This is a genomic window from Isoptericola croceus, from assembly GCF_029382255.1.
GTDB lineage: Bacteria > Actinomycetota > Actinomycetes > Actinomycetales > Cellulomonadaceae > Isoptericola > Isoptericola croceus.
This window is the reverse complement of sequence record NZ_JARLLG010000002.1, coordinates 460,308-517,171: the sequence shown is the minus strand read 5'-3', so window position 1 is coordinate 517,171 and position 56,864 is coordinate 460,308. Positions and strand designations below refer to the sequence as shown.

Annotated in this window: 52 protein-coding genes (1 of these 52 only partly in view); 24 read left to right on the top strand and 28 right to left on the bottom strand. The window is 72.4% G+C overall.

Annotation, left to right across the window (positions count from 1 at the left end; genetic code table 11):
- The first annotated feature begins 33 nt into the window (after positions 1–33).
- The 3 genes from PZC42_RS08220 (at position 34) to PZC42_RS08210 (ending at position 5,957) form a co-directional block, all read left to right on the top strand.
- Positions 34–762 (top strand): response regulator transcription factor, encoded by a 729-nt coding sequence (locus PZC42_RS08220; RefSeq protein ID WP_277209864.1) that lies wholly within the window; start codon positions 34–36, stop codon positions 760–762.
- A gap of 1 nt (position 763) precedes the next feature.
- Entirely contained in the window at positions 764–1,870 is a 1,107-nt protein-coding gene (locus PZC42_RS08215; RefSeq protein WP_277209862.1) for a sensor histidine kinase, read from the top strand.
- A gap of 256 nt (positions 1,871–2,126) precedes the next feature.
- A complete protein-coding gene (locus PZC42_RS08210; RefSeq protein ID WP_438802927.1) occupies positions 2,127–5,957 on the top strand; it encodes a multifunctional oxoglutarate decarboxylase/oxoglutarate dehydrogenase thiamine pyrophosphate-binding subunit/dihydrolipoyllysine-residue succinyltransferase subunit in 3,831 nt (1,276 codons plus the stop codon).
- A 79-nt stretch (positions 5,958–6,036) separates the two neighbouring features.
- Here the strand turns inward: PZC42_RS08210 and PZC42_RS08205 are convergent, their stop codons facing one another.
- Positions 6,037–7,032, bottom strand: a complete 996-nt coding sequence (locus PZC42_RS08205; RefSeq protein WP_277209860.1) for an aldo/keto reductase — start codon at positions 7,030–7,032, stop codon at positions 6,037–6,039.
- 75 nt (positions 7,033–7,107) lie between these two features.
- Between PZC42_RS08205 and PZC42_RS08200 the strand changes: the two genes are divergently transcribed.
- On the top strand, positions 7,108–8,040 hold the full coding sequence (locus tag PZC42_RS08200; protein ID WP_277209858.1) for an aldose 1-epimerase family protein: 933 nt from the start codon (positions 7,108–7,110) through the stop codon (positions 8,038–8,040).
- A gap of 152 nt (positions 8,041–8,192) precedes the next feature.
- Complete coding sequence (locus tag PZC42_RS08195) at positions 8,193–8,804, top strand: GDSL-type esterase/lipase family protein (RefSeq protein ID WP_277209856.1); 612 nt, start codon at positions 8,193–8,195, stop codon at positions 8,802–8,804.
- Positions 8,805–8,810: 6 nt separating this feature from the next.
- On the opposite strand, the gene PZC42_RS08190 is transcribed toward PZC42_RS08195, so the two are convergent.
- Positions 8,811–9,605 carry a DUF4097 family beta strand repeat-containing protein gene (locus PZC42_RS08190; RefSeq protein ID WP_277209855.1) on the bottom strand — a complete coding sequence of 265 codons (795 nt, stop codon included), beginning with the start codon at positions 9,603–9,605 and terminating at the stop codon, positions 8,811–8,813.
- 98 nt (positions 9,606–9,703) lie between these two features.
- On the opposite strand from PZC42_RS08190, the gene PZC42_RS23595 reads away from it, so the two are divergent.
- Positions 9,704–9,778 (top strand): 50S ribosomal protein bL37, encoded by a 75-nt coding sequence (locus PZC42_RS23595; protein WP_402375911.1) that lies wholly within the window; start codon positions 9,704–9,706, stop codon positions 9,776–9,778.
- 85 nt (positions 9,779–9,863) lie between these two features.
- Here the strand turns inward: PZC42_RS23595 and rsrA are convergent, their stop codons facing one another.
- The 3 genes from rsrA to PZC42_RS08175 all read right to left on the bottom strand — a co-directional run bounded on the left by rsrA (position 9,864) and on the right by PZC42_RS08175 (position 11,918).
- Positions 9,864–10,139 (bottom strand): mycothiol system anti-sigma-R factor, encoded by a 276-nt coding sequence (gene rsrA / locus PZC42_RS08185; protein WP_277209853.1) that lies wholly within the window; start codon positions 10,137–10,139, stop codon positions 9,864–9,866.
- Positions 10,136–10,798 carry a sigma-70 family RNA polymerase sigma factor gene (locus PZC42_RS08180; protein WP_306574121.1) on the bottom strand — a complete coding sequence of 221 codons (663 nt, stop codon included), beginning with the start codon at positions 10,796–10,798 and terminating at the stop codon, positions 10,136–10,138. Before PZC42_RS08180 ends, rsrA begins: the two co-directional genes overlap by 4 nt.
- Positions 10,799–10,952: 154 nt before the next feature.
- Positions 10,953–11,918, bottom strand: a complete 966-nt coding sequence (locus PZC42_RS08175; protein WP_277209849.1) for a GlxA family transcriptional regulator — start codon at positions 11,916–11,918, stop codon at positions 10,953–10,955.
- 93 nt (positions 11,919–12,011) lie between these two features.
- Here PZC42_RS08175 and PZC42_RS08170 point away from each other — a divergent pair, with 93 nt between their 5' ends.
- Positions 12,012–12,158 carry a hypothetical protein gene (locus PZC42_RS08170; RefSeq protein ID WP_277209847.1) on the top strand — a complete coding sequence of 49 codons (147 nt, stop codon included), beginning with the start codon at positions 12,012–12,014 and terminating at the stop codon, positions 12,156–12,158.
- Between the two features lie 25 nt (positions 12,159–12,183).
- On the opposite strand, the gene PZC42_RS08165 is transcribed toward PZC42_RS08170, so the two are convergent.
- Entirely contained in the window at positions 12,184–12,543 is a 360-nt protein-coding gene (locus tag PZC42_RS08165) for a hypothetical protein (RefSeq protein ID WP_277209845.1), read from the bottom strand.
- Between the two features lie 85 nt (positions 12,544–12,628).
- Between PZC42_RS08165 and PZC42_RS08160 the strand changes: the two genes are divergently transcribed.
- The 4 genes from PZC42_RS08160 (at position 12,629) to hisN (ending at position 16,488) form a co-directional block, all read left to right on the top strand.
- The gene (locus PZC42_RS08160; RefSeq protein ID WP_277209843.1) at positions 12,629–13,240 is read left to right on the top strand and encodes a DoxX family membrane protein; all 612 of its coding nucleotides are present in this window, start codon (positions 12,629–12,631) and stop codon (positions 13,238–13,240) included.
- Positions 13,241–13,291: 51 nt separating this feature from the next.
- Positions 13,292–14,617, top strand: a complete 1,326-nt coding sequence (gene aroA / locus PZC42_RS08155; protein WP_277209841.1) for a 3-phosphoshikimate 1-carboxyvinyltransferase — start codon at positions 13,292–13,294, stop codon at positions 14,615–14,617.
- Entirely contained in the window at positions 14,617–15,666 is a 1,050-nt protein-coding gene (rsgA, locus tag PZC42_RS08150; protein WP_277209839.1) for a ribosome small subunit-dependent GTPase A, read from the top strand. Before aroA ends, rsgA begins: the two co-directional genes overlap by 1 nt.
- Before the next feature lie 102 nt (positions 15,667–15,768).
- Positions 15,769–16,488 carry a histidinol-phosphatase gene (gene hisN, locus PZC42_RS08145; RefSeq protein ID WP_277210005.1) on the top strand — a complete coding sequence of 240 codons (720 nt, stop codon included), beginning with the start codon at positions 15,769–15,771 and terminating at the stop codon, positions 16,486–16,488.
- A gap of 77 nt (positions 16,489–16,565) precedes the next feature.
- On the opposite strand, the gene PZC42_RS08140 is transcribed toward hisN, so the two are convergent.
- The 3 genes from PZC42_RS08140 to PZC42_RS08130 are packed head-to-tail and all read right to left on the bottom strand — an operon-like array spanning position 16,566 to position 19,048.
- Positions 16,566–17,069, bottom strand: coding sequence for a DUF6912 family protein (locus PZC42_RS08140; RefSeq protein ID WP_277209837.1), 504 nt, complete (start codon positions 17,067–17,069; stop codon positions 16,566–16,568).
- A 27-nt stretch (positions 17,070–17,096) separates the two neighbouring features.
- A complete protein-coding gene (locus PZC42_RS08135; RefSeq protein ID WP_277209835.1) occupies positions 17,097–18,398 on the bottom strand; it encodes a CpaE/TadZ family protein in 1,302 nt (433 codons plus the stop codon).
- Complete coding sequence (locus tag PZC42_RS08130; RefSeq protein WP_277209834.1) at positions 18,398–19,048, bottom strand: CpaB family protein; 651 nt, start codon at positions 19,046–19,048, stop codon at positions 18,398–18,400. The genes PZC42_RS08135 and PZC42_RS08130 overlap by 1 nt, the downstream gene beginning before the upstream one ends.
- Positions 19,049–19,248: 200 nt before the next feature.
- Between PZC42_RS08130 and PZC42_RS08125 the strand changes: the two genes are divergently transcribed.
- Positions 19,249–19,458 carry a helix-turn-helix domain-containing protein gene (locus PZC42_RS08125; RefSeq protein WP_277209832.1) on the top strand — a complete coding sequence of 70 codons (210 nt, stop codon included), beginning with the start codon at positions 19,249–19,251 and terminating at the stop codon, positions 19,456–19,458.
- Between the two features lie 17 nt (positions 19,459–19,475).
- On the opposite strand, the gene PZC42_RS08120 is transcribed toward PZC42_RS08125, so the two are convergent.
- Positions 19,476–20,027: a hypothetical protein gene (locus tag PZC42_RS08120; protein WP_277209830.1), complete on the bottom strand. Its 552-nt coding sequence runs from the start codon at positions 20,025–20,027 to the stop codon at positions 19,476–19,478.
- Positions 20,028–20,220: 193 nt separating this feature from the next.
- Here PZC42_RS08120 and PZC42_RS08115 point away from each other — a divergent pair, with 193 nt between their 5' ends.
- Together PZC42_RS08115 and PZC42_RS08110 are read left to right on the top strand one after the other, a co-directional pair.
- Positions 20,221–20,973, top strand: coding sequence for a LysM peptidoglycan-binding domain-containing protein (locus tag PZC42_RS08115; RefSeq protein ID WP_277209828.1), 753 nt, complete (start codon positions 20,221–20,223; stop codon positions 20,971–20,973).
- Positions 20,974–21,028: 55 nt separating this feature from the next.
- Positions 21,029–21,574, top strand: coding sequence for an Rv3235 family protein (locus PZC42_RS08110; protein WP_277209827.1), 546 nt, complete (start codon positions 21,029–21,031; stop codon positions 21,572–21,574).
- A 35-nt stretch (positions 21,575–21,609) separates the two neighbouring features.
- On the opposite strand, the gene secA is transcribed toward PZC42_RS08110, so the two are convergent.
- From secA to mtrA, 9 genes are all read right to left on the bottom strand, one after another.
- Positions 21,610–24,564 carry a preprotein translocase subunit SecA gene (gene secA / locus PZC42_RS08105; RefSeq protein ID WP_277209826.1) on the bottom strand — a complete coding sequence of 985 codons (2,955 nt, stop codon included), beginning with the start codon at positions 24,562–24,564 and terminating at the stop codon, positions 21,610–21,612.
- Positions 24,565–24,719: 155 nt separating this feature from the next.
- Positions 24,720–26,303 (bottom strand): cation:proton antiporter domain-containing protein, encoded by a 1,584-nt coding sequence (locus PZC42_RS08100; RefSeq protein ID WP_277209824.1) that lies wholly within the window; start codon positions 26,301–26,303, stop codon positions 24,720–24,722.
- Between the two features lie 32 nt (positions 26,304–26,335).
- Positions 26,336–27,811, bottom strand: a complete 1,476-nt coding sequence (locus PZC42_RS08095) for a potassium/proton antiporter (protein WP_277209822.1) — start codon at positions 27,809–27,811, stop codon at positions 26,336–26,338.
- A gap of 53 nt (positions 27,812–27,864) precedes the next feature.
- On the bottom strand, positions 27,865–29,109 hold the full coding sequence (locus tag PZC42_RS08090; protein WP_277209821.1) for a winged helix-turn-helix domain-containing protein: 1,245 nt from the start codon (positions 29,107–29,109) through the stop codon (positions 27,865–27,867).
- A 127-nt stretch (positions 29,110–29,236) separates the two neighbouring features.
- On the bottom strand, positions 29,237–29,896 hold the full coding sequence (gene hpf / locus PZC42_RS08085; RefSeq protein ID WP_277209819.1) for a ribosome hibernation-promoting factor, HPF/YfiA family: 660 nt from the start codon (positions 29,894–29,896) through the stop codon (positions 29,237–29,239).
- Between the two features lie 183 nt (positions 29,897–30,079).
- Positions 30,080–30,850: a ComF family protein gene (locus PZC42_RS08080; RefSeq protein WP_277209817.1), complete on the bottom strand. Its 771-nt coding sequence runs from the start codon at positions 30,848–30,850 to the stop codon at positions 30,080–30,082.
- Between the two features lie 102 nt (positions 30,851–30,952).
- Positions 30,953–32,680 (bottom strand): LpqB family beta-propeller domain-containing protein, encoded by a 1,728-nt coding sequence (locus tag PZC42_RS08075; protein ID WP_277209815.1) that lies wholly within the window; start codon positions 32,678–32,680, stop codon positions 30,953–30,955.
- Positions 32,680–34,380, bottom strand: a complete 1,701-nt coding sequence (mtrB, locus tag PZC42_RS08070) for an MtrAB system histidine kinase MtrB (RefSeq protein ID WP_308199831.1) — start codon at positions 34,378–34,380, stop codon at positions 32,680–32,682. The genes PZC42_RS08075 and mtrB overlap by 1 nt, the downstream gene beginning before the upstream one ends.
- Positions 34,367–35,047, bottom strand: coding sequence for an MtrAB system response regulator MtrA (gene mtrA / locus PZC42_RS08065; protein WP_277209813.1), 681 nt, complete (start codon positions 35,045–35,047; stop codon positions 34,367–34,369). Before mtrA ends, mtrB begins: the two co-directional genes overlap by 14 nt.
- Positions 35,048–35,163: 116 nt before the next feature.
- On the opposite strand from mtrA, the gene PZC42_RS08060 reads away from it, so the two are divergent.
- The 5 genes from PZC42_RS08060 (at position 35,164) to PZC42_RS08040 (ending at position 40,723) form a co-directional block, all read left to right on the top strand.
- On the top strand, positions 35,164–36,387 hold the full coding sequence (locus tag PZC42_RS08060; protein WP_277209811.1) for a glycerophosphoryl diester phosphodiesterase membrane domain-containing protein: 1,224 nt from the start codon (positions 35,164–35,166) through the stop codon (positions 36,385–36,387).
- Entirely contained in the window at positions 36,384–37,064 is a 681-nt protein-coding gene (locus PZC42_RS08055; RefSeq protein WP_277209809.1) for a DUF4129 domain-containing protein, read from the top strand. Before PZC42_RS08060 ends, PZC42_RS08055 begins: the two co-directional genes overlap by 4 nt.
- Entirely contained in the window at positions 37,061–38,275 is a 1,215-nt protein-coding gene (locus PZC42_RS08050; RefSeq protein ID WP_277209807.1) for a DUF4350 domain-containing protein, read from the top strand. Before PZC42_RS08055 ends, PZC42_RS08050 begins: the two co-directional genes overlap by 4 nt.
- Before the next feature lie 71 nt (positions 38,276–38,346).
- On the top strand, positions 38,347–39,348 hold the full coding sequence (locus tag PZC42_RS08045; protein ID WP_277210001.1) for an AAA family ATPase: 1,002 nt from the start codon (positions 38,347–38,349) through the stop codon (positions 39,346–39,348).
- Position 39,349: 1 nt separating this feature from the next.
- A complete protein-coding gene (locus PZC42_RS08040) occupies positions 39,350–40,723 on the top strand; it encodes a DUF58 domain-containing protein (RefSeq protein ID WP_277209805.1) in 1,374 nt (457 codons plus the stop codon).
- A gap of 111 nt (positions 40,724–40,834) precedes the next feature.
- On the opposite strand, the gene PZC42_RS08035 is transcribed toward PZC42_RS08040, so the two are convergent.
- Positions 40,835–41,824 (bottom strand): stage II sporulation protein M, encoded by a 990-nt coding sequence (locus PZC42_RS08035; RefSeq protein ID WP_277209803.1) that lies wholly within the window; start codon positions 41,822–41,824, stop codon positions 40,835–40,837.
- Positions 41,825–41,898: 74 nt separating this feature from the next.
- Here PZC42_RS08035 and PZC42_RS08030 point away from each other — a divergent pair, with 74 nt between their 5' ends.
- Together PZC42_RS08030 and PZC42_RS08025 are read left to right on the top strand one after the other, a co-directional pair.
- On the top strand, positions 41,899–42,720 hold the full coding sequence (locus PZC42_RS08030; RefSeq protein WP_277209801.1) for an RDD family protein: 822 nt from the start codon (positions 41,899–41,901) through the stop codon (positions 42,718–42,720).
- Positions 42,721–42,789: 69 nt separating this feature from the next.
- Positions 42,790–43,215 carry a hypothetical protein gene (locus tag PZC42_RS08025; protein ID WP_277209799.1) on the top strand — a complete coding sequence of 142 codons (426 nt, stop codon included), beginning with the start codon at positions 42,790–42,792 and terminating at the stop codon, positions 43,213–43,215.
- Between the two features lie 64 nt (positions 43,216–43,279).
- Here the strand turns inward: PZC42_RS08025 and PZC42_RS08020 are convergent, their stop codons facing one another.
- The 4 genes from PZC42_RS08020 to PZC42_RS08005 all read right to left on the bottom strand — a co-directional run bounded on the left by PZC42_RS08020 (position 43,280) and on the right by PZC42_RS08005 (position 48,051).
- Positions 43,280–44,056 (bottom strand): acyltransferase family protein, encoded by a 777-nt coding sequence (locus tag PZC42_RS08020; protein WP_368860266.1) that lies wholly within the window; start codon positions 44,054–44,056, stop codon positions 43,280–43,282.
- Positions 44,057–44,142: 86 nt separating this feature from the next.
- Positions 44,143–45,699 (bottom strand): adenosylhomocysteinase, encoded by a 1,557-nt coding sequence (ahcY, locus tag PZC42_RS08015; RefSeq protein WP_277209795.1) that lies wholly within the window; start codon positions 45,697–45,699, stop codon positions 44,143–44,145.
- Positions 45,700–45,842: 143 nt separating this feature from the next.
- Complete coding sequence (locus tag PZC42_RS08010) at positions 45,843–46,472, bottom strand: sunset domain-containing protein (RefSeq protein ID WP_277209793.1); 630 nt, start codon at positions 46,470–46,472, stop codon at positions 45,843–45,845.
- 217 nt (positions 46,473–46,689) lie between these two features.
- On the bottom strand, positions 46,690–48,051 hold the full coding sequence (locus PZC42_RS08005; RefSeq protein ID WP_277209791.1) for a hypothetical protein: 1,362 nt from the start codon (positions 48,049–48,051) through the stop codon (positions 46,690–46,692).
- Between the two features lie 240 nt (positions 48,052–48,291).
- Here PZC42_RS08005 and PZC42_RS08000 point away from each other — a divergent pair, with 240 nt between their 5' ends.
- On the top strand, positions 48,292–49,620 hold the full coding sequence (locus PZC42_RS08000) for an acyltransferase family protein (RefSeq protein WP_277209789.1): 1,329 nt from the start codon (positions 48,292–48,294) through the stop codon (positions 49,618–49,620).
- 12 nt (positions 49,621–49,632) lie between these two features.
- Here PZC42_RS08000 and PZC42_RS07995 read toward each other — a convergent pair whose 3' ends face one another.
- The 4 genes from PZC42_RS07995 to PZC42_RS07980 all read right to left on the bottom strand — a co-directional run bounded on the left by PZC42_RS07995 (position 49,633) and on the right by PZC42_RS07980 (position 54,496).
- Positions 49,633–51,033: a hypothetical protein gene (locus PZC42_RS07995; protein WP_277209787.1), complete on the bottom strand. Its 1,401-nt coding sequence runs from the start codon at positions 51,031–51,033 to the stop codon at positions 49,633–49,635.
- A 256-nt stretch (positions 51,034–51,289) separates the two neighbouring features.
- On the bottom strand, positions 51,290–52,222 hold the full coding sequence (locus PZC42_RS07990) for a glycine betaine ABC transporter substrate-binding protein (RefSeq protein WP_277209786.1): 933 nt from the start codon (positions 52,220–52,222) through the stop codon (positions 51,290–51,292).
- A gap of 106 nt (positions 52,223–52,328) precedes the next feature.
- Positions 52,329–53,237: an ABC transporter permease gene (locus PZC42_RS07985; protein ID WP_277209783.1), complete on the bottom strand. Its 909-nt coding sequence runs from the start codon at positions 53,235–53,237 to the stop codon at positions 52,329–52,331.
- Entirely contained in the window at positions 53,237–54,496 is a 1,260-nt protein-coding gene (locus PZC42_RS07980; RefSeq protein ID WP_277209781.1) for a quaternary amine ABC transporter ATP-binding protein, read from the bottom strand. Before PZC42_RS07980 ends, PZC42_RS07985 begins: the two co-directional genes overlap by 1 nt.
- Before the next feature lie 291 nt (positions 54,497–54,787).
- Between PZC42_RS07980 and PZC42_RS07975 the strand changes: the two genes are divergently transcribed.
- Positions 54,788–55,465, top strand: a complete 678-nt coding sequence (locus PZC42_RS07975; protein WP_277209779.1) for a YoaK family protein — start codon at positions 54,788–54,790, stop codon at positions 55,463–55,465.
- 43 nt (positions 55,466–55,508) lie between these two features.
- Positions 55,509–56,864, top strand: the 5' portion of a protein-coding gene (locus tag PZC42_RS07970; protein WP_277209777.1) for a gamma-glutamyltransferase family protein. The gene runs 465 nt beyond the window's last position; 1,356 of the gene's 1,821 nt are visible here — the first part of the coding sequence; the start codon lies at positions 55,509–55,511; its stop codon lies beyond the right edge, outside the window.

Below are 56,864 nucleotides of genomic sequence, written 5' to 3'. Positions count from 1 at the left end.
CGAACACCCAGGCCTTGCGTGCAAGATGGGCCTATGACCACCACTGCGACCAGCCCGGGACAGGGCCAGCAGAACGCCACGATCCTTGTCGTCGAGGACGAACCGGCCATCGCGACGGCGATCGCCCAACGCCTCTCGGCGGAGGGCTGGCGGGTCGAGGTCGCGCGCGACGGCGTCTCCGGTGTCGACGCCGCCGCGCGGCTCCACCCAGACGCCGTGGTGCTCGACGTCATGCTCCCCGGCATCGACGGCCTGGAGGTGTGCCGTCGCATCCAGGCGGACCACCCGACCCCGATCCTCATGCTGACCGCCCGCGACGACGAGACGGACCTGCTCATCGGGCTCGGCGTCGGCGCCGACGACTACATGACCAAACCCTTCTCCATGCGGGAGCTGGTGGCCCGCGTCAAGGCGCTGCTGCGCCGGGTGGAGCGGGCCGCGCAGGCGGCGGCCGCCGCCCCGGCGGACCCGCCGCTCGTCACCGGGGACGTCACGATCGACCGCGCGCAGCGCCGCGTGCACCGCGCGGGCGACGAGGTGCACCTGACCCCGACGGAGTTCGAGCTCCTCGTGATGCTCGCCAGCGCACCGAAGACGGTCCAGACCCGCGAAAAGCTCCTGGCCGAGGTCTGGGACTGGGCCGACGCGAGCGGCACCCGGACGGTCGACTCCCACATCAAGGCGTTGCGCCGCAAGCTCGGACCGGACCTGATCCGCACCGTGCACGGCGTGGGCTACGCCTTCGAACCGCCGGCAAGCTGACGTGGCCGCTGCGCGCGAGGACGAGGGTGCGCGGTGGCGGGACCATCACCGGCTGCCCGACGTCCGCCCGCTCGACCCCGTCCACTCCCTGAAGGTCAAGCTGGGCCTTCTCGTGGTCGCCAGCGTGACCGTCGCCGTCGTCATCACCTGGGTGGGGCTGCGCAACGAGCTCGGGCCCAGCCGCACGTTCCCCCTGGCGATCATCGTCTCCCTGCTGCTCACCCAGGTCCTCGCACGCGGCATGACCTCGCCGCTGCGTCAGATGACGGCGGCCGCGCAGGCGATGGCCGACGGCGACTACTCCATCCGGGTGCGCTCGACGAGCCAGGACGAGGTCGGCCACCTCGCCGAGGCGTTCAACACCATGGCTCGCGACCTCGAGGCGTCCGACCGCATCCGCCGCGACCTCATCGCGAACGTCTCCCACGAGCTGCGCACGCCGGTGGCCGCGCTGCAGGCCCAGCTCGAGAACATGGTCGACGGCGTGACGGAGCCGACGCCGTCGTCGCTCGAGCTGTCGCTGGAGCAGACCGAGCGGCTCACGCGGCTGGTGACCTACCTGCTCGACCTCTCCCGGGTCGAGGCCGGGGCGTCCGCACTGATGCTCACCAAGTTCTCCGTGGGCGACTTCCTCGAGGAGTGCGCCGAGGCCATGTCGATGGTCGACGCCGCCAAGGGGCTCACCTACGTCGTGGACGTCACGCCCGAGGACCTGCCGCTGGAGGCCGACGTCGAGCGGCTGCGCCAGGTCGTCACCAACCTCCTGCAGAACGCGATCCGCCACTCACCGCACGGAGGCACGGTCCGGCTGGACGCCTACCCGGACGGTGACGACGTCATCATCGAGGTCGGCGACGAGGGCCCGGGCATCGCTCCCGAGGACCGCGACCGGGTCTTCGAGCGGTTCGCACGCGGCACGACCGACGCCCGGCCCCAGCCCAGCGCGAGCGGCGGGACCGGCATCGGGCTCGCGATCGTCCGGTGGGCCGTGGACCTGCACGGCGGGTACGTCGAGGTGGCCGAGACCGAACCGGGGGCGACCATGCGCGTCACCCTTCCCGCCGTCGCGCGTCCGGCCCCCGGGGTCACGACGGAATCGGCCGCCTAGAAAAGGGTGAGATCCGTCACACCGAAATGTTCTGGACCCTCCTTCGTGAGCCTTGCATGACGCCTTGCGCAACAATCCCGGCCATCACTTTCCTGCTCTATTACCGGGGCACCACACGGCGGTGAGAGACGACCGTCCGCGGCGTCCTGCCGCGAGTCCTCGACTCCGCTCCACCGCGGTGAGGGCATAGGCTGGAAGTACCCGACAACGGGTGCAGAGTCCAACCAAGCAACACGGGAAAGTGGGCGATCCGGGCGTGGTGTCCCCCAAGGCAGGGTCAGAGTCGATCAACGCCGATAGCGCGTCGTTCGGAGCCAACGAGTGGCTCGTGGACGAGCTCTACGAGCAGTACCTGAAGGACAAGAACGCGGTCGACCCCGCGTGGTGGGACTTCTTCGCGGACTACACGCCGGACGACTCGTCCGACGGCGCCTCCGCAGCGCCCGAGCGTCCCGCCGAGCCCGTCGAGCAGCCCGAACGCGCCGAGCCCGTCGAGGAGGCGGCCACCCCGCCCAGCCCGGCGTCGGCCACCGCGTCCAGCCCCGCGTCGGGCACCGCGGCCGCCGAGGCGTCGCAGCCGCCGGAGCCCGCTCCGGTGCCGGCCGACCCGGAGGTCTCCGCCGCCGACGCTCCGGTGGCCGAGGCGCTGCCGGCGACGGCACCGTACGCCGAGGTCGCCCGCTCCACGCCGAAGGACGACGAGGACGACGCCACGGACGACGTCCAGAAGCTCCGCGGACCCGCGGCCCGCGTCGTGACCAACATGGAGTCCTCGATCTCGGTCCCGACCGCCACCTCGGTGCGCGCGGTGCCCGCCAAGCTGATGGTGGACAACCGGATCGTCATCAACAACCACCTCAAGCGTGGCCGCGGCGGAAAGATCTCCTTCACGCACCTCATCGGCTTCGCGCTCGTCGAGGCGCTGTCGGACATGCCGGTCATGAACGCCCACTTCCAGGAGACCGACGGCAAGCCCCACGTCGTGCAGCCGGCCCACGTCGGCTTCGGCCTCGCGATCGACCTGGCCAAGCCGGACGGGTCCCGCCAGCTCCTCGTGCCCAGCATCAAGAAGGCGGAGGAGATGGACTTCGCCGCCTTCTGGGCGGCGTACGAGGAGCTCGTGCGCAAGGCGCGCGGCGGCAAGCTCGGCATGGACGACTTCGCCGGGACGACGATCTCGCTCACCAACCCGGGCGGCATCGGCACGGTCCACTCCGTGCCGCGCCTGATGCAGGGCCAGGGCACGATCATCGGTGTCGGCGCCATGGACTACCCCGCCGAGTTCGCCGGCGCCTCCGAGGAGCGGCTCGCCCGGCTCGGCGTGTCGAAGGTCATGACGATCACGTCCACCTACGACCACCGCATCATCCAGGGCGCGCAGTCCGGCGAGTTCCTCAAGATCCTGTCGGGCAAGCTGCTCGGGCTGGACGGCTTCTACGACCGCGTCTTCGCGGCGCTGCGCGTGCCGTACGAGCCCGTGCGGTGGGTCCGCGACAACACCGTCGACGCCGAGGTGGAGGCGGCCAAGCCCGCCAAGATCGCCGAGCTCATCCACTCCTACCGCTCCCGCGGCCACCTCATGGCGGACACCGACCCGCTCGCCTACCGCCAGCGCAAGCACCCGGACCTGGACATCCAGAACCACGGGCTGACGCTGTGGGACCTCGACCGGATCTTCCCGACCGGCGGCTTCGGCGGCACGCCGAAGGCCACGCTGCGCGACACCCTGGGACTGCTGCGCGACTCCTACTGCCGCTCCATCGGCATCGAGTACATGCACATCGCCGACCCGGCGCAGCGCAAGTGGCTGCAGGACCGCCTCGAGCACGGCTACGCCCGCACGCCCCGGGAGGACCAGCTCCGCATCCTGCGCCGGCTCAACTCCGCCGAGGCGTTCGAGACCTTCCTGGCGACCAAGTACGTCGGGCAGAAGCGCTTCTCCCTGGAGGGCGGCGAGGCGGTCATCCCGCTCCTCGACGCGATCCTGTCGAAGGCTGCCGAGAACGGCCTCGACGAGGTCGGCGTCGGCATGGCGCACCGCGGCCGCCTCAACGTGCTCGCGAACATCGCCGGCAAGAGCTACGGCCAGATCTTCAAGGAGTTCGAGGGCCAGATCGACCCGAAGTCCGTCCAGGGTTCCGGCGACGTCAAGTACCACCTCGGCACCGAGGGCAACTTCACCGCGGAGTCCGGTGCGACCACCAAGGTCTACCTCGCGGCGAACCCGTCGCACCTCGAGGCGGTCGACCCGGTGCTCGAGGGCATCGTGCGGGCCAAGCAGGACCGCATCGACCTCGGCGGTGACGGCTTCTCCGTCCTGCCGATCCTGATCCACGGCGACGCCGCGTTCGCGGGCCAGGGCGTGGTGCCCGAGGTCCTGAACCTCGCGCAGCTGCGCGGCTACCGCACCGGCGGCACGATCCACGTGGTGATCAACAACCAGGTCGGCTTCACCACCGGTCCGACCTCCTCGCGCTCGACGACGTACTCCACGGACGTCGCCAAGGGGTACCAGGTGCCCGTGCTGCACGTGAACGGCGACGACCCGGAGGCCTGCGTCCGCGTGGCCGAGCTGGCCTTCGCCTACCGCGAGCAGTTCGACCGCGACGTCATCATCGACATGGTCTGCTACCGCCGGCGCGGGCACAACGAGGGCGACGACCCGTCGATGACCCAGCCGCTGATGTACAACCTCATCGAGGCGAAGCAGTCGGTCCGCAAGCTGTACACGAAGAACCTCGTGGCACGCGGGGACATCACGGTCGAGGAGGCCGAGCAGGCGCTCAAGGACTACCAGGCGCAGCTCGAGCGAGTCTTCACCGAGACCAAGGGCAGCGGCTACACGGCGCCCGACGGGGCCGAGGAGGTCGCCGGCCTGGAGCGTCCGGAGTCCCAGCGCGCGGACGCCGGGACGATGGTCGGCTGGCAGACGTCGGTGCCGCACTCCGTGCTCGAACGCGTCGGCGACGTCCACGTCTCCCCGCCCGAGGGCTTCACCGTCCACCCCAAGCTGGCCAAGATGCTCGAGAAGCGCCAGATCATGTCGAAGGAAGGTGGGATCGACTGGGGCTTCGGCGAGCTCGCCGCCTTCGGGTCCCTGCTCATGGAGGGCACACCGGTCCGGCTCGCCGGCCAGGACTCCCGCCGCGGCACGTTCGTCCAGCGGCACGCCGTCCTGCACGACCGCAACACGGGCGCGGAGTGGACGCCGCTGCTGTACCTGGCCGGCGACCAGGCGAAGTTCTGGGTCTACGACTCCTCGCTGAGCGAGTACGCGGCACTCGGCTTCGAGTACGGCTACTCGGTCGAGCGCCCGGACGCCCTGGTGCTGTGGGAGGCGCAGTTCGGCGACTTCGTCAACGGCGCCCAGACGGTCATCGACGAGTTCATCTCGTCCGCCGAGCAGAAGTGGGCGCAGAACTCGTCGGTGGTCATGCTCCTGCCGCACGGGTACGAGGGGCAGGGCCCGGACCACTCCTCGGCCCGCATCGAGCGGTTCCTGCAGCTCGCTGCGGAGAACAACATGACGATCGCGCAGCCGTCCACGCCGGCGTCGTACTTCCACCTGCTGCGCAAGCAGGCCTACGACCGGCCCCGCCGACCGCTGGTGGTGCTCACGCCGAAGCAGCTGCTGCGTCTCAAGGCCGCGGCCTCGGGCGTCGAGGACTTCACCACGGGGACGTTCGAGCCCGTGCTGGGCGACGCCGCCGTCGACGCCGGGCAGATCTCGCCCTCGGCCGTCGAGCGGGTGGTGCTCTGCACCGGACGCGTCTACTACGACCTGATCGCCGAGCGCGAGCAGCGGGGGGACGAGGCGACCGCCATCATCCGTCTCGAGCAGCTCTACCCCTTCCCGGAGCAGCAGCTGCGGGACGAGCTCGCGAAGTACCCGGGCGCCGAGGTCGTGTGGGTCCAGGACGAGCCCCGCAACCAGGGCGCCTGGTGGTACCTCCACCTGGCCCTGCCGGAGGACATGCCACGCGTGGGTGTCATCTCCCGCCCGGCGTCGGCCTCGACCGCCGCCGGCACTGCCAAGCGCCACAAGGAGGAGCAGGCGGTGCTCCTCGAGCAGGTCTTCAGCCGCTGACGGTACGACGAGAGGCCCCGGCCACGCTCCTGCGTGGCCGGGGCCTCTTCACGTCGACGCGACGTTCACGCCGTCGCGCTCACCACTTGTCGTGGACGTGATCGCGCACGAGCTCTTCGTACAGCTCACGCACACCGGAGACGAAGAGCGGCCCGAGCACCTCGGCCGCTCCCGCGGCGGCGTTGAGACGTGCCTGCTCAGGGTTGCGTGCTCCCGGGATGACCGTCGAGACGCCTGCGCGCTGCCAGACCCACGCGAGTGCTGCCTGGGCAGGTGTCAGGTCCTGCTGGAGTGCGGAACCGACCAGCTCCGTGAACCGTGCCGCGGCCTCGACGCCGGTCTCGAAGGGCACACCGGAGAACGTCTCGCCGACGTCGAAGGCCTCGCCCGAGCGGTTGAAGGTGCGGTGGTCGTTCTCGGCGAAGGTCGTGTCCTTCGTGTACCGCCCGGAGAGCAGGCCGGACGCGAGAGGCACCCGCGCGATGATCCCGACGCCGGCCTCGGACGCCGCCGGCAGGACCTTCTCGAGGGGCTTGTGCCGGAACGCGTTGAGGATGATCTGCACCGTCGCCACACCGGGGCGGGCGATGGCGGTGAACGCCTCGTCGACGGTCTCCACGGAGACTCCGTAGGCCGCGATCGCGTGCTCGGCCACCAGCGTGTCGAGGGCGTCGAACACCTCGTCGCTGGAGTACACGGCCGTCGGCGGGCAGTGCAGCTGCACGAGGTCGAGTCGCTCGACACCCAGGTTGCGGCGCGACCGGTCCGTCCACTCGCGGAAGTTCGGCAGGACGTAGTTCTCCGGCACCTGGTCCACACGGCGACCCATCTTGGTCGCCACGGTGATCGCTGAGCCCGGGTGGTCCGCGAGGAACCGACCCAGCGCCTGCTCGCTCCGACCGTCGCCGTAGACGTCCGCGGTGTCGTAGAAGGTCACCCCCGCCTCGAGGGACGACTCGAGGACGGCCCGCGCGTCGTCGTCGCCGACCTCGCCCCAGTCCGCTCCGAGCTGCCACGTTCCCAGGCCGACCACCGACACCATCTGTCCGGTCCGGCCAAGCACCCGCTGATCCATCTGACTCTCCCTCTGAGGTGACCACCACACGGTACGCGTGACACGGCCTGTCAGCGCGACGACTACGGTGTGATCGTGAACACGACCTCGAAACCCGTCGCGCCCGAGGCGCCGTCGGGCACCCAGTACCGCATCACCGCCGGGACGCACGCCGCCACGATCACCGAGGTCGGTGCGATGGTGCGCGAGTACACCGTGGGCGGCCGCGACGTCTTCGTCCCCTTCGACGAGGCCGAGCCGGCCCCGGTCTTCAACGCCGCGGTGCTGCTGCCCTGGCCCAACCGCCTCCGGGACGGTCGCTACACGGCCGACGGCGTCACCTACCAGCTCGCGGTCAGCGAGCCGGACCGGCACACGGCGCTGCACGGGCTCGGCTGCTGGTACCGCTGGTCCGCGGTCGAGGTGACGAGCGAGGCCGTGACGCTCGAGCTCGCCCTGCCCGCCCAGAAGGGCTGGCCCTTCCAGCTCACGAGCCGGGTCCGGTACTCGGTCGACGCGGCACGCGGGCTGGAGGTCCGCGTGACGACCCGCAACGTCGGCGTCGGCACCGCGCCCTACGGCGTCGGGTTCCATCCGTGGCTGGCGACCGGGGGCGCCGACCTCGACGCCTGCACGGTCCGGCTGGACGCGACCGAGCACGTCACGGTCGACGAGCGGCTGCTGCCGACCGGCGTCGAGCCCGTCAGCGGTGGCCACGACCTGCGCGCGACCCGCTCGCTGGCCGGGCTCGACCTCGACGACGCGTGGGTCGGCGCGACCCGCGACGACGACGGCCTGTCCTGGTGCCTGCTCGGTTGTCCCGACGGCCGGACCCCGGCGATCTGGATGGACGACTCGATGGACTGCTGGCAGGTGTGCTCCGCGGACCACATCACCGGCCACCGCCGGTTCGGCCTCGCCGCCGAGCCGATGAGCTGCTATGCCGACGCCTTCAACACGGGTGACCGGCTGGTGACGCTCGCCCCCGGCGAGTCGCACACCGTGCGCTGGGGCGCGACGCTGCTCTGAGCAGGTGGCACACAGGGGTATCAGCGCGGCCGGGCCGGCCTCCCTCGTCCTGACGGCTCCGGTCGTGCGGCGCGGCGTGGGATCATGCGGTGCCGCCTCCGAGCACGGGACAATGGCGGCGCAACGGCGACACGGCAGGGTGGTGAAGGTTCGTGACGGAGCGCGAGGTGCGCATCTGTGTGGTGGGCGACGAGCTCGGCGTGGGTGTCGGGGACGCGCGCGCCCTGGGCTGGACCGGCCGCGTGCTGGCCCGGACGAGGTTCGACCGGCCCGCGATGTCGTTCGTGCTCGCCGTGCCCGGGGAGACGACGTCGGCCCTCGGCGCGCGCTGGGAGGCCGAGACGGAGCCTCGGTTCGGCCCGGAGTCGACCCACGACAACCGTCTGGTCGTCGCACTGGGCCGGCACGACCTGGCGGCCGGACTCTCCGTGGCGCGCTCCCGGCTGAACCTGGCGAACATCCTCGACGTCGCCGACTCCCGCCGGTTGGCGACGTTCGTCGTCGGCCCCCCTCCTGGCCGTCCCGAGGACGGTGACCGCATCGCCGAGCTGTCGGCGGCGTTCTCGGACGTGGCGAACCGCCGCCGGGTGCCCTACGTGGACACGTACACCCCGCTCGCCCAGCACGAGCAGTGGCTGGCCGACCTGGCCACCACCGGTGCGACCTACCCTGGCCAGGCCGGCTACGGGCTCATGGCCTGGCTCGTCCTGCACACGGGGTGGCACTCCTGGCTGGGGCTCCCGAGCGACGGCGACAGCGCCTGACGGCGCTCAGTCCCGGGAGACGATCACTCGCGCCGACGTGACGTTCGCCGTGAGGTAGGCGATGCTCCCGTCGCCCGCCGCGGAGCGGTCGACCGAGAGCGTCCGGGCCGCCGAGGCCTGGACCTCGCCGTCGAGCACGACCTGCCCGGCGGCGCCCCGCACCTTGACGCTCACCGGGGTGCCGGCACCGAGGCGCAGCGCCACGTCGCCGGAGACCGTCTTCGCGGTCACCATCGGTGCGGACCCCGTGGCAGTGACGGCGACGGCGCCGGAGACCGTGCTGGCCGAGACCCGACCCAGCGTCCCGTCGAGGGCGAGCGCACCGGACACCACCTGCGCCGAGACGTCACCGGTGTGGGTGGCCGACGCGACGTCGCCGGAGACGGACCGGACGTACAGCGAACCGGTGGTGTCGGTGGTCCGGATCGCGCCGGTGACGGTCTTGACGACGGTCCCTGCCGTGCCGGCGACGTCGATGTCCGCCTCCGTGGTCCCGATGTCGACACTGACACCCTGCGGGACGGTGAGCCGGACGACGGCGTGCTCGAAGTCTCCGAGCGCCCGCACCCGGGCGACGAACGCCTCGACCTTCGAGCGTTCGTAGCCGACTCGCAACCGGCCACCCTCGTGCACCACCTGCAGCGGCTTCTTGCCGACCTCGAGGACCTCGAGGGTGGTCCGCGTCGCCGTGGCGTCGACGACGACGTCCACCCGGCCGCCCTGCAACCGCACGGAGACCGCCGACACTCCGCCCACGTCGAGGGTCTGTGGGGCGGCGATCGCCCAGGACTCGGTGCTCATGCTGCCTCCGTGGTGCCGGGATGCCAGGCTGCCGCGTTGCCGACGCCCGTATGGGATCATAGGTCGACCCACGTCAACCTTCTCCTGAGGAGACAGCCATGAGCAAGCGCGGAAGCAAGCGTCGCGGCCGGAAGAGCAAGGCCGCCAACCACGGCAAGCGCCCCAACGCCTGAGGCATCGCGCCCCAACGCAAGAGGCCGGAGTCCGAGATCTCGGACTTCCGGCCTCTTTCGTCGTGCGGATCCGTCTTGCGCGGAGCTATCTCGCGAGGATGGTGATCTGCTCGCGGATGCGCAACCGGAGGGTCTCGGGCGCCTGCTCCGCGCAGGAGCGCTTGACGAGCTTCTTGACGATCTCCTCCACGCTGAGCTCCACCAGGCACGGGGAGCAGTGCGCGACGTGGGCGCGCATGCGATGCTCGTCGGCCGCGGTCATCTCGGAGTCGAGGTACTCGTACAGGTGCGTGAGCACGTGCTGACAGTCGCTCTCGCCCTCGGCGGGCTCGTGCGGCACCGGTGTGATGTCGGCGTTCATGACTCTCCTCCGGGTGCTGCTGCCAGTCCTCGGTCGACCGCGTAGTCCGCGAGCAGCTCGCGCAGCTGGCGTCGTCCGCGGTGCAGCCGGGACATCACCGTCCCGATCGGTGTTCCCATGATCTCGGCGATCTCCTTGTACGGGAAGCCCTCGACGTCCGCGTAGTACACGACCATGCGGCGGTCCTCGGGCAGCGCGGCGAGCGCACGCTTGACGTCGGAGTCGGGGAGGCGGTCGAGCGCCTCGACCTCTGCCGAGCGGAGCCCCTGGGACGTGTGCGTCGCGGCGCGTGCGATCTGCCAGTCCTCGATGTCGTCGGTCTGCGACTGCTGGGGCTGACGCTGCTTCTTGCGGTAGTTGTTGATGAAGGTGTTCGTGAGGATGCGGTACAGCCAGGCCTTGAGGTTGGTCCCGGGCTTGTACTGGTGGAACGCCGCGAACGCCTTCGCGAACGTCTCCTGCACGAGGTCCTCGGCGTCCGCAGGGTTGCGCGTCATGCGCAACGCGGCGGAGTAGAGCTGGTCGAGGTACTGCAGCGCATCACGTTCGAAGCGCGCGGCGCGGTCCGCCGTCGTCTCCTCCGGGGCGCGCTCGGTGTCCTCGCCGATCTCGTCCGCGGGCGTGTGCGCACCCGGCGTGCGCTCGGTCTCGTCGGTCATCACCGTCGAGCGTAGTTCAGGGGGCGCGACAGCGGTCGGTCGTTCTGGTGCAAGCGTGGCCACGGTCCGTGCAACCACACGGGCGCCGCTCCCATTCCCGGGGGCCGACGGCGGTGCGGCCGTCGCGCCCGGAGACGCGCCGCCGTCGTGCGCGTCATGACGCGACCGCGGCGAAGCGCCGGCGGTAGGCGGCCGGGCTGGTGCCGAGCCGCCGGGCGAAGTGGTGCCGCATGACGGCGGCGGCGCCGAAGCCCACGAGCCGCGCGACCTCGTCGATCGACGCGTCGGTGGACTCGAGGAGCTCCTGGGCGCGGGCCACGCGCTGGCGCGTGAGCCAGGCAGCGGGTGTGGTGCCGGTCTCGTCGCGGAAGCGGCGGGCGAAGGTGCGCTCGGAGAGCATGGCGCGCCGGGCCAGTGCGGCCACCGTGTGAGGTTCGGCGAGGTTCTCGCGCATCCAGCCCAGCAGGTCGGACAGCGAGTCGGCCTCGCAGGGCAGCGGGTCGACGACGTACTGGGCCTGGCCACCGTCACGCTGCGGCGGCACGACCATCCGGCGGGCGATGGATCGTGCCGCCTCCCCGCCGAGCTCGGTGCGCACGAGGTGCAGGGCCGCGTCGATGCCGGCTGCGGTGCCGGCGCTGGTGATGATGCGGTCGTCGTCGACGAAGAGGACATCGGGGTCGACGTCGGCCCGGGGCGCGGCGGCGGCGAGCCGGTCGGAGAACATCCAGTGGGTGGTGCAGCGGCGTCCGTCGAGCAACCCGGCCGCGGCCAGCACGAACGCCCCGGAGCACAGCGAGAGGATCCAGGCGCCGCGGGCGTGGGCGTGCCGGAGGGCGTCGAGGTAGGCGGGCGCGACGTCGATGTGGTCCTCGTCCGAGATGACGTCGTAGGCGACCACGACGACGACGTCGGCGTCGGCAGTGGCGTCCAGCCCTGCCTCGACCCCGATGGGGAAACCGCCCTTGGTGGGGACCGTGCCCGGCTCCGGGGTGCAGAGCGTGAAGTCGAAGGTGGGCCCGCCGGTGGCGCGGCGATCGATCCCGAAGACCTCGTAGGCGATGCCGAGCTCGAACGGGGCGACCCCGGGGACCACGACGGCGGCGACCTTGCGGATCATGGGGCCATCCTGTCACGAGGGTGGCAGAAAATCGATGGTTGTTGACAAATCTGCCACTGGTGACTGGATCTAGGCGGGCGAAGAATTGCTGCCATGACCACCATCCTGCTGATCCTCGCCGGAGTGCTCGTCGTCGGCTCCCTCGCGGCGCTCGTGCCGGTCGTCCGCCGGGACGGGCTCGGCCGGCACCGTCCACCACGATCCCACCCGGAGTGGTGGGAGGGCACCGAGCTGCACTGAGCCCGCACCCGGGCGGACCGCGCCGCTAGGGCTCGACGACCCGGACCACCTCGACGCCGCACTGCACCGGGTAGGACTCGGCGCAGAACTCGGTGACCCAGAGCTCCACCGCGACCCCTTCGACGAGGTCCGAGGCATCGGCCTCGGACCCGTCGGCAGCCACCACGACCGTCTCGTCCGTGACCAGCGCCATGCCCTCGTAGTAGTCGTCGGAGGCCTGCGCGAGCGCCGGGCCGCCACCGAACACGGCACCGTCGACCACCACACCGCTGACGTCGGCCGGCTCGTCCGGCACGAGACTCGTCGCGCCACCGTCGCCGCAGGCCGTCAGGAGGACGGCCGCAAGGACGGCGGGCGCCACGACACCTCGGGAAGCTGGGCTCACGGCAACCATCCGAACGCATCCCCACCCACCGGTCAACCGCCCACACCGGTGGGCAAGACCCCGCCTGCTCTGCCACAGTGGGCCCATGCTGCTGCGACGACTCGCCCGCCCCCTGCTGGCCGCCCCGTTCGTCTACGACGGGCTCTCTGCCGCACTGCACCCCTCCGAGCACACGGCCGCCGCGCGGGAGGGTGCGGACAGAGCGACCGAGGCCCTCGGGATCGATCGCCTCGACGACACCCAGGTGTCCCTCCTGGTACGTGCCCACGGCGCCGCGACCATCGCCGCCGGCCTGCTCCTCGCCGTCGGCCGGGCGCCCCGGACCGCCGCCCTGACGCTGGCCGCGCTCACCGCACCGCTGGCGGCCGTCAACCAGCCCTTCACCTCCTCCGGCGACGTGCGCAAGGAGAAGACCGCCAAGTTCGTGCGCAACCTCGGCTCCGTCGGCGCGGCCGTCGTCGCCGGCATCGACCTCGAAGGGCGGCCCGGCGTCGGCTACCGGATCGAGCAGAAGCGCGCCTCGGCGTCGAAGTCGGCCAAGCACACCGTGGAGTCCGCGACCAAGGACGCCCGGCACGCCGCGTCGTCGGCCTCGAAGTCCGTCCGGCACACGGCCGGGACCGCGACCCACGACGCCCGTTCCGCCGCCAAGCAGGCCAAGGCCGCCGTGGCGCGGGCGAAGGCCAAGGTGTCCTGACGTCCGGACGCGGCGACCGCCGTCGGACCGGGTTCAACTAGGCTCGGGCCCATGACGACTGCGCCCGACCAGACCACAGCACCGCTCTGGGACGCCCCGGTGGCCGACGGCCCCCTGGACGCCACGGTCGAGGTCCCGGGCAGCAAGTCCCTCACGAACCGGCTGCTCGTGCTCGCCGCCCTGGCGGACGGCGACGGCACCCTGCGGGGCGCGCTGCGCTCGCGCGACGCCGACCTCATGATCGGCGCGCTGCGCTCGCTGGGCGCCACCATCACCGAGGGCGAGAGCCCGAGCACGCTGCACGTCGCACCGGGCCCCGTCACGGGCGGCACCGACATCGACTGCGGCCTGGCCGGCACCGTCATGAGGTTCCTCCCGCCGGTGGCCGCCCTGGCCGACGGCGACGTCCGGTTCGACGGCGACCCCGAGGCCCGGGTGCGCCCCATGCTGCCGGTGCTCGCCGGGCTGCACAGCCTCGGGGTCCTGGTGTCCGGCGCGGGGCCGGAGTTCCCGACGCACCTGCCGTTCACCGTGCGCGGCCGCGGCCGGGTCGCCGGCGGAGCCGTCGACGTCGACGCCTCCGGCTCCTCCCAGTTCGTCTCGGCGCTGCTGCTCGCCGCCCCGCGGTTCGAGCGGCCGCTGGTCCTGCGCCACATCGGTGCCACCCTGCCGAGCCTTCCCCACATCGCGATGACGGTGGCCACGCTGCGCGAGGTCGGCGTCGAGGTGGACGACTCCCGGGACGGCATCTGGCAGGTCACCCCCGGACCGATCGCCGCGCGGGACGTCCGCGTGGAGCCCGACCTGTCCAACGCCGCACCGTTCCTCGCCGCGGCACTCGTGGCCGGCGGCACCGTGCGCGTGCCCGGCTGGCCGGAGCACACCACGCAGCCCGGCGCGATGGTGCCCGGACTCCTGGAGCAGATGGGCGGCACCGCGTCCGTGGACGGCGACGTCCTGACGGTGACCGGCACCGGCGAGATCCACGGCGTCGACGTCGACCTGCACGCGGGCGGCGAGCTCGCCCCGACGTTCGCCGTCCTGGCCGCCCTCGCCGACTCCCCCAGCCGCCTGCGCGGCATCGCCCACCTGCGCGGGCACGAGACCGACCGCCTGGCGGCGCTCGCCACGGAGATCACGCGCCTCGGTGGGCGGTGCGAGGAGACGCGGGACGGGCTCGTGATCACCCCGCGCCCCCTGCACGGTGCGGTGTTCCGCACCTACGCGGACCACCGGATGGCGACGTCGGCCGCGCTGCTCGGCCTGCGCGTGCCCGGCCTGCAGGTCGAGGACGTCGCCACCACGGCCAAGACCCTGCCCGGCTTCGACGCGATGTGGCTGCGGATGCTCGGCCGCCCGGCGGAGGATCGCGCCTGATGGCGCGCCGGGTCCGCGACGAGCACGCGCGGTTCGCGCGCCCCTCCAAGCACGGCTCGCGGCCCCGCAGCAAGCAGCGTCCCGAGCACGCCGACGCCGTGGCAGGACTGGTCATCGGCGTGGACCGGGGGCGGTACACGCTCGTGCTCGACGACGGCGGCCCCGACGAGCGCGAGATCCTCGCCATGAAGGCGCGCGAGCTCAGCCGCACCCGCGCCGTCGTCGGCGACCGCGTCGACGTCGTCGGCGACACCTCCGGAGCCGAGGGCACCCTCGCCCGCATCGTCCGCATCACCGAACGCACCTCGGTGCTGCGCCGGACCGCGGACGACACCGACCCGTACGAGCGGATCGTCGTCGCCAACGCCGACCAGCTCGTCGTGGTCACCGCACTCGCGCAACCCGAGCCCCGCACCGGGATGATCGACCGCTGCGTCGTGGCGGCCTACGACGCCCGCATGGACGTCCTGCTGTGCCTGACGAAGGCGGACCTCGCCTCCCCCGACGAGCTGCGCGACCTCTACACGCCGCTCGGCGTCGAGGTGGTCGTGACCCGTCGCGACTCGGCCGAGGCCGTCGAGACGGTCCGCGAGCACCTGCTCGGCCGGACGTCGGTCCTGGTGGGGCACTCCGGCGTGGGCAAGTCGACGCTCATCAACGCCCTGGTCCCGGACGCGGACCGGGCGACAGGGGTCGTCAACGTCGTCACCGGACGCGGGCGGCACACCTCCACCTCCGCCGTCGCGCTGCGCCTGCCCGTGCCTGGCGGGACCGCCGGCGCGGACTACGACGGCTGGGTGATCGACACCCCCGGGGTGCGCTCGTTCGGGCTCGCGCACGTCGAGGTGGGTCACCTGCTGGCCGCGTTCGACGACCTCGAGGAGGTCGCGGCCCGGTGCCCCCGCGGCTGCACGCACCTGGCCGACGCGCCGGACTGCGCGCTCGACGAGTGGACTGCTGACGCGGCGGACGACGCCACCCGGACGACACGCGCTGCCCGCCTGGCGTCGTTCCGGCGCCTGCTGGCCTCGCGGACCGCTACCGTGTGAGTCGTGGCCACCTTTCAGCAGACTTCCAGCCCGCACGGGCGCGGGCGCACGTACGAGGACGACCTGCGCCTGGCCCACGTGATCGCCGACCAGGTCGACTCGATGACGATGTCGCGGTTCAAGGCGGTGGACCTGCACGTGGAGACCAAGCCGGACGACTCTCCCGTGTCCGACGCCGACCGTGGCGCCGAGGAGTTCATCCGCGCACAGCTCGCCCGGGCGCGCACGCGAGACGCCATCGTCGGCGAGGAGTACGGCGAGGCCGGCAGCGGTGCGCGGCGCTGGATCATCGACCCGATCGACGGGACCAAGAACTTCGTGCGCGGCGTGCCCGTCTGGGCGACGCTCATCGCGCTGGCGGACGGCGACGAGGTCGTCATGGGGCTCGTCTCCGCCCCGGCGCTGGGACGGCGCTGGTGGGCGGCCAAGGGGTCGGGTGCGTGGACGGGCAAGTCGATCGCGGCGGCGAGCCGGGTGTCCTGCTCCGGGGTCTCGTCGTTGTCCGACGCCTCGTTCGCCTACTCCTCGCTGTCCGGGTGGGAGGAACGCGACAAGCTCAACGGCTTCCTGGACCTGACGCGCGAGTGCTGGCGGACGCGAGGGTACGGCGACTTCTGGTCGTACATGCTGGTCGCCGAGGGGGCCGCCGACATCGCCGCCGAGCCCGAGCTGGAGCTGTACGACATGGCCGCGCTCGTGCCCATCGTCACCGAGGCGGGCGGCCGGTTCACGTCCCTCGACGGCACGGACGGCCCGTGGGGCGGCAACGCGCTGGCGACAAACGGGCACCTCCACGACAAGGCCCTCGTCTACCTCGGCTGACAGCGTTGTGGGCGGGATTTCTGGCCCTTTTTGCCCGCTTTAGTTGATTCTTCGGGCCAGAAATCCCGCCCACAACGTCAGGCTGGGGGGCGCGGCACCTGGTGCGCCTCGGTGGGGTGATACCAGAGCAGGTCCCGCTGGTCGAGGAGGTCGGTCGCCGTCTCCAGCGCCTCGTCGTCGTCCGCGTCGACGGCCGCGAGGAGCGCCCGCACATCGCGGGCCGCCTCCGGCTCGTCGACGTGGATCGCCTCGACCTTCGTTCCCGGCACGGCCATGACGTCGACCCCGGACGGTGCCACGTCTCCCGCGGCCTCCGTCACCGCGTGGTCGGGCACCTCCACCGTGACGACCGCCCGCAGCGGGGCGGCACCGGCATCCCCGGCCACGAGCACGAGCGCGGCGTCGGCGGCGGCGAGGAAGGCGGCGTACTCACGCGTCTCGTCGTCCTCGTCGGACAGCGCGGCCACGAGGGCGCCGGTCACGGCGTGCGCGCCCCGCGGCGGGACGTCCCACCGGCTGCCGCGCGCCGTCACGGTCATGGTGTCGAGGTCGTCGAGGGTCGCAGGCACGTAGAGGCGCATGACCCCAGTCTGCCCCGGCCACCCGTCTCAGGCAGGCACGGGCGCGCCGACCCGCTCGCGCACCAGCGCCGCCAGGTCGGCGAACGCCTCCCGCGCGGACGACGACGGCGCCTGCTCGGCGAGCGTCCGCCCGGCGAGCAGCGCCGCGTCGAGCGCCGGTCCGTCGTCCGGGACCGGGTGCACCTCCGTCACCCCGGCGTACCGCTGGAGGGCGTCGCTCACGGCACGCACCGGGTCGGGCCCGACCGCCGTGGACCGCACGCGGTTGGCGACCACGAGGCGGCTCGCCGGGACCGGCACCGGCGCCTCGGCCAGCCCTTCGAGCCCTCGGACCAGGCGTTGGATGCCGATCGGGTCGGCGGCCCCGACGACCACGACCAGGTCCGCGGCCTGCAGGGCGGCGAGGGTCGCACCGTTGCGCTGCGGGGCGTGCGTGTCGTACATGAGCAGCTCGTCGGCCTCGACCAGCGGCCCGCAGTCGACGACCGTCCAGTCCACGAGGGACCGCGCACGCTCGAGCACGACCTCGATGGCACTGGCGGGCAGCTCGGGCCACCGTGCGGCGCGCGTGATGCCCGTGAGGACGCGCAGCCGCCCCTCCACGACCGGCGCGTGCCTGCCCAACGTGGCCAGATCGAGAGTGCCCTGCGCCGCCGCCCGTGCGACGGCGGCAAGTCCCGGCGCGTCGTCGAGCAGACCGAGGCGGGACGCGATGCACGAACCGTAGGTGTCCGCGTCGACCAGGAGCGCGGAACCGGTGGGCGGGGCAGGCGCCTCCTGGCGCCGCCGACGGCGCCCGGACCGTCGACCACCGAGGCCGGCCAGCTCCGCGGCCAGCTCGATCGCGGTCGTGGTGCGTCCCGGGGCTCCGACCGGGCCCCACACCGCGACGACCGCGCCCGGGCTCGCGGGCACTCCCCCGACGTCGCCGCCGGACAGGGCGGAGAGGTCCATCTCGTGCGTGGCGAGCGGGTCGTCGACCCGACCCGTGTCACGGACGGCGTCGAGGAGCCGCGGGTCCGCAGGGCCATCGAGGACCGCCTCGAACCCGAGCGCCTGCAGTCGCTCGGCGGGACCGTCGTCGGCGAAGGCGACGACCCGGGTGCCCGCACCGTGCAGCCGGCCGACAGCCTCCCGGTCGAGACCAGGCAGGTCGGCGGACACCACCGCGACGGTCCCAGCCCCGGCGGCGGCGGCGGCGAGAAGCTCCGCGAGGTCTCCGCATCGTCGTGTGACGCTCGTGCCCGCGCCGGGCGCTCCGAGCGCGAGCACGACATCCGTCTCGGCCGGGCCGCTCACGGCGCACAGGACGGTGACCTCGGCAGGCATCAGGCGCCCGCCACGGGGACGACGGTGACCGTGCCGTCGGCGCCGAGCGCGGCCAGCACGGCGGGAAGCTCCTCCGAGCCCACCAGGACGTGCAGGGTGCCGCGGTCGGCCACGACCAGCCCTCCCGCAGCGGCGTCCACCTGTTCGACGACGACGCCGGTCACGAGCGGCTCCGGCTCGTCCGTGCTCCCCGCCGTGTCCAACGTCGCCGCGGGGACGAACCAGAGGTCGACGACGGCGCCTTCGGTGATGCGCTCGGAGAGCCCGGCCCCGACGGGGACCGCGACCGAGCGCACGTCGACCGACCCGGCGTCCCCGACGGCACTGTGGGCGACCAGCTCGCCGTCGGAGACCACGCGCAGGGCGACCTGCCCGGCAGGGAGGGCGGCGTCGGCCCGGAGGTAGCGGTCCGCCTCGACACCCAGGTTCACGTCCACGACGCGCAGCCGTGACTCGTCGACCGGCTCTCCGGGGGTCAGCGTCCCGGCGGCGACGTAGACCGGCACGGTGCGATCGGCGTTCGACACGACCCACGAACCCAGGGCCACCGCGACCGCCACGAGGACGATCCCGACCACCAGCCGGGGGTCGCGCCAGGTCGGTCGGCGCAGCCGGGGTGCAGCCGGGGCCGGGAGTGCTTCGTTGCTCACGGTGGTCCTTCGGATTCGGCCGGACGCGTCGCGTCGTCCGGTGCGGGCGGGCAGTCCGTCGGGCGGGAGGCACGCTAGCGGCCCCCTGACCTGGGACGGTGGCGCGATCCATCATCCGGGACACCGCGCGAGACCGGAAGCATCCGTCATCACCTGTGGACAACCCGCACCAAGAGCCACCCGTGTGGGAAGATCGCCCTATGGCCAGCCGCTTCCTCTCCCTCGCCGAGGTGCAGGAGACGCTCAGCATCTCCGCCGCCCAGGCGTACTCGCTCGTGCGCTCCGGCGAGCTGCCCGCGATCCAGGTCGGCCCCAAGAAGGTCTGGCGGGTCGAGACCGCCAAGCTCGAGGAGTACATCGCGCAGCAGTACGACCGCACGCGCGAGCGGATCGACTCGGGCACCCTGTGATCAGCGCTCGGTGATCCTCACGTCTCGCTGACCCGGACCAGAGCGGCGAACGGGACGACCCGCACGCTCGGTCGGCCCGCGTCGAGCTCCTCCACGTCGAGGTGGTCCGCGCCGACGCGGGCGATCCGGCCCAGCACCACGTGCGCCGTGGTCCGCACCTGGACCCGCGCGCGGTCCCGTTGCAGCCCGCGCAACGCCGTGCCGAGGCCCAGTCGGTCGGTACGGGCCGCCGAGGGGACGGCGTACCGACCCAGGCCGGCGACGCCGACGACGGCGGACAACGGCACGACGTGCTGCACCCGGCCGCCTCGCGCGGCGCTCGCGTCGAGCTGGACCCATTCGGTGGCGACCCGCTCGAGCCGCCCCTCGAGAACTTCGCCGTCGCGCAGGTCGAGGCGCAAGGGCCTGCCCTGCGCGGCACGGAGACGGTCCACCAGCGGCACCGACGCCTGCTCCGCGCGGGTCAGCTCCGCGACCGTGCCGTCCCGTTCCGCTGCCTCCTCGGCCGCGAGCTGCGCCTCGAGGTCGGCGAAGAGCAGCGTCCAGCGTGAGGTGTCCGACGTCGTCACCAGCGCCCCCCTCCGGCGTGCGGCCCGGTGCGGGCCGCGGTCCAGGATGCCGTGCTCTGGACACGAGGGCCACACTACGGTTCAATATCTGCCATCAGAGAGCATCAACTGATATCAACAGGCATGAAACAGCTGGATCGACGGGGGTTGGCAGATGATTCGCAGGTCGACAGCGCCGGGCGTCACGCGCAGCATGTCAGGGCTTCTCGCGGTGCTCACCGCCTCTCTCGCAGCCCTGGCGCTGCTCGGGCTCCGGATCCGCACCGTGGCGCCGGCCGACGCCCAGTCCGCGCGGACGGCGCGGGTCGAGACCTGGGTCGAGCTGCTGGTCCTGGTCGCCGGCGCCGCCGGGGCGGCCTGGCTCCTCCTCGGGGCGATCGCCGCACTCGCCGGCATCGCCGCGGTGCGGCAGGGACGCCCCGATCGCACCGTGGAGACCGTGGTGGGCCGCTGGGCACCGGGGATCGTCCGCCGGCTCGCCCGTGGGGCTCTCGGCGCGGGGCTGGGAGCCGGCCTGGTCCTGACGCCAGGCACCGCCCTCGCTCACGAGGCTCCCGACCCGGGCGGCACCCCCGCCGTCGTGCTGGAGCTGGGCTGGGAGTCCACCGCGGACGATGCACTCCCCGGCCCCGGCGAGGCCGAGAGCACCGAGTCCGTGACCACCGTCAGCATCGGGAGCGCCGCGGGACCCCAGGCCGCTGGAGACGGCGCGTCACCGGCGATCAGCAGCGCCCAGCGCACCTCCCACCAGGACGACGGGGGCGCCGACGAGATCGTCGTCAAGCGCGGAGACACGCTGTGGGACATCGCTGCCCGCGAGCTTCCCGGGGACGCCACGCCCGCCGACGTGCTGCGGGCCGTCACCTCCTGGCACGACACCAACCGGGACGTGATCGGGGACGACCCCGACCTCATCCTGCCCGGTCAGGTGCTCCGCGCACCCTGACGCACGCCGCGCCGTCCTGCCCTCACCAGGCCTCACCCACACCCGGAGTGACCTCATGACCACGACAGCATCCGAGAACGTCGAGCCGGCAGGCACGGGCGCCCGACGCCTGCGCGTCGCGAGCCCTCCCCGGGCGCGCCGCCCGGCGGCTCCTCCGCGCGCGTCCCGGCGGCCGGAGCCGGTGCGACGAGTGCGCATCGGTGCCGTCCCGGCCGATCCGACACCCACGCCCGGCCGACCGCTGCCGGCGGCGCCGGCTGCCCCGACGCGGCTGCCCGACCCGACGGCGATGTGCGGCTCCGTCGTGCGAGCCGCCGTCGAGGTCCTGCGTGGCGACCGCCCGGCGACGCACATCGCCCGCTGGGTGACGCCGCAGGTCCTGGACCAGCTCGTCCACCGCGCACAGCTGGTCCAGGCCCGCCGCAGCGAGACGCGCACCGGCGTCCCGGTGACCGTCCGGCGGATCCGCACCGTCCGCCTCGGCGACAGCACCGCCGAGGCGACCGTCGTCCTCGAGGACGACGGTCGCGTCCGGGCTGCTGCCGTCCGGCTCGAGGCACGGCGCGGCGTCTGGCGCGTCGCGGTCCTCGAGCTCGGCTGAGGACTCCCTAGCGCACCGGGCAGGTCACCCGCAGGTCACTCGTTGACGCCGTGGCACATCTTGTACTTCTTCCCCGACCCGCACGGGCAGTGCGCGTTGCGGGGGGTGCCCGGGAAGGTACGACCATCGGCGCTGGCCGCGGTCGCCTCACCGTGCAGAGCACGGCGCGCCGCTCGCGAGTCGCCGCTCGAGGTGGTCGAGCCGTCCTCGCTCGGCGCGGAGTACTGCAGGTTCTGGGGCGGCCTCGGGGTGTCGAGACCCTTGGCGACCAGGACGGGCTCCTCGGCGCCACCGAACGCCGCGGGGACCTGTGGCCCCCGCGGTTCCGTCGACGGCTCCTCGAGCGGCGCCTCCTCGGCGGCGTCAGCACCGACGACCGCCGCTCCCCCAGCACCGATCGCCTGCGCGGCGGACGAACCGGCCGCCGCGGCGGCAGCGTTGACGGAGATCGTCGGCCCGTCGTCCAGGTCCGCGGAGTCGTCGCCGGCCTGCTTGACCTGGACCTCGAGGTTGAAGAGGTAGCCGACCGACTCCTCCTTGATCGCCTCGGTCATGGCCTGGAAGAGCTGGAAACCCTCTCGCTGGTACTCGATGAGGGGGTCACGCTGGGCCATGGCACGCAGGCCGATGCCCTCCTTGAGATAGTCCATCTCGTAGAGGTGCTCACGCCACTTGCGGTCGAGGACCGACAGCACCACGCGGCGCTCGAGCTGGCGCATCGCCGCGGATCCCAGGGCCTCCTCACGGGCGGCGTAGGCGACGCGGGCGTCCGAGAGCAGCTCCTCGAGGAGCATCTCCCGGTTCAGGCGGTCGCGGCCCCCGGCCTCCGCCACGACGTCGTCGACCGTGATCGAGACCGGGAAGACCGAGCGCAGCGCCGTCCACAGACCGTCGAGGTCCCAGCCCTCGGCGTTGCCGTCGTCGGCGGCACCTTCGACGTACGCCGTGACGACGTCCGTGATGAAGTGCTGCACCTGCTCGTGCAGGTCCTCACCCTCCAGGACACGGTGGCGCTCGTCATAGATCACGGTGCGCTGGCGGGACAGGACGTCGTCGTACTTGAGGACGTTCTTGCGGATCTCGAAGTTGCGGGACTCGACCTGCGACTGCGCGCTCTGGATGCCGCGCGTCACCATCTTCGACTCGAGCGGCATGTCGTCCGGGAAGCCGGCACGACCCATCATCGACTCGGCCAGCCCGGAGTTGAACAACCGCATCAGGTCGTCCTGCATGGACAGGTAGAAGCGCGACTCGCCCGGGTCTCCCTGACGGCCGGACCGACCACGCAGCTGGTTGTCGATGCGCCGCGACTCGTGGCGCTCGGTTCCCAGCACGTAGAGACCGCCGAGCTCGACGACCTCCTCGTGCTCCGCGGCGACGGACTCCGTCGCCTTGGCGAGCACCTCGGGCCAGGCCTCCTCGTAGGACTCCGGGTCCTCGGTGGAGTCGTAGCCGCGCTCCGCCATCTCCGCGACCGCCGTGAACTCGGCGTTGCCGCCGAGCATGATGTCGGTGCCGCGCCCGGCCATGTTCGTCGCGACCGTGACGGCTCCCTTGCGGCCCGCCTGCGCGACGATCGAGGCCTCGCGCTCGTGCTCCTTGGCGTTGAGGACGTCGTGCGGGACGCCGGCCTTCTTCAGCAGCTTCGACAACAGCTCGGACTTCTCGACGCTCGTGGTACCCACGAGCACCGGCTGGCCCTTGGCGTGCCGCTCGACGATGTCGGCCACGACCGCGTTGAACTTGCCGTCCTCGTTCTTGTACACGAGGTCGGGCTGGTCCATGCGGATCATCGGCCGGTTCGTCGGGATCGGGACGACGCCGAGCTTGTAGGTGCCCTGGAATTCGGCCGCCTCGGTCTCGGCGGTACCGGTCATGCCGCCGATCTTGTCGTACAGGCGGAAGTAGTTCTGCAGGGTGATCGTGGCGAGAGTCTGGTTCTCCGCCTTGATCTGCACACCCTCCTTGGCCTCGATAGCCTGGTGCATGCCCTCGTTGTAGCGCCGTCCGGCGAGGATGCGGCCGGTGTGCTCGTCGACGATCATAACCTCGCCGTTCAGCACGACGTAGTCCTTGTCGCGCTTGAACAGCTCCTTGGCCTTGATGGCGTTGTTGAGGAAGCCGATCAGCGGCGTGTTGAGCGACTCGTAGAGGTTGTCGATGCCGAGGTAGTCCTCGATCTTCTCGATCCCGGGCTCGAGCACCCCGACGGTGCGCTTCTTCTCGTCGACCTCGTAGTCGTTCTCCCGGTTCAGCCGCTTGACGACCTTGGCGAACTCGTTGAACCAGCGGTTGGTGTCGCCCGAGGCGGGCCCCGAGATGATGAGCGGCGTGCGGGCCTCGTCGATGAGGATCGAGTCGACCTCGTCGACGATCGCGAAGTGGTGGCCGCGCTGGACGAGATCGTCCGGCGACCACGCCATGTTGTCGCGCAGGTAGTCGAACCCGAACTCGTTGTTCGTCCCGTACGTGATGTCGGCCGCGTACTGCTCGCGCCGCTCCGTCGGGTTCTGCCCCGAGATGATCACACCGGTGGTCATGCCCAGGAAGCGGAAGACACGACCCATCAGCTCGCCCTGGTACTTCGCGAGGAAGTCGTTGGTCGTGACGACGTGGACGCCCTTGCCCGTCAGCGCGTTGAGGTACGCCGCCGTCGTCGCGACGAGCGTCTTGCCCTCACCGGTCTTCATCTCGGCGATGTTGCCGAGGTGCAGGGCCGCGCCGCCCATGATCTGCACGTCGAAGTGTCGCTGGCCGAGCGTGCGCCGGGATGCCTCGCGGACCGTCGCGAACGCCTCGGGGAGCAGCTCGTCGAGCGTCGCACCGTGCTCGAGCCGTTCCTTGAACCGGGCAGTCTCCTCCTGGAGCTCGGTGTCACTGAGCTCGGTGAAGCTCGACTCGAGCCGGTTCACCTGCTCGGCGAGTCCAGTCAGCTTCTTGAGGATCCGGCCCTCGCCCAGGCGGAGGATCTTCTCGAGGATCGCAGGCACGCAGTTCTCCCGTGTCGGTGGTGCCCGGGAAATCTCCCGGGCCCGTTCGGTGGTGGCGGCCGGGGCCGGACGACGGCGTCGTCGTCCCGGTCGCACCGCCTGCCATCCTATTCCCCCGTGCCGGAGCGCGGGGCCAGGTTCGCGACCGACGAACGTCAACGCTCGGCGGACAGCGCCTCGGCGGCCCGGTCGGCCAGCTCGGCGCCCGCGGCCCCGTAGAGGTGGAACACGGAGTCCGCCCCATGCCGCCGCAGCTCGGCGGCGTCGTCGTCGTACCGGGCGATCGCTGCCACCTGCCCCTCGAACCCGGCGTCCTGCAACCTCGACAGGGCGATGAGGTTCGCGTTGTGGAACGGCATGGCGAGCACCGCCATCCGCACGTGCCCCGCACGCTTGACCCGGGCCCAGAACTCCAGGTCGGTGGCGTCGGCGCGCACCACCTCGAACCCTTGCTCCTGCAGCGTGGTCACGCGCTGGTCGTCGTGCTCCACGCCCACCACGTGCAGCCCGTACTCGTCACGCAGGCGGGCGCAGGCCGTGGTGCCGACCCGGCCGAGCCCCAGCACCACGGCATCGGCGTCACCGATGTCGACGAGCCGGTCGTCAGGGTGCAGGGACGACGGGTCCTTCGCCGGGAGGAAGCGGGTGAGGGCGGAGGCGATCTCGACGCCGCGACGGTTGACCACCGCCGCCAGGACGAAGCTCATCGCCACCGCGAGGGAGATGACGATCAGCCATTCCTCGTCGAGCATCCCTGCGTCGGACCCCACCGCGGCGACGATGATGCCGAACTCGGAGAAGTTGCCGAGGACCAGCCCGGTGAGGATCGCCGTGCGGCGGCGCAGTCGCAGCATCCACAGGAGCAGGGCGAAGCCCGCTGCCTGCAGCGGCAGGAGCAGCAGCAGGCCGACCGCGAGGCCGACGTGCTGAAGGGTCGGCGTGCCGTGCAGACCGATCTCGAGGAAGAACGCGACCAGCATGAGGTCCTTCAGCGACATCAGGGACCGGGACATCTCGCCGGCACCGGAGTGCGAGGCCAGCAGCATCCCCATCACCAGCGCCCCGAGATCACCCGAGATGCCCAGGTGCTCGAACAGGTAGAAGCCCGGACCGAGGGCGAGGGCGACGCCGAACAGCACCTGCAGCTCACCGTGCCCGACCGCGTCCCAGAGCCGGTGCAGGAGTCGCCGGGCGGGGAGGAGGAGGACGAGCAGCAAGGCCCAAGGGCTGGGCAGCTCGCCGGTCGCGACGACGATGAACGCGACCGCGGCGATGTCCTGCATGATCAGGATGCCGACGGCGACCCGCCCGTACAGGCTGGTGGCGTCCGACCTGTCCTCGAGCACCTTGATGACGAACACCGTCGAGGAGAAGGACAGGGCGAACCCGACGAGCGCGAGGGTCTGCAGGGACTCACCACCCAGGAGCACCGCCCCGGCGACGGCCAGCAGACCGAGGAAACCCAGGCTGACGATCACGCTGAGCGCCATGTGCGTCGCCATCGTGATCCAGATCACCGGCTTGGCGAGCGTCCGCACGTCGAGCTTGAGACCGATGGTGAAGAGCAGCAGCGAGACGCCGATCTCCGCGATCGTCTCGATCCCGGGCAGGCCGGGTGCACCCACCGCCCCCAGCGCGAACCCTGCCACCAGGAAGCCGACCAGCGGCGGCAGCTTGGCCAGACGTGCCAGCAGCCCGCCGGCGAAGGCGACTCCCAGGTACAACGCGATGACGTCCATCGCCCCTCACTCCCCTCTTCGGTGAGGCGATCCTACGGCTGGCCCGGGGTGGGCTCGCCCCGCGCCCACGCGGTGACCTGCCGGGCCGAGTCGGGATCACGCGGCACGAGCACCAGGACGACGTCGCCGGGCACGAGCTCGACCTGGTCGTCCGGAGCGAGGGCACGGCGGTCCCGGACGACGGCGGTGATCCGGCCGCACGGCGGCGTCACGGTCGCGATCTTCCGCCCGACGAGTGCCAGGTCCGGGCGCACGGGAACCTCGAAGAGCTCGGTCGCCGTTCCGGCGAGGGGCCGCCCCGACGTGACCGGCTCGAGGTCGTGCACCACCGACGAGACGCCGAGGACACGGGCGACGCTGCGGATGCTGATCCCCTGCACGGCCGCCGAGACGAGCACGACGAAGAACACGACGTTGAAGATCAGCGCACCCTCGGGGTAGCCCGCCACGGCGGGGAACGTCGCGAGGACGATCGGCACGGCCCCCCGCAGGCCGACCCACGACACGAAGGCGATCTCGCGCCAGGAGTAGCCGAACCACACGAGACACAGCCCGACGGCGAGCGGCCGCGCGACCAGCACGAGGACCACCGCGATGATCAGCGCCGGGGCGATGACCGGCGGCAGGTCGGACGGGAAGACGAGCATGCCGAGCAGGAGGAAGAGACCGATCTCGGCCGTATTCGACAGGCCGGCGTGGAACGCGCGGATCTCGCGCCGGTGCAAGGTCACCCGGGCGCCGACGATGAGTCCGGCGAGGTACACGGCGATGAAGCCCGAGCCGCCGACCAGCGCCGCCGCACCGTAGGCGAGCCCGGCGACACCCAGCGCGAGCACCGGGTAGGCGCCCGTGGGGCCGAGCTCTGCCCGGGACAGCACCCAGCTGCCGCTCAGCCCGACGACCGCCCCCGCCACGATGCCGCCGAACAGCTGCACGACGCCGAACGCGACCCAGTCCGAGGGCTCCGGCGACCCCGTGAAGGTGGCGACGAGCCCGACGGTGAGCATGATGGCGACCGGGTCGTTGACCCCGGACTCGACCTCCAGCAGCGACGAGAGGCGACGCGGCAACGGGGAGCGCCGCAGCACCGCGAACACGGCAGCCGCGTCGGTCGAGGAGACGACGGCCCCGATGAGCATGGCCGTCAACGGGTCGAGGTCGAGCAGCCACCATCCGGCGAGCGCGACCACCGCGGCGGTGAGGGCGACGCCGGCGGTGGCCAGGACCAGGGCCGGCCAGGCCGACTGCCGGACGTCGCGCGGCTTGGTCGTCAACCCACCCTCGAAGAGGATGAGCAGCAGGCCGACCGTCCCCAGCGTCTGCGCGAGCTCGACGTCGGAGACCTGGACCAGGTCGAGACCGTCGTCGGCGATGATCATGCCCACCAGGAGGAACAGCAGCAGCCCCGGGATGCGGACCTTCCCGGCGAACCCCGCGGCGAGGATCGATGCGACGAGCAGGACGCCTCCGGCCAGGATCCAGATGTCCGCGGGGAGGCCTGCTGTCATCCGTTCCTCCTGGTGCGCACCGGTCGGACCTGCAGTCTAACGACGCGCCCCGTTCACCCGGCGGCTCCCGCCTCCTGCCGCCGGACCTCGGCGCCCAGGTCGGCGGCGAGGTCGCCGACCGGCGCCGTCTCGGTGACGCCGAGACCCAGCCAGGAGCCGAGCAGCGTCAGCTCGGCCGCGAGCGCCGCCGGGGTCGCGGCGTCGGCGTGGGCCGTGCGGTGCGCGGCGACGACGCGCAGCACCCCGGCCGCACGGTCCGCCTTGAGGTCGACCATGGCCGTGATCTGCTCACCCTGCAGGAACGGCAGCACGTAGTACCCGAGGCGACGGCGCGGGGCCGGGACGTAGATCTCGATGCGGTAGAACACGTCGAACAACGACTCGAGCCGACGCCGTTCCCACACCAGCGGGTCGAACGGGCTGAGGAGCGCGTTGCCGGACGCCTGCCGCGGCACGACCGCGTCGCGGTACCGGTAGACGGGCTCCGACCAGCCCTCCACCGCCACGGGGACGAGCGTGCCGGCGTCGACCAGGTCCCGGAGCGCCTGCTGCGCGAGCGGCCCGCGCAACCGGAAGTAGTCGCGGAAGCAGCGGGCTGTGCCGATCCCGTGGGCGCGGGCGCCGAGCTCCAGCAACCGACGCACCGCCTCGTCGTCGGGCACCGACGGCGCGTCGCGCAGGGCGGGCGGCAACACCCGTTCGGACAGGTCGTAGCAGCGCTCGAACGCTCCGTTGCGCCGCGCCGCCATGACCTCGCCGGTGAAGAACAGGTACTCGAGGCAGTGCTTCGCCGTGGTCCAGTTCCAGCCCCACTCGATGCGGGAGCGCGGAGCGGTCCGGCCGGCCCGCTCGAGCTCGTCGTGGATCCGGCTCGCTGTCACGGGGCCGAGGTCGGTGACGAGCGACCGCACCAGGGCGAGCTCGTGCGGGTGCGCCCGCGGGACGGCAGAGATGGACCCCCACGCCTCCCGCTCGTACGACCGGCGGCGCCACTCGAGCAGTGGGTACGTCGCGCTGGGGACGTAGGACGCCACGTGCGCCCACGTCTCGACCAGGCGGCGCGGCGCCGTCCCGGCGGCGCGCTCGAGCAGGCTCGGGTCGTACGGACCCATCCGGGAGTACAGCGGCACCAGGTGTGCTCGGGCCAGCACGTTGACCGAGTCGATCTGCAGCAGGTTCAACCGGTCCACGACGCTGGTGAGGCGCCGCATGGTCACCGGCCCGGCGGGTCGTCCACGGTCCAGGCCCTGCGCCCGCAGCGCGACCCGACGCGCCTCGGCGATCGACAACGTCTCCATGCCGGCATCGTGCCGTCCGCCCCCGACACGCCTGCCGAGGGCACCGGCGCCGCGACCGGCGTCGAGCAGACAAGGACGAGGAGGGATCCCGCGCACGGTCGGGGGCCTTCACCCGTCCTGCGCAGCCTCAGGTCAGCGTCGTCACCGGCGCGACCCCGCTGCACGTCGTGTCGAGCTCGATCACGCCGTAGGTCCAGCCCCGACGCCGGTACACGGCGGCCGGGCGCGCCGACTCCTTGTCGATGAAGAGGAAGAAGTCGTGCCCGACGAGCTCCATGTGCTCGACGGCCTCGTCGGCGGTCATCGGTTCCCCGCGGTGGAGCTTCTGGCGGATGACGACGGGCGAGTCGCCGAGCTGGTGCTCGACGGCGTCGCCGGGCGTGGAGAGCGACGCGGGCTCTGCCTCCGGCTCCGGCTGGGAGGCCAGGACCTCGTCGTAGGGGCGCACGTCCACCGGCGGCATGACGTCCGGCCCTCGACGGCGGTGGTCCTTGCGCCGGTCCCGGGAGCGGCGCAGCCGCTCGCTGAGCTTGTCGATCGCGAGGTCGAGCGCGGCGAAGCGGTCGTCTGCGGCCGCCTCCGCCCGGATCACGGGCCCCTTGTCCCGCACCGTCAGCTCGACCCGTTCGCTCTGGTCGGCGAGCCGTGGGTTCTTCTCGTGCGTGACCTCGACGTCTACGCGACGCGCGTTGGGCGCGAGCTGCGAGACCTTGGCGAGCTTGTCCTCCACGTGGTCGCGGAACCGGTCCGTGACGTCCGTGTGCCTGCCGACGACGGCGATCTCCATCGTGTTGCTCCACTTCGTCGTGGGGCCACCCTCGTTGCATCTCTCGGGGCGGCCCGGTTGTGCTGTCTGGGCACCGCGGTGGGTGCCGGTACTGGCACCACCTCCCGGTCGCCGGACCTTGCCCGGCCCGCTCGTGAGATGCGGCGAAGCGTCCGCTGCCGCGGGCTGCTCGCCGTCGGACCCCTAGGCTAACCCCAAGGTGTCGGTGGGGTGAACCGCTGACGACCATCCGTCGTGGGGAGATTCCGTGACGGCGTCCGGTGGCGGTGTCGCGGCCAGCACGAGGGCACCGAGGACGGGTGTGGCGGCGCCGGTCAGCGCCCGCTCGGCTGCCGCCAGCGTCGCCCCGGTGGTGAGCACGTCGTCGACCAGCAGGCAGGTCGCGCCCTCGCGCAGCGCACGCCGGCGCACCCTGACGGAGGCACCGAGGTTCCGGCCCCGCGCGCGGGCACCGAGGCCGACCTGGTCGCGGGTGGTGCGCCGGCGCCGCAGCGCCGGGACGACGACGGCGGGCACCCCGCCGTCACGCAGTGCCGCGGCCACGGCGCCCGCGAGCACGCCGACCGGTTCTCGGCCGCGGCGCAGGCGTGACCCGGGGGCCGACGGAGCCGGGACGACCAGCAGCCCGGCCTGGCCGACGACGGGCCCCACGAGCGGTACCAGCCCAGCGGCGGCGCGGCGCATCGCGGGTGCGAGCAGCGCGTCGAGGTCCGCACGCTCCCGGTCCTTCCAGGAGACGACGACGTCGCGGACCGGGCCTGCGTAGTCGCACACCGCCCAGACGGGCATCGGCGCGACACCGTCCAGCCGGTCGAGGCGCGGCGCCCCCTCCTCGACCCGGCGTACCGGTCCGGTCACGACGGCGGCAGCGCAACCGGGGCAGCACCGCACGTCGTGGGCACCGCAGCCGGGGCAGGACACCGGGACCACGAGGCGAGCCAGTCGGGTGAGCACCGCACCATGGTGCTGGACGCCCGGCCGCCCCGGGCCGTCCCCTGCTCGCCAGGTGGACGAGATCCGCTGTGGACGGTCTCCCAGCTCGCTGTTGCCACGGGGTCAGCCCGGGTAGGCGAGCGCCACGACGTCCTCCGAGATCGCGGGCCACAGGGCGGCGCTCTGGCGCACGTACACCGTGCCGTCCGCGTCCAGCACGAGGATCGGGCTCGCGCCCACGGCCGCAGCCACTGCCCTCGGCACGGCCGTCGTCGCCAACGGGCGGGACCGCCCGTCGTTCGACCCGGCGAGCCCTCCGACGCCCGTGACGTGCAGCGCCCGGGTGCCGTCGGCGTCCCGGGCGAGCAGCAGGAGCGCCGACTCCTCCGACCAGCCGACGGCCTCGACGGACGGCACGGGGGCGCCGACCCGGACAGGGGCGGAGAGCCCCGTGGGGGTGTCCTCGGCGTCCCGCTCGATCGCTGCCACCCAGGTCTCGGGCCCGTCGGGACCGTCGGTGACGAGCGCGATCCTCGCCCCTTCGGGCGCCACGCGCAGCGACCGCACGGAGAGGTCGGTCAACCACTCCGCGTCGACAGGCACGACTCCCCCGGCGGCGACGACCACGCGGAGCTCACCCTCCACCGCGGTCCAGACGGCGCCGAACCGATCGATCGACGGAGCCACGGCCCGCTCGCCGACGAGCAGCTCGACCGGGCCGTCATCGGTGAGCCGGACGAGCCTGCCGCGACCGTCGCGGACCACGATCGTCCCGTCGGCGGCGCCGACGCCGACGGCGGTCACGTCGAGCCCTCCGACGTCCAGCGGCTCGGGGAGGTCCACCAGCTCGCGCCCGACGACCTGGCGCAGCTCCTGGCCCTCTCCCGAGCCGGCGTCCAGCACCGCGACGGCGTCCCCGACCGTGAGCGGGCGCGAGGGATCGTCCGCCGTGGTGGCCGCCAGCGGAGACGTCCCCTCCGAGAGGACGACGGTCCTGCCGTCCCCCTCCCGCAGCGTCGCCTCGAGCTGCGCGACCAGCAGCGCCCGGTCCTCCGGAGACGCTGAGGTGATCGCCGACGTCAGGCTCACGTCGATCGTGCCGTCCTCGGCGACCGTCACGGCGTCGATGGCCAGCGTGGCCCCCTCGGGCACCACGGACACGGCCGACTGGGCGAGCCAGTCGGGCGGTCCGGCGAGGATCGCCTGCGTCGCCGCCGTGCGCCAGGACTGCCCGGGGAACCACCGCACGTCGGGGACCCACCACTCACGGTCGGACGTCGGGTAGTACAGGGAGGTGCGGTGGAACGCGTTCCCCAGGAAGTTGGCGAGCACGAGCAGGCCGTCCTCGAGCCCGCTGATGCGCCACTGCCCGTCCGCGCCGCGTGCCAGGTCGAAGTCCACGTCCACGCTGCTCGGCTCGGCCAGCTCGGTGTAGACGCCGTCCTCGTCGAGGGACGCGACCACGAGCGCCTCGCCGTGCACCGAGGTGGAGCCCGAGGTGTCGTCGTACTCCTGGACGGTCCACTCGGGATACTCGGACAGGACGAGGACGCGGGTGTACTCGTCCCACGCGGACCAGGCGTCCGACGTGGTGTACTCCCGGGCGATGTCGAAGGTGGCAGCCGACGCCGGGCCGAACTGCGCCGCGCTCACGAACCCCTGGACGACCTGTTGAGGATCGGCCCCCGCTGCCGGCCCCTGCACGTCGAAGCCGAGGTCGTTGGCGCTCTCGACCTCGGCCGAACCCTCCATGACGTTGCCGGAGGTCGGGATGCTCGCGCACCCGGCGGACGCCATCAGCACGGCGACGCAGAGTGCCGGCACGACGTGCCGGCCGCTGGGGCGACCCATCAGATCTCCTCCTCGGGTGGCAGTTCGGGGATGGCGGTCGGGGTCGGTCCCGTCGGCGGGTTCACCACGGGGACCTGTCCCGTGGGGACGTGCTGGCCGCCCGAGCGAGGCGGGCCCTCGATCGGCAGGGGCGGACGGCCGATCTCGATGCCCGCACGCCGTGGCAGGGTGAGCCGGAAGCTCGCCCCGTGACCCGGGCGCCCCCAGGCGTCGAGGCGTCCACCGTGCAGCCGGGCGTCCTCCAGCGAGATCGCCAGGCCGAGCCCGGTGCCCCCGGTCGTGCGGGCCCGCGCCGGGTCCGCCCGCCAGAACCGGTCGAAGACCCGGTTGAGCTGTTCCGGGGTCAGGCCCACGCCGTGGTCGCGCACGACGACGGCGACCGCCTCGGCGTCCTGGCCCACCGTGACCTCCACGGGCTTGGCCTCGGCGTGCTCGATCGCGTTCACGACGAGGTTGCGCAGGATCCGCTCGACCCGACGCGGGTCGATGTCCGCCGTGGTGCGCTCGTCCGGCATCTCCACCGAGAGGAAGACGGACTTGCGCTCCGCGAGCGGGGCGCAGGTGTCGACGACTGCGGTGACCACGCCGCGCAGATCCTGCTGCTCGACGTCCAGCACCGCCGCGCCGGCGTCGAAGCGACTGATCTCGAGCAGGTCCGTGAGGAGCTCCTCGAACCGGTCGAGCTGGGTCTGCAGCAGCTCGGCCGAACGCCGCGCCGACGGTTCGAGGTCGGCCCGCGCCGAGTGGATGACCTCCCCGGCCATGCGGATCGTGGTCAGCGGGGTGCGCAGCTCGTGCGAGACGTCCGAGACGAACCGCCGCTGCGCGGCGGACAGCTCCTCCATCCGGGCGATCTGCTCCTCGAGGTTGTCCGCCATCTCGTTGAACGTCCGCGCGAGCGTCGCCATCTCGTCGTAGCCGCGGGACCCGGGGACCCGGACGTCGAGGTGACCCTCGCCCAGGCGGGCCGCGGCGATGGCTGCCCGCCGCACGGGGTGGACGGTCTGCCGGGTGACCGTCCAGGTGAGCAACCCGATCATCGCGAGGATCGCCAGGGCACCGAGCGCCAGGGTCCGCTGGACGAACCGCAACGTCTCCTGCTCCGTGGCGAGCGAGTACAGCGAGTACAGCTCGAACGTGCCGGCCGAGGGAAGCTCGACGGTCGCGCCGACCACGACGCCGGGCTCCTCCGCGCCCGACTCGGCGAAGTCACCGGGAACGGGCACCGACTGCAGCACCTGGTCCCCGGTGGCGAGCGTGGCAGCCCGCAGCTCGGGGGTGACGACGTCGCCGACCGCCAGGCCCTGACGGGACGACGGGTCGACGAGCGGGAGCTGCTGCCCCGGTGCCTGCCGCAGGAAGAAGTCCTGCGCGCTCGAGCCGCCGGCGGTCAGCGAGAGGATGACGTCACGCAGCAGAGCCTGCTGCTCCCCGGTCTGCGTGGCGGTGGAGCTGCCGAGCCGCGTGCGGACGTCCTGGATCACCCCGGCGTTCTCCCGCTCGATCTGGTCCAGGCGCTGGTCGAGTAGCCCGTCACGGATCGAGTACGACAGGTAGACCCCGAGCACGGCCACGGCCACCACGCCGAGCGCGATCGCCGAGGTGACGACGCGCACCTGCATGGAGGAGCGCCAGCGGTGCACGAGCGACCGGACGCCCCGGACGACAGGGTCGGTCGCACGTGCGTCAGCGGGCGGCACCGGCCTTGTAGCCCACCCCACGCACGGTCTGGACGACCTCGGGGCTCTCCGGGTCCTTCTCGATCTTGGAGCGCAGGCGCTGGACGTGGACGTTCACCAGACGGGTGTCCGCGCTGTGCCGGTAGCCCCAGACCTTCTCGAGGAGCACCTCGCGGGTGAACACCTGCCACGGCTTGCGCGCCAGCTCGACCAGCAGGTCGAACTCGAGCGGCGTGAGGCTGATCCGCTCACCCTCTCGGGTGACGGTGTGCCCGGTGACGTCGATCTCGATGTCGCCGATCTTGAGCCGCTCAGGCCCGGGCTCGTCGGAGCGGCGCAGGCGTGCCCGCACCCGCGCGACGAGCTCCTTGGGCTTGAACGGCTTAGTGACGTAGTCGTCGGCACCGGACTCGAGCCCGAGGACGACGTCGACCGTGTCGGTCTTCGCGGTGAGCATGATGATCGGCACGCCGGACTCCGCGCGGATCTCCCGGGCGATCTCGATGCCGTCCTTCCCCGGCAGCATCAGGTCGAGCAGGACGAGGTCGGGCTGGGTCGAGCGGAACAGGCCGATGGCGGCATCGCCGTCGGAGCAGAAGCTCAGATCGAGCCCCTCGGACTCCAGGACGATGCCGATCATCTCGGCGAGAGCAATGTCGTCGTCGACCACCAGGACGCGGGACTTCATGGGCACAGTCTGCCAGGGTCCACGAGATCCGCCCGGGGCGCGCCCGGGAGGCGACGAACGCTATAGGGTCGTGGCGGTCACTCACCCGTCCACTCCGCCGTGCCCCAGGAGGCAGCATGAGCACGCCCGACCAGCCGACGCCGCCCTCCGGGTGGGGCGAGGCGCCGCGGCCGCCCGCGTACGGGCAGTACGGGCCGGGCCAGTACGGGTCCGGGCAGTACGGACCAGGCCAGTACGGGCCCGGGCAGCCCGGGGCCGACGGCGGCAGCGCCGGCCCGGCGCAACCCACGCCCGGTGCGGTGCCGCCCAACCCGTACGGCCCGTCCGCGACGAAGCCCGGCGTCGTCCCGCTGCGCCCGCTGTCCCTCGGGGAGATCTTCGACGGGGCGTTCAGCTCCGTCCGCCACAACCCGGCGGTCATGCTCGGGCTGGTGGCGGTCGTCGTCGCGGCCGCCACGCTGCTCGCCGCCCTGCTCGCGCAGTTCGCCGTCCCGGCGCTGGCCGGCATGTTCGCCGACGTGTTCAGCGCGGAGGCCGAGTTCGACGTCTTCACCGCTTCCGAGGCCAACTGGTTCGCCCAGCTCATGGCGGTCTCGGGTGCCCTGTCGCTGACGCTGCTCATCGCGCAGCCGATCACCGAGGGCGTCATCACCGTCTCGGTGAGCCAGTCGGTCATCGGCCGCAAGCTGACGGTGGGCGAGGTCTGGCAGAAGGTGCGCCCCCGGCTCGCCGTCCTCATCGGCTGGATGCTGCTGCGGACGATCGGGCTCTCCGTCGGGATGACCGTCGTCGGCGTCGGCGCCGTCCTGCTCGTGGCCGGCGTCGCCGTGGGGACGGAGTCGGTGGGGCTGTCCGTGCTCGTCGGTCTGCTGTGCCTGGTCGCGATCCTGGTCCTGGCGGCCTGGCTGTGGGTCCGGCTCATGCTGGTCGCCCCCGCGCTCGTGCTCGAGGGCAGCGGCCTGGGGAGCACGATCGCCAGGGCCTGGCGCCTCACCCGCGGCACCTACTGGCGGGTGTTCGGCACCGTGCTGCTTGCCAGCATCATCGCGAGCTTCGCCGGCCAGGTCGTCGCCTACCCACTGGCCCTCCTGGGTGCCGCGGTCGACGGGAACGACCTCGGATGGGGGCTCCTCGTCAGCTCGGTCGTCGCCTCCGTCATCGCGAGCGTGGTCTACCTCGTGTTCGTCTCCGGCGTCGTCGCGCTGGTCTACACCGACGTGCGGATGCGCCGAGAGGGCCTCGACGTCCAGCTCGCCGCCGCTGCCGAGCGGGCGGCGGACCAGCCACCGGCGGGCTCCGCCGGCACGCTGCCGCCCCCGGGAGGCACCCCGCAGTGGTGACCGAGGCGACGGCGAGGACCTGGGCACTGCTGCACGGCGCCACCGAGGTGCCGGTGGTGCCGGACCGCGAGACGGCGAACCGCTGGCTGGTCGAGGAGCTGTCGCGGCCCGAGTACTCCCAGGACCCTTCCCTCCTGCTCCGGTTGCTCGAATGGCTGTCCGGGCTCTTCGACGAGATCGGCGCCGTGGATCTGAGCCCGTGGCGGCTCGCACTCATCGTGGCGGTGGTGGTGGCCGTCGTGGTGGCGGTCGCCCTGTTCGTCGCGGGTCCGGCCCGGCTGCGCCGGCACGCTGCCAAGAGCTCCGCCGTCGTGCTCGATGACGACGCGCGGACCGCGGCGCAGATGCGCGCCGCGGCCGAGGAAGCCGCCGCCCGGCAGGACTGGCCGCTCGCCGTGCTCGAGCGCTTCCGCGCCGTGGTGCGCGGACTGGAGGAACGCGTGGTGCTCGACGAACGACCGGGCCGGACCGCGCGTGAGGCGGCCGTCGCCGCGAGCACCCGGCTGCCCGCCCTCGCCACCGACCTGCACACCGCCGCCGGCCGCTTCGACGGTGTCTGCTACGGCCACCTGCCGGCCGGACCAGCGGACGACGCCGCGATGCGCGCCCTCGACGACCAGGTGGCGGCCGCCCGGCCGACCGCGCCGGCGGCATCCGTGCCGGAGGGATCGCTGTGAGCGCTGTGGCAGCCCCGACGGGGACCTGGACCTCGACCGCGGTCACCGGTGACGGCACCACGCTCGGCTCGCGGAGCCGGCGTCGCTGGCGGTCCGCGCGATGGCTCGTCGGGGGCCTCGCCGCGCTGCTGCTCGCGGTGCTGGTCCTCGCCGTCATGCGACCACCGGGTTCCGCCATCCCGTACGACCCCGGCAACGCCCGCCCGGACGGCTCGCGCGCGCTCGCCCAGGTGCTCGAGCGCCAGGGCGTCCGGGTGGAGCACGTCACCCGCGTCGCCGACGCCGCGCGCGCCGCCGGCGCGGGGACGACGCTCCTCGTCACGCCCGCGCCGTACCTGCTGCCCGAGCAGGTCACTGACATCGCCGCCGTCGAGGCCGACCTCGTGCTGGCGGGTGTCGACGACGGGCTCCTGCGGGCTACGACCGCGGACCAGGTGCAGCGCACGCCGTGGATCCCCGGGCCGGTCGAGCCGGTCGATCCTGGTTGCGACGTGCCGGCGGCCGTCGCGGCCGGGCCCTCCCTGCTCGTTCCCGGCCTGGAGTCGGTGGCTCCCGGGCTGTCGACCTGCTGGGCCGGCCCGGAGGGGTCGGCGGTGCTCGCCGCGGTCGAGCAGGACGGTCGTTCCGTGGTCGCCGTCGACGACCCGGCGTTCCTGCGCAACGACGACGTGCTCACCGAGGGCAACGCCGCGCTCGCGCTCCACCTGCTCGGCGGCCACGACCATCTCGTCTGGCTGGTCCCGGACCCGGCCGACTCGACGGTCGCCCGTGACCGGGCAGACGACCCGGATCCTGCCACCGTGCTGCCTACCTGGTTCGGGGCGGCGTTCTGGTGGGCCGTGCTCGTCGCCCTGGTCGCCGCCGTCTGGCGTGGTCGGCGGCTCGGCAGGCTCGTCGCCGAGCAGCTGCCTGTCGTGGTGCCGTCTGCCGAGTCCGCACGCGGCCGCGCCCGCCTCTACCGCCGTGCCCGCGCCCGCGGGCACGCGGCGGCCGGCCTGCGGGCGGCGACGGCCCAGGCCATGGCGCAACGGCTCGGCCTCGCCCGTTCCGCCCACCCGGACGCCGTGGTCGACGCCGTCGTACGTGCCACGGGACGCGACCCGCACGAGGTCGCCGCCCTGATCTACGGACCACCCCCCGCCGACGACGCCGCGCTCAGCGAGCTCGCCCGCCGGCTCGACACCCTGGAGAGCGAGGTTCACCGACCGTGACCCCACCCGACGAGAACCAGCAGTCCCCGAGCGTCCCCGGCCCATCGGAGCCCGCCGCCACCGCGGACACCCTGGCACCCGCAGCGCCCGCACCGCCCGCGCCCCCCGAGCCGCCGCAGCCGTCGCTCGAGCTGCGCCGCGCCCTGGCGGACGTGCGCACCGAGGTCGGCAAGGCCGTCGTCGGGCAGGACTCTGCGGTGACCAGCCTGCTCATCGCCCTGCTCTGCTCGGGGCACGTGCTGCTCGAGGGTGTGCCCGGTGTGGCCAAGACCCTGCTGGTGCGCACGCTGGCCGCGTCGCTGGACCTCGACTTCAAGCGCGTGCAGTTCACCCCCGACCTCATGCCCGGTGACGTGACCGGTTCGCTGGTCTACGACGCCCGCACGGCCGAGTTCTCGTTCCGCCAGGGCCCGGTGTTCACCAACCTGCTGCTCGCGGACGAGATCAACCGCACGCCCCCCAAGACGCAGGCCTCGCTGCTGGAGTCCATGGAGGAGCGGCAGGTCTCCGTCGACGGCGAGCCGCGCCCGCTGCCGGCGCCGTTCCTCGTCATCGCCACGCAGAACCCGGTGGAGCACGAGGGCACGTACCCCCTGCCGGAGGCCCAGCTCGACCGCTTCCTGCTCAAGGTGCTGCTGCCGCTGCCCGAGCGCGACGCCGAGGTCGAGGTGCTGGCCCGCCACGCGGGCGGGTTCGACCCGCGGGACCTGGGGGCGGCCGGCGTGCGCGCCGTCGCGGACCCGGCCGTGCTCGCCGCCGCGCGGGCCGAGGTCCGCCAGGTCGAGGTCTCCCCCGAGGTCCTCGGCTACGCCGTCGACGTCTGCCGGGCGACCCGCCAGTCACCGTCGCTGCAGCTCGGCGTCTCGCCCCGTGGCGCGACGGCGCTGCTCGCGACGGCTCGCGCGTGGGCCTGGCTGTCGGGGCGCATGTACGTGACCCCGGACGACGTCAAGGCGCTGGCCCACCCGACGCTGCGGCACCGCGTCCAGCTCCGCCCGGAGGCGGAGCTCGAGGGTGTCACCGCCGAGTCGGTGCTCGGGACCGTCCTGGCCGCCGTCCCGGTCCCCCGCTGACATGGCGCTGTCCTGGCGTGCCGTCGCCCTGGCGGCGCTCGGCCTGGTGCCGGTCGCGATCTGGCCGGTACCCGGGACGGTGCTGGTCTGGGCCGTCGTGGTCGTCGCCGTCTGCGTGCTCGACGTCGCGTTGGCCGCCTCGCCCCGGCAGGTCACGGTGCAACGGACCGTGCCGTCGTCGGTCCGGCTGGGCACGCCGGCGACGTCGCAGCTCGTGCTGACCAACGCGGCACGACGGCGGTTGCGCGCGCTCGTCCGCGACGCCTGGCCCCCGTCGCTCGCCACCGCCCTCGACGACGACGGTGGCCTGCGACCGCACACCGACCCGGCCCAGCCGGCCCGCACCGCCCGGCACACGGTGGACCTGCCTGCGGGCGAGTCCGCACGGCTGCGGACTCCCCTGCTGCCGACACGACGCGGCGAGCGCACCGCCGGACCCGTGACGATCCGCACGCTGGGGCCGCTCCGCCTGGCCGGGCGCCAGGCGTCGATCGACGTGGGCGGCAGGATCCGGGTACTGCCCGAGTTCGCCTCTCGTCGGCACCTGCCGAGCCGGCTGGCACGGCTGCGCGAGATGGACGGCCGCGCCTCGGTGCAGGTACGGGGCGAGGGCACCGAGTTCGACTCCCTGCGCGAGTACGTGGTGGGGGACGACGTCCGCTCGATCGACTGGCGTGCGACGGCACGGGGCGGCGACGTCGTCGTGCGGACCTGGCGCCCCGAGCGTGACCGGCGGGTCGTCGTCGTGCTCGACACGGGGCGGACCTCGGCGGCCCGCATCGGGACCGCCTTCGAGGGGTCGGTGAACACCGGCGGCACCCGGCTGGAAGCGAGCGTCGAGGCGGCGCTGCTGCTGGGCGCGCTGGCCGACCGCGCGGGCGACCGCTTCCAGGTCCTGGCCTACGACCGGAGGCTGCGCGCGCGGGTCGCCGGGGCGTCGGGGCCACGTCTGCTCCCCGCGATGGCCGAGTCGCTGGCCGCCGTGGAGCCGGCGCTGCTGGAGACGGACTGGACCGGGCTCGTGGGCCAGGTACGCGCGCGGGTCTCGCAGCGAGCCCTCGTCGTGCTGCTGACGTCGCTCGACCCTGCCGTCGTGGAGACCGGGCTCCTGCCCGTGATCGACCAGCTCTCCGGGACGCACCAGGTCGTGGTCGCGGCGGTCTCCGACGCGGAGGTCGCGGCGATGCGATCCGGCCGCGAGAGCATCGAGGAGGTCTACGACGCCGCGGCCGCCGCGCGGGGGGACCTGGAGCGGTCGGCCGTGGCAGCGGTGCTGCGCCAGCACGGCGCGGAGGTGTTCGAGGCGCTCCCCGACCAGCTCGCACCGCGCCTCGCGGACACCTACCTAGCCCTCAAGGCCGCCGGCCGCCTTTGACGCCGTGCGGTTGTGGGCGTGATTTCTGGCCCGTTATGCCCACGTTTGCCCGATACTGCAGCCCAGAAATCACGCCCACAACCGCACGGGGTCAGCCGCAGCCGCACGGGGTCAGCCTGCTGTGGGGAGGACGGCGCCCGCGCGGTCGACGTCGAGGTCACCGGTCTCCCCTGCCCGGACCGCGCGCCGACCGAGCACGAGGTAGTACGCGAGGAACGCCGCCAGCGCCAGCGCGCCGATGACGATCTTGAGCCACCACGGCAGGGCGGAGCCCGTGACGAAACCCTCGACGACACCGGACAGCGCGAGCGCCCCGACGAGCCCGACGGCGATGGTGAACAGCGCCCGCCCCTCGGCCGCGAGCGCCGTCGCCCGGGGCCGCGGGCCCGGGTCCACCCACGCCCAGAACAGCTTGAGCCCTGCCGCCCCGGCCACGAAGATGCACGTCAGCTCCAGCAGGCCGTGCGGCGTGATGAGCTGCAGGAACAGCGTCAGCTCGCCGTGCGCGGCCATCATCCCACCGATCGCGCCGATGCTGACGGCGTTGGAGAGCAGCACGTAGACGGGCAAGGCACCCGTGACACCGAAGGCGATCGTCTGGGCGGCGATCCAGGCGTTGTTGGTCCACACCATCGCGGCGAACGACGTGCCGGGATCGTAGTAGGACTCGAACGCGTCGTTGACATAGCTCTCCTGCCACGACGGCGGGCCCAGGGCCGCGAGCGCGTCGGGGTCGACGGCGACCCGCACGCCGGCGATCACGGCCACCAGGAGGAAGCCGGCGGTCACCCAGAAGGTCCACCACCGGACCCGGTACAGCGCGGCCGGGACGGTGACCGTGGCGTAGCGGACGACGTCGGACCAGGCCGGCTCGTGCGCCCCGGCGATCCGGGTGCGTGACCGGCTCAGGAGCTCGGAGAGCCGGGTGACCAGCACCGGGTCGGGTGCGGCCGACCGGACGGTCGACAAATGGGTGGCGACCGCCTGGTAGAGACGGACGAGCTCGTCGGCCTCCGCACCGTCGAGCCGGCGCTGTTTCGCGAGACGGTTGAGGCGGTCCCACTCCGGGCGGTGCACGGCGGTGAAGGCATCCAGGTCCACGCCCGCTACCCTGCCACAGGAGGTGGCGTCGTGAGGACGGCGCCCGCAGGTAGATCCGAGGAGACGGAGGCACGGTGCAGGACGGAATCCTCATCGGCGAGGGCGTGGTCCTCGACGCACGCCCGGCGTCGTTCGCGACGCGTGCGGTCGGTGCGCTGCTGGACGCTGTGGTGACGGTGGTGCTCTTCTCCGTCACGCTGGGCGTGCTGATGGGCACGACCATCGACCGTCTCGACGTGCAGTGGAGCAACACGGTCTCGATCGTCTTCGTAGTGGCGTTCTTCGTCGCCCTGCCCGTCGCGGTCGAGACACTGAGCCGCGGGCGCTCGCTGGGCAAGCTCGCCACGGGCCTGCGGGTGGTGCGCGACGACGGCGGCCCGGTGAGATTCCGGCACGCGCTCATCCGGGCTCTGGTCGGCGTCTTCGAGCTGTGGCTGACCTTCGGTGCCGTTGCGGTCATCACCTCGCTCGCCAACGCGCGCGGCAAGCGGCTCGGCGACCTCCTCGCGGGCACGTACGCCGTGCGGGTGCGGGGGGCCCGAGGCTGGGAGCGACCGCTGGTCATGGCGCCGGACCTGGCCGGCTGGGCGCACACGGCCGACATCCGGCGGCTGCCCGACGGCCTGGCGCTGCGGGCCCGGCAGGTGCTGGACCGCGCTCCGCGGCTCGCCCCGTCCTCCCGCGCACGGCTGACGGACGAGCTGGCCGGGCAGGTCGAGACGTACGTGGCCCCTGGGCCACCGCCGGGCACCCCGGCCGAGGCGTTCCTGCACGCGGTGCTGCACGAGCGCCGGGACCGCGAGCTGGTGCGGGGCCAGGCCGAGCGGGAACGTGCCGTCCAGCAGGCCGACGTGCTGCACCGCCTGCCGTACGCCGTCGCCGACCCGCGCGACTGAGGCCCGCGCAGGCGTCCACGCCTGAAGACGGGCTGTGACCTTGCTCGGAGCAACCCCTAAGGTGGCGGCATGCGAAACCACCTCTCCCGGAGCACCGCTCTGGCCACTGCCGGCGTACTCACCCTCTCGCTGGCCGCGTGCGGCGGCTCGGACGAGTCTGCGCAGGCATTCTGCGACTCCTTCAGCTCGGTCGACGAGCTGACCACCGAGCTGCAGACCAGCATCGACCCCAGCGACCCGGACGCGGCGATCGCCTCCCTCGAGGAGGTGACCACGCAGGTCGAGTCCATCGAGGCCCCCGAGGAGATCTCGGACTCCTACGCCGTGGTCTCCTCGACCATCCGCAACTTCACGGACACGGCCTCCGAGGCGCTGTCCGACCTGGAGAACGCCGACCAGGCCGCGCTCACCGAGGCGATGGCTGGGTTCTCGAGCGAGGAGTTCAACGGCGCGATCGCCGAGCTCGACGAGTACACGACGGAGAACTGCTCCTGACGCGTGCTGTCCGCGCTGTCCCCGACGCCCCGCCCGGTCCTCGACCGGGCGGGGCGTCGCCGTCTCACCGGCCGGTCGCCCGACCGGTGGGGGCGGCGCCCTGCTCGGATCCGGCCCGGGAGGTCTCGAACCGCCCGAAGACCGCGACGAGACCGAGCAGCACGAGCAGGTAGGCGCCGAACCAGACGGGCCGCCCCGCCCACCAGTCCGCGGTCCAGGCGGCAGGCAGCCGCTGCCCGAGGCCCAGGAGCACGATGCCGACGACGGCGAACATCGCGGTGAGGTGCCACAGGTAGACGGTCATCGACCGCCGGGCCGCCGCCTGGACGACCGGGCGGCCACGCCCGGCCGCCCACCGGGCCAGCGGCCGCCGGACCGCGAGCGCCAGGCACACCATGGCCACGGCGTGCAGGACCACGGGCGCGGTCGGGGGCGCCAGGTTGGAGATCTCGGCCCCGGGCATCCCGACGAGGCTCGCCGGGTACGGCCCGACGGCGATCAGCAGCGCCGCCGCGGCCAGCGCGGCCACCGCCGCACCGGCCAGGGGCGCCCAGGCGTTCGGCCTCGCCCTGCGGCCGTCGCTCTGGTCCGTCGCGTAGGCGACTCCGGCACCGAAGGGTACGGTCCACGCCAGGAGCACGTTGGCCCATGCGAGGTCGTCAAGACCCGCCCCGAAGCGCAGGGCGTCGATCACGAGCGGCAGGGCCACCACCGCGGCCGCGGCACGCCACCGCGACCGGCGCCACGCCCGCCGCAGGACCGGGGTGAGGGCGACCAGCGCCGCCCACACGCCGAGGAACCACAACGCCCTGGTCGGTGACGCCGAGGGAGCGCAGCACAGCGCCTCGCCAGCGGTGGGCTCACCCGCCCAGGTGCGTGCCGCCGTCGGGCACGGGGGTCGTCCCCCGTGCCCGACGGCGCCACGGGTCAGTAGCGGTAGTGCTCGGGCTTGTACGGCCCCTCGACCGGCACGCCGAGGTAGTCCGCCTGCTGCTGGCTCAGCTCGGTCAGGCGCACGCCGAGCGCGTCGAGGTGCAGCCGCGCGACCTTCTCGTCCAGAACCTTCGGCAGGCGGTACACCTGCCGCTCGTACTGCCGCTCGTCGGCCGGGCGGGCCATGTCGGCGAACAGCTCGAGCTGACCGATGACCTGGTTCGCGAACGAGTTGGACATGACGAACGACGGGTGGCCCGTGGCGTTGCCGAGGTTGAGCAACCGGCCCTCGCTCAGCACGATGATCGATCGCTCGGCGCGCTCGGTACCGTCCGCGGCGGCGGGCCCGCTGCCGGCGGGGAGGGTCCACTCGTGGACCTGCGGCTTGATCTCGGTCTTGATCACGCCGGGCACGTCGGCCAGGCCGGCCATGTCGATCTCGTTGTCGAAGTGGCCGATGTTGCCGACCACGGCCTTGTCCTTCATCGCGAGCATGTGCGCCGCGGTGATGACGCCGAAGTTGCCGGTGGTGGTGATGAAGAAGTCGGCCTCGCCGACGACGTCCTCGAGCCGCGCGACCTGGAAGCCGTCCATCGCGGCCTGCAGGGCACAGATCGGGTCGACCTCGGAGACGATGACGCGTGCGCCCTGGCCGCGGAAAGCCTCGGCTGCGCCCTTGCCGACGTCGCCGTAGCCCGCCACGAACGCGACCTTGCCCCCGATGAGGATGTCGGTGGCTCGGTTGATGCCGTCCGGCAGCGAGTGGCGGATGCCGTACTTGTTGTCGAACTTCGACTTGGTGACCGAGTCGTTGACGTTGATCGCCGGGAAGAGCAGCTCACCGGACTCCGCCAGGTGGTACAGGCGGTGCACCCCGGTGGTGGTCTCCTCGGTGACGCCGCCGATCTGCTGGGCGATGGCGGTCCAGCGCAGCGGGTCGGCCTCCAGGGCTCGCCGCAGCACCTTGCGGACCACGTTCATCTCGTGCGTGTGGTCGGGCTCCCCGGGCAGGGTGTCCGGCGGCACGACGCCGGCACGCTCGTACTGCAGACCGAGGTGGACGAGCATCGTCGCGTCGCCGCCGTCGTCCAGGATCAGGTTGGGTCCCTCACCTGCGGGCCAGACGAGGATCTGCTCGGTGCAGTCCCAGTACTCCTCGAGCGACTCGCCCTTCCAGGCGAAGACGGGGACGCCGCGCGGGTCGTCGGGGGTCCCGTCGGTGCCGACGACGACGGCGGCGGCAGCCTCGTCCTGCGTGCTGAAGATGTTGCAGCTCGCCCACCGGACCTCGGCGCCCAGCGCGGTGAGGGTCTCGATGAGGACGGCAGTCTGGACGGTCATGTGCAGCGAGCCGGCGATGCGCGCACCGGCCAGCGGCTGGGCGTCCCCGAACTCGGCGCGCAGGGCCATCAGGCCCGGCATCTCGTGCTCGGCGAGACGGATCTGGTGCCGGCCGGCCTCGGCCAGCGCGAGGGAGCGGACCTTGTAGCGGCCCGGGGCCTCGTCGAAGCCGGGAGTCGGCCGGGCGGTGGCCTCAGCGGTGTCGGTCATGGGTGCCCTCCTGGGACGTCGTCGGTGCTGTCGCGCGCTGGGGGCTCCCGTCGGCGCAGTGGGCACGCCGCGAAGGGCGCGCACTTCCCAGGGTAGTAGGTGAGGCCCGCCGCGGGTCGACCTCCGAGGTGGCTGCCCGGCGGTCAGCCGTTCTTCGACGCCCTGTAGCCGGCGTTGCGAGCGGCGGCTGCCGTGGTGAAGCACTCCTCGGGCGTGGTGCGGCTGTAGTACGTACCGCCCGGCAGGTGGTAGATACCGGACTGGTTGCCCTTGATGGGCGCCCAGCTCGGGCAGTTCCACTTGCTGACCGGGGCCGTGCGCGAGGGCTTCTTGCCCTGCTTGACCACGAGCTTCTGCGTCAGCTTCTTCGTCTTCTTCGGGCCGTGGACCCTCGTGGTGCCCTGGGCGGTGGACCTCACGGTGTAGCGCTGGAACGTGACCTTCGTGGTCACCCGGTACGTGCCCGGCTTCAGCGAGACCTTCTTCTTGTTCTTCGCGATGGTCTTCCCGGACTTCTTGACCGTGAGCGTCTTGGACTTCACCGTCACCGTGCCGGTCGTGGTGACGCGTGGCTTGATCTTCGCCTTGCCGCCGTACGGGGCGGTCTTCGTCATGATCTTCTTGACGGTGACCTTGGCGGGCGTCTTCGCGGTGGCGACGCCCGTCTGGACGGAGGCAGGGCCGGGGGCGGCCGTGGCCGTGGAGGTGGCGGCCACCGCCGAGCCGGTGGCGAGCAGCGCACCGACAGCGATCGAAGCGAGGAACGTGCGCATAGGGGTGGTCTCTCTCGACGGGCCGGGCGGCCGGGGTGGTGGGAGCGCTCGATCGTAGGGGCACGACGGCGGACCGCGCCCGGCCAACGAGCCGGTGCTGCCGTTCTTCACCCGCCACCGGTCGAGCCGGGTTCATCGACGGCGGCCGGCCGCCCAGGATCGGACGGCCGGCCGCACGGTGGAGCAGCGCTGCTACCCGGGGGTTGTCGCCGGCGTGCTACTTGTATCCGGCGATGTACTGAGTCATGGGTGCGTACTCGCCCGACCCGCTGTGGTCGGTGACGGACCAGATGCCACCCTTGGCCTGCGCCTCCGGCAACGTCGCGCTGATGTCGATGATCCCGCAGCCGTCCTCGTCGACGCCGTCGTCCCACTCCGTCCCTGGGTACCAGCGGTTGTTCGAGCCGCCCTTGTAGGAGGTGTAGAGGTCCCAGTAGGGGCCGTTCGTGACACCGTCCGAGACGGGGCACGCCACCAGGTAGGCGTAGACCTCGGACTGTGCGCCGTTGCGCCACAGAGCCGTCTCGCCCACCACCTGCATCCAGTAGTTGCCCAGATAGATGGTGTCAGCCGGGTACGGATGCGCCTGCGTCGAGTCGACGAACAGCAGTGCCGGCTTGCTCCGGACCGTGCCGGCGGCGTTCTTCACGACGACGCGGTACTCGCTCAACGTGTCCTTGGCCTTGGCCTTGAAGCTGAGCGTCCTGGAGGTCTTCCCGGACAGGTTCTTCCACGTGCCCCCTTCGAGCGGACGTCGCTGCCACTGGTACTTCAGGCCACCACCGGTGGCGGAGACCGTCATCTTCGCGGTCTTCCCGGCATCAACCGCCACCGACGTCGGCTGCGTCGTGATGCGCGGCTTTCTGACGACCTTGGCTGTCGCGGCGCTCACCCGGGTGCGGTTCTTGTACCCGCTGCGCGTGCCCTTGACCCGCACCGTGATGCGTTTGCCCTGCTGGGCGGCCTTGATCTTGTACTTCTTGCTCGTCGCACCCTTGATCGCCTTGCCGTTCGCCATCCACTGGTAGCGCAGCTTCGCGGGCTTCGGCTTCCAGCCGCCGGGCTTGGCGGTCAGCGTGCCGCCCACCTTCGCGGTCCCGGTGATCTTGGGCTTCGGGGCGGTGAAGACACCCTTCGACACCTTCTTCGCGGCGCTCTGGCGGGTGACCGTGGTGCCCGACTTCTTGCCCTTGACGACGACCGTGACCTTCTTGCCGAGGTGCTTCTTCTTCGGCGTGAACGTCTTGCCGGAGGCGACCTTCTTGCCACCGACCCTCCAGGTGTACGAGAACGTGGTCCCGGTGGCCCACTTCCCTGGCTTGGCGGTCAGCCGGTTGCCGACCCGGCCGGCCCCGGTGATGGTCGGCTTGGCGCTGCGCAGCGTGCTCACCGGCGCCGTCACCATTCCATGGGTGGAGACGGCCGACGTCGTCACGGACGTGGCAGCAGACGCCGCCGCGGCGGCTGCCGGTGCGGCGGCAACCGCTGGTACGGCGACGGTCGGCGCGATGCCGAGCGAGAGTGCGGCGATCAGCGCGACCGTTCGCAGGCGCGCGTGGGCTGAGGGGGACGGTTTCACAGCTGCTCCGGCTCTGGCAGGCAGGAGCGCCTGCCTGCCGATCGACGAACACCCTGGCCGCGACTCCGACGTCGCACCCCGGACGCAGCGTCCTCGCAGGTCACAGCGCCGGGTGGGTGTGAAGGGATGGTATGGCACGGCAACGGAAGGCGTCACCCGGTTGGTCGGATTTCACCCGCTTCGACCCCTATGATTGCTCCGAGCTAGATAGTTATCGATTCGTGATCTAGGGTCGGAGCGATGACTTCGACACCCCAGACGACGCAGACGACGCAGACGGCACAGCGCATGCACCTGCTGGACGCGCTGCGCTTCGCCGCAGCGATGGCCGTCGTGCTCTATCACTTCACGGCCTCCCCGACCGCCGACCGGTACTGGGGAGACGCTCCGACCAGCGAATTCGCTGCCCTGGAGAACGTGGTGAGCTACGGCTGGCTCGCCGTCGAGGCCTTCTTCATCATCAGCGGGTTCGCGATCCTGTGGAGCAGCCAGGGACGCACGCTCGCGCAGTACACCGGCTCGCGCACCGGCCGTCTCGTCCCGGCCTTCTGGGCCTGTGTGCTCGTCACAGCCGTCCTGCAGGCCGCCTGGAGCGGCGGACGCCAGCTCACCCTCGGCGAGACCCTGGTCAACCTCACGCTCACCCCCGACGTCTTCGGCGTCACGAGCTCTCAGGTCGTCTACTGGACGCTGCTCGTCGAGCTGAAGTTCTACCTCCTGGTCGCCCTGCTGCTCCTGCTGGGTCCCCTGACCCGTGGTCGCGTCGTGACCCTCGCACTCGCCTGGCCCGCCGTCGGGTTCGTCGTGCGCGGCCTGGGCTACCCCGAGCTCGCCGAGCACTTCGTGGTGCGCCACTCCCCCTACATCGGGCTCGGGATGCTGATGTTCCTCCTCTACCAGGACGTCACCCAGCGGCGGGCGGGACAGGTGCCGGACTCGCAGGACCGCCGCAGCACTGCCGTCGTCCTGGGCGCCGCCGGGATCCTGCTCGCGCTCAGCGTGCACGAGGTGCTCCAGGCCGCCGACCGCGCCGCGGAGCTCCAGGGGAACCCGGTCGACGGCCGCGTGGCCGTGGCGGTCCTGCTCGTCATCATCGTCGCCGTGTGGTTCTCGATGCACCCGCGGGCCGTCGTGCGCAGCCGCCGGCTCGCCGCCGCGTGCACGCTCGGAGGGGCCCTGACCTACCCGCTGTACCTGGTGCACACCCAGTTCGGGTGGGCCGTCACCGAGGTGTTCAGCACGGCCGGTGCCGGCGTGTGGGTCACCCTGGCCGCCGCAACCGGCGCGTCCCTGCTGGTCGCGCTGGCGATCCACTACGGCGCGGAGCGCGTGTTCTCCACCCCCCTGCGCCGGGCGGTCACGCGGGCGCTGAGCCGGTCCGACGTCGCGACGCGGTCCGACGGCGGCACCTCGGCCACGCAGGGCTCCTCGCCCACGCCCCGGCCCGACCCGGCGCCGGCGACCGATCCGGCGCCGGTGACCGCCCCTACCGAGGAGACGGCCGGCGTGGCGGTCGAGCGCCAGACGGCCCGCCCGCGGGCGTTGGCCGGCGCCTGGTCCCGGGGTTGATCGGCTCGCGGGTCAGGGGATGCCCCGGACGAACTGGGTCGACTTCCCGTACCGGTCGGTCTTGTACTTGTCCCTGATCTGCCACATGCCGCCGGGCGCCCGGCGGGGACCCGCGCCCGCGTAGATCGTCCACGCCGCACACTGGTCGTCGCGCCACTGGAGCTCGGCCCACTGCATCTGTTCGCTCCACACAGGTTCGGGCCCCCGCCACGTGTACCGGATGTCCAGCCTCCGGAGAGTCGGCCTCGGTTCGCCGGGCGGTGAGCACGCCGTCAACGTCGCCGCGGTGTATGACCACTTCCAGTCCGGGTCGTCCGGCATGCCTCTCCGGACGTTCCAGGACTTGGACACCCTCTGAGTGAGCGTGTTCCCGGCGTACCACTGCCCGGGCCGGAACGGGTCCGTCTTCGTCGAGTTCACGACCAGGAGCGCAGGCCGGCTGAACGTGGTGCCCGCACGGTTCTTCACCCGCACCCGGTAGTCCCACAGCGTCCGCTTCGAGGTCGCCTTCACCGTGACGGACCGCGACGTCTTGCCCGGCATGTTCTTCCAGGTGCCCGTCGCGGTGCGGCGCTGCCACTGGTACCTCAGCTTGCCGCCGGTGGCGGACGCCGCGAACGTCACCGTCCTGCCCGGGGCGACCGTGGCGCCCTTCGGCCGAGAGGTGATGCGGGGCTTGTGCTTGATGCCAACAGGCCACCGCACCGTCGCCGTGGCCGCGCTCGTCCGGTGCGTCAGGACATAGGCCTTGCGCTTCGCCGTGACCGTCACCGTGATGTGCTTGCCATGGTCAGCCTTCTTCAGCTGATAGCTGCGCGACGTCGCCTTCGTGATCGGCTTGCCGTCGCGCTTCCACTGGTAGGCGAACGTGCGCGGGGAAGCACGCCACTCGCCCGGGCGTGCCGTGAGCGTCTGACCGACCCGTGCCGTCCCGGTGATCTTCGGGCGCGGCGCCCTGGTGTACGACCTGGACGCCATGGCCGTCCTGCTCGTCACCCGCACGGTCTCGTACCCGGGCCGGGAGACCGCGACCCGTACGGAGATCCGCTGGCCGTGGTGCCGGGCGCGCGGCGTGAAGGTCGCCCGTGTGGCGCCCGCGATGGCCTTGCCGTCCGCACGCCACTGGTAGCTCACGGTGGTCGGTCTCGGCGACCACTGTCCGGGCTGGTGCCGCGCCGTGAGCGTCGTCCCGATCCGCGCACGGCCGTTGGCCAGGCCCGCGATCCGGGGCCTGGGCGTCGCGGTGAACTTCTCGGCGGTGGAGACGCTCGCCCCGACGGCTCCGTCGAGGCTGCGGCGACCACCGTCCGAGCTCACGACCTGCCCGGTGACATGCTCGGTGGCGGCCGCGCGGGCTGTCTGCCCCGGCACGGCGCTCGAGAGCGTCGTCGCGACCAGGGTGAGCGCCGTCACCAGCCCCACCACGGCGTGTCGACGGGTCCAGGGCTGTGGTCTCACCAGGTCGCGCACGGGTACCTTTGCTGTCCGCGGACTGGCCGGTTGCCCGTCCTCGAGGCGTGCCGTGCTCCGGAGATGCAGTAGAGCCCGGCAGATCCAGCATGTCGGACATCAGGTGTGAAAAAAACCTGCTTCAGGTCACGCTTTCGTCACGATGCCCGCCCCGGCAGAGACCGGGACGGGCATCGTGGGGATCGTCGAACCGTCGGGCTCAGCCCTCGAACGGCGGAAGGACGTCCGGGTTCGCCTCGAGCCACGCCTCGACGCCCGCAGCCGGGTCGCCCTCGTGCTCGTTCACCACGGAGTCCTCCAGCGCGCCGTACTGCGCGTCGTCCAGCTTGACCTGGGCGATCCAGTCGGCGACCTCCGGGTGCTCCTCGGCGAAGCCCTCGGTGCCGAGGAAGTGCAGGCCCTCGGCCTCACCGAGCGCACCCTCCGGGTCCTCGAGGGTCTTGACCGGGTAGGCGGCGTTCGCCCAGAACGGCTGCCACAGCGTGACGACGATGTCCTCCTCGTTCTCCGTCGCCTGGCCCAGCTCCGTGAGCATGGCCGTGGTGGAGGACTCCTGCAGCGTGTAGCCGGCCTCGTCCAGGCCGTAGGCCGGGATGACGCTGTCCTTCGTGACGGCCGTCAGACCCGCGCCCGGCTCGATGCCCACGATGGTGCTGTCGAACATCTCGGCGTTGTCGGCGAGCTCGGCGATCGAGTCGATGTCGGTGTACTCCGGCACCGCGAACGTCAGCTTCGCGTTGTCGTAGTAGGTGCCGAGGTCCTCGATCTGGCCGCCGTACGTCTTCATGTACTCGGCGTGGGTCACGTCGGGCCAGGCCGACGGGTACATGTCGACGTCGCCCTGGGCCAGCGCGGTGTAGAGGATGCCGGCTTCGTTGAGCTGCTCGTGGTCGACGGTGTAGCCGGCCTCCGTCAGGACGTGGTCCAGCAGGTAGGCGGTGCTCAGCCCGTCGGTCCAGGAGGGGATGTAGCCGAGGGTGATGGTGCCGCCGCCCTCGGCGGTCTCGTCGCCACCCGTCGTGGTGCCGGTGCCGTCGTCCGAGCCGCAGGCGGCCAGTGTCAGGCCGAGCGTGGCGGCAGAGACGAGCGCGACGCCCTGGCGGCGGCGGAGATTCTTGCGGTGGGTGCTCATGTGATGAGGTCCTTCCGTATCGAGCGGATGGTGTCGGGTGTGGGTCCCGGAGAGCGATGTCACGCCCGGGTACGTCGTCGAAGGGGTGCCGGGCCTCAGGTCTCGGTCAGATCGAGGCCATCGCGGCCCTGCCGGCGTCACGCCGGCTGCGGAGGACGGCGACCAACGACCGGCCGGTGGGCTGCCCGATGGCACTGGTGACGCGGTCCAGGTAGATGGCCAGGATGACCACGGCCAGGCCACCCTCGAAGCCGAGCGCGACGTTGACCGTGGAGATCGAGCTCACGACCACCTGGCCGAGACCACCGGCGCCGACAAGTCCCGCGACGACCGCCATCGAGAGGGCCAGCATGATCACCTGGTTGACGCCGGCCATGATGGTCGGCAATCCCAGCGGGAGCTGGATGCCCCGCAGGATCTGCCACCCGGTACCCCCGAAGGCCTCGCCGGCCTCGACGGTCTCGGAGTCGACCTGCCGGATGGCGAGCTCGGTGAGCCGGACCCCCGGTGGCAGCGCGAAGATGATCGTGGCGCAGACGCCGGGCGCCACGCCGATGCCGAAGAAGATGACCACGGGCACCAGGTAGACGAACGCCGGCATCGTCTGCATGAAGTCGAGGATCGGTCGCACGACTGCGCTCACCGTGTCGCTGCGTGCCGCGAGGATCCCCACCGGAATCGCTATCAGGAGCGCGATGAGCGTGGCGATGAGCACCAGCGCGAGCGTCTCCATCGCCGGCTCCCACATCCCCATGCTCACGATGAGGAGCGTGCCGACCAGGCTGAACACCGCGAACCCCCAGGAGCGCACCAGGAGCGCGAGCAGGGTGAACAGTGCGACGACCATCAGCGGCGGCGGGAGCAGCAGCAGGTCGGAGATGGAGTCGACGAGGGTCACCAGCATGGCGCTGATGCCGTCGAGCAGCGAGTCGAAGTTGAGCTTGATCCAGGCGACACCGTCCGCGGCGACGTCGCCGACGGGCACGTTCGGAATGACGAGAGGCATCGGGGTCATCACTTCGCTCCTGCGGGGTCGAGGACGGGCTCACCGTCGGCCGGGCCGTCGGCCTCGCCGTCGGCCGGGCTGAGCGCGCTGTCCGTGCTGGGCACGGACAGCGCGCTCAGCAGCGTCACCCGCGGGATGACGCCCTCGAGGCGACCCTGCTCGCCGACCACGGCCAGCGGCGCCTTGCTGGCTGCCGCGTACTGGAACAGCTCGGCCAGCGGCGTGTCCGGATCCACCCGTGCCACGGTCTCGTCGCTGACCGGCAACCTGTCGCTGCCCTGACGGACCGCGTCAGCGACGTCGTGCTCCCAGACGATGCCGGTGACCCGGCGGTCGCGGCCGGTGACCAGCAGCGACGAGACCTGGTGCTCCCGCATGAGCTTGTGAGCGGCCTTCGGGCCCGACTCGGAGCCGACGACGGCCACCGGTCGCTCCATGACGGCACCCGCCGTGAGGACTCTGGTGCGGTCCACGTCCGCGACGAACTGCGCCACGTAGTCGGTGGCCGGCTCGTTGAGGATCTGCTCGCTGGTGCCGACCTGCACGATCCGGCCGTCGCGCATCATCGCGATCCGGTCACCGAGCCGCATGGCTTCGTTGAGGTCGTGGGTGATGAACAGGATCGTCTTGTCCAGCTTGGCCTGCAGCTCGAGCAGCTGGTCCTGCATCTCCTTGCGGATCAGTGGGTCCAGGGCGCTGAACGCCTCGTCCATGAGCATGATGTCCGTACCGGCGGCCAGAGCACGGGCGAGGCCGACACGCTGACGCATGCCGCCGGAGAGCTCGGAGGGCAGCGAGCCGCCCCAGCCCTTGAGGCCGACCAGGGCGAGCGCCTCCTCCGCACGCGCCTCACGCTCCGCCTTGGAGACCCCGCGCAGCTTGAGCGGGTACGCCGCGTTCTCGCCGACGGTGCGGTGCGGCAACAGCGCGAAGTGCTGGAACACCATGCTGACCTTGGTCCGACGGACCTCGCGCAGACCGGCGGCCGACAGGTGCGTGACGTCCTGGCCGTCGATGCGCATGACACCGTCGGTCGGCTCCAGCAGACCGTTGACCATCCGGATCAGCGTCGACTTGCCGGATCCGGACAGGCCCATGACGACGAAGATCTCACCTGGCGCCACATCGAACGTGGCGTCGATGACAGCCGGTGTCAGGCCTTCCTTTCGTAACCGGGCGCGGTCCGCGCCCTCCTTCAGCAGGCGGACGCCGCGCTGCGGCCGGCGTCCGAAGATCTTTGTCAGGCCACTTGCCTCGATGGCAGGCACATTTCTCCCGGGTCGGGGACACTTTCTCTCCCGCCGGGCCGCCCGTGGACGTACCCGAGCGGTACGTCGCTCGCGTCTCGACGACAGTCCAACCGCGAGTCGCCATTCACGTTCTTTACACGAGAGTAGGCCACGACCCCCCGGGCTCTGTACCGTCACCCCTGTCCTGGCGATGATCTTTATCACCATGTGACCAAACGTGCCTGTCGGCCACATCTTGGCGTGGGGATGTTCGAGGGACGGCTCGTGGCCGTCGTCACGGCAGACGGGGCCCCACCTTAGAGTGACCCCGTGCATCGCGACCGTCTTCACCTCGGCCTCATGCTGGCCATGACCTTCTCCACCGGGATCGCCGACGCCGTCGGGTTCCTCGGCCTCGACCGGGTCTTCACCGGGAACATGACCGGGAACGTCGTCATCCTGGGCATGGCGCTCGCCGGCGCGGACGACCTGCCCGTCGTCGGGCCGGTGCTCGCCTTCGCCACGTTCCTCGCCGGTGCCGCCCTCGGCGGTCTGGTGGTGCGGTCCGAGGACGTCGGCTGGACCGGACGCACCACGGTGCTGTTCGGCGTCGTCAGTGCGCTGCTGGTCGCGATCGCCATGACACTGGCGGTGTTCGACGGCGGCATGCCGTACGGCGTCCAGCTCGCGGTGACCGGCACGCTGGCCGGCGCGATGGGGCTGCAGGCGGCCACGGCCCGGCACCTGGCGGTCAAGGAGATCACCACGGTGGTGGTGACGAGCGCCATCACCGGGCTCGCGATGGACTCACGCCTCGTGGGTGGTCACGGCCGGCTCGTCCGACGCCGCGCCGCCGCGATCGCCCTGATCGGCGCGGGCGCCTGTGCGGGCGCCCTGCTGCTGCAGGTGCACGCGGCCTGGGGCATCGCCCTCGCGGCGGCGATCACCCTGGCCGTCACCGTGCTCGGCCACACCCGCGGTCGAACGTTCCCCTCCGGCCCGCGATAGAGGTCCAGGACGGCCCGATGACCGCGACCCGAGGACGGCGACCGTGAGCTTCACCCCGCCCGACGAGCACCAGACCAGGCCCGACCTGCGCGGCACCCACGGGATGGCGGCCACGACGCACTGGCTCGCCACGGCCGCCGCGCAGTCGGTCCTGGAGCGTGACGGCAACGCGTTCGACGCCGCTGCCGCGGCCGCGTTCGTGCTGCACGTGGTCGAGCCGCACCTCAACGGCCCCGGCGGTGACATGACGGGCGTCTTCGCGACCTCCGACGGCGTCCCCCGCGTCCTGGCGGGTCAGGGGCCCGCGCCGTCCGGCGCCACCATCGCGCACTACCGAGATGCCGAGGGGCTCGACCTGGTCCCCGGCGCGGGCGCGCTGGCCGCCGCCGTGCCCGGCGCCGTCGACGCCTGGCTCCTGCTGCTGCGTGACCACGGCACCTGGCCGTTGCGGGACGTCCTGGCCTACGCCGTCGGCTACGCGCGCGGCGGGCATCCCGTCCTCGGCGCCGTCGTCGCCACGATCGAGCGGGTCGCCGGGCTGTTCGCCGAGCACTGGCCCACCTCGGCGGCCCGCTGGATGCCCGCCGGTCGCGTCCCTCGCGCCGGGGAGATGGTCACCGACCCGCAGTACGCGGCGCTCCTCGAGCACCTGGCCACGACCGCCGACGCCGCACCCGACCGCGCGGCCGGCATCGATGCCGCACGTGCGGCCTGGCGCGAGACGGTCGGTACCGCCGTCGAGTCGTTCGTCGCGACACCGCACCGACACTCCGACGGGCGGGACCACGCGGGCGTCCTGACCGCCGCGGACGTCGCCCGCTTCCGGGCAAGGTACGAGGACCCGACGACGGCGGAGTTCCGCGGGCGCACGGTCGTCAAGACGGGCGCGTGGGGCCAGGGGCCCGTGCTGCTGCAGGCGTTGCGCCTCCTCGACGGCTTCGAGGACGACCACCTCGACCCCGCGACGGAGCTCGGCGCCCACACGATCCTCGAGGCCCTCAAGCTTGCCCTCGCCGACCGCGACGCCTGGTACGGCGACACCGACGTGCCGATCGAGCACCTGCTCTCCGCCGGCTATGCCGCCGAGCGGCGAGCCCTGATCGGCGCACGGGCCTCGCACGAGGTCCGTCCCGGCGCCGTCCCCGGACGGACCGCTCCCCCGCCGCCGCTGCGCACGGCTGCGGACGCCGCGACGTCGGGCATCTCAGGCGTGGGCACCGCGGGCGCGGGCGAGCCGACCGTCCAGACGAACGGGACCACGCGCGGCGACACCTGCCACCTCGACGTGGTGGACCGGTGGGGCAACATGATCAGCGCGACGCCGTCGGGCGGCTGGCTGCAGTCCTCGCCGACCGTGCCCGGCCTCGGGTTCTGCCTCGGGACACGGCTCCAGATGACC

Coding starts and splice junctions, on each gene's coding strand:
- PZC42_RS08180 (WP_306574121.1), bottom strand. CDS start 10,798: ATGACCGACGAGACCGAGCGCACGCCGGGTGCGCACACGCCCGCGGAC.
- PZC42_RS08095 (WP_277209822.1), bottom strand. CDS start 27,811: ATGACAGCAGGCCTCCCCGCGGACATCTGGATCCTGGCCGGAGGCGTC.
- PZC42_RS08110 (WP_277209827.1), top strand. CDS start 21,029: ATGACCACGACAGCATCCGAGAACGTCGAGCCGGCAGGCACGGGCGCC.
- PZC42_RS08170 (WP_277209847.1), top strand. CDS start 12,012: ATGACCACCATCCTGCTGATCCTCGCCGGAGTGCTCGTCGTCGGCTCC.
- hpf (WP_277209819.1), bottom strand. CDS start 29,896: ATGGAGATCGCCGTCGTCGGCAGGCACACGGACGTCACGGACCGGTTC.
- PZC42_RS08160 (WP_277209843.1), top strand. CDS start 12,629: ATGCTGCTGCGACGACTCGCCCGCCCCCTGCTGGCCGCCCCGTTCGTC.
- ahcY (WP_277209795.1), bottom strand. CDS start 45,699: ATGACCGACACCGCTGAGGCCACCGCCCGGCCGACTCCCGGCTTCGAC.
- PZC42_RS08060 (WP_277209811.1), top strand. CDS start 35,164: ATGAGCACGCCCGACCAGCCGACGCCGCCCTCCGGGTGGGGCGAGGCG.
- PZC42_RS08040 (WP_277209805.1), top strand. CDS start 39,350: ATGGCGCTGTCCTGGCGTGCCGTCGCCCTGGCGGCGCTCGGCCTGGTG.
- mtrA (WP_277209813.1), bottom strand. CDS start 35,047: ATGAAGTCCCGCGTCCTGGTGGTCGACGACGACATTGCTCTCGCCGAG.
- PZC42_RS08125 (WP_277209832.1), top strand. CDS start 19,249: ATGGCCAGCCGCTTCCTCTCCCTCGCCGAGGTGCAGGAGACGCTCAGC.
- PZC42_RS08100 (WP_277209824.1), bottom strand. CDS start 26,303: ATGGACGTCATCGCGTTGTACCTGGGAGTCGCCTTCGCCGGCGGGCTG.
- rsgA (WP_277209839.1), top strand. CDS start 14,617: ATGGCGCGCCGGGTCCGCGACGAGCACGCGCGGTTCGCGCGCCCCTCC.
- PZC42_RS08140 (WP_277209837.1), bottom strand. CDS start 17,069: ATGCGCCTCTACGTGCCTGCGACCCTCGACGACCTCGACACCATGACC.
- PZC42_RS08135 (WP_277209835.1), bottom strand. CDS start 18,398: ATGCCTGCCGAGGTCACCGTCCTGTGCGCCGTGAGCGGCCCGGCCGAG.
- PZC42_RS08190 (WP_277209855.1), bottom strand. CDS start 9,605: ATGAGCACCGAGTCCTGGGCGATCGCCGCCCCACAGACCCTCGACGTG.
- PZC42_RS08220 (WP_277209864.1), top strand. CDS start 34: ATGACCACCACTGCGACCAGCCCGGGACAGGGCCAGCAGAACGCCACG.
- PZC42_RS08010 (WP_277209793.1), bottom strand. CDS start 46,472: ATGCGCACGTTCCTCGCTTCGATCGCTGTCGGTGCGCTGCTCGCCACC.
- PZC42_RS08025 (WP_277209799.1), top strand. CDS start 42,790: ATGCGAAACCACCTCTCCCGGAGCACCGCTCTGGCCACTGCCGGCGTA.
- aroA (WP_277209841.1), top strand. CDS start 13,292: ATGACGACTGCGCCCGACCAGACCACAGCACCGCTCTGGGACGCCCCG.
- PZC42_RS08175 (WP_277209849.1), bottom strand. CDS start 11,918: ATGATCCGCAAGGTCGCCGCCGTCGTGGTCCCCGGGGTCGCCCCGTTC.
- PZC42_RS08090 (WP_277209821.1), bottom strand. CDS start 29,109: ATGGAGACGTTGTCGATCGCCGAGGCGCGTCGGGTCGCGCTGCGGGCG.
- PZC42_RS07990 (WP_277209786.1), bottom strand. CDS start 52,222: ATGAGCACCCACCGCAAGAATCTCCGCCGCCGCCAGGGCGTCGCGCTC.
- PZC42_RS07985 (WP_277209783.1), bottom strand. CDS start 53,237: ATGACCCCGATGCCTCTCGTCATTCCGAACGTGCCCGTCGGCGACGTC.
- PZC42_RS08115 (WP_277209828.1), top strand. CDS start 20,221: ATGTCAGGGCTTCTCGCGGTGCTCACCGCCTCTCTCGCAGCCCTGGCG.
- hisN (WP_277210005.1), top strand. CDS start 15,769: ATGACGATGTCGCGGTTCAAGGCGGTGGACCTGCACGTGGAGACCAAG.
- PZC42_RS08075 (WP_277209815.1), bottom strand. CDS start 32,680: ATGGGTCGCCCCAGCGGCCGGCACGTCGTGCCGGCACTCTGCGTCGCC.
- PZC42_RS08205 (WP_277209860.1), bottom strand. CDS start 7,032: ATGGATCAGCGGGTGCTTGGCCGGACCGGACAGATGGTGTCGGTGGTC.
- rsrA (WP_277209853.1), bottom strand. CDS start 10,139: ATGAACGCCGACATCACACCGGTGCCGCACGAGCCCGCCGAGGGCGAG.
- PZC42_RS08000 (WP_277209789.1), top strand. CDS start 48,292: ATGACTTCGACACCCCAGACGACGCAGACGACGCAGACGGCACAGCGC.